The sequence below is a fragment of the Thalassospira sp. CH_XMU1420-2 genome, from assembly GCF_037029325.1.
Taxonomy (GTDB): domain Bacteria; phylum Pseudomonadota; class Alphaproteobacteria; order Rhodospirillales; family Thalassospiraceae; genus Thalassospira; species Thalassospira povalilytica.
This window is the reverse complement of the sequence record NZ_JAYMEG010000008.1, coordinates 57,672-115,342: the sequence shown is the minus strand read 5'-3', so window position 1 is coordinate 115,342 and position 57,671 is coordinate 57,672. Positions and strand designations below refer to the sequence as shown.

The 57,671-nt window shown below is 54.6% G+C and carries 53 protein-coding genes and 3 tRNA genes (1 of these 56 only partly in view); 26 read left to right on the top strand and 30 right to left on the bottom strand.

All coding sequences use genetic code 11. From position 1 onward, the window contains the following. Positions 1 to 92: 92 nt before the first annotated feature. The 6 genes from WA429_RS20025 to WA429_RS20000 all read left to right on the top strand — a co-directional run bounded on the left by WA429_RS20025 (position 93) and on the right by WA429_RS20000 (position 4,746). Positions 93 to 764 (top strand): response regulator, encoded by a 672-nt coding sequence (locus WA429_RS20025; protein WP_101247610.1) that lies wholly within the window; start codon positions 93 to 95, stop codon positions 762 to 764. A gap of 107 nt (positions 765 to 871) precedes the next feature. Continuing rightward, entirely contained in the window at positions 872 to 2,116 is a 1,245-nt protein-coding gene (locus tag WA429_RS20020) for an AI-2E family transporter (protein WP_287466395.1), read from the top strand. A gap of 190 nt (positions 2,117 to 2,306) precedes the next feature. Beyond that, entirely contained in the window at positions 2,307 to 3,137 is an 831-nt protein-coding gene (locus WA429_RS20015) for an AraC family transcriptional regulator (RefSeq protein WP_287466394.1), read from the top strand. Between the two features lie 192 nt (positions 3,138 to 3,329). Then, complete coding sequence (locus tag WA429_RS20010; protein ID WP_287466393.1) at positions 3,330 to 3,944, top strand: LysE family translocator; 615 nt, start codon at positions 3,330 to 3,332, stop codon at positions 3,942 to 3,944. A 96-nt stretch (positions 3,945 to 4,040) separates the two neighbouring features. Beyond that, positions 4,041 to 4,343, top strand: a complete 303-nt coding sequence (locus WA429_RS20005) for a type II toxin-antitoxin system HigB family toxin (RefSeq protein WP_287466392.1) — start codon at positions 4,041 to 4,043, stop codon at positions 4,341 to 4,343. Between the two features lie 22 nt (positions 4,344 to 4,365). After that, positions 4,366 to 4,746, top strand: a complete 381-nt coding sequence (locus WA429_RS20000; protein WP_287466391.1) for a helix-turn-helix domain-containing protein — start codon at positions 4,366 to 4,368, stop codon at positions 4,744 to 4,746. Between the two features lie 72 nt (positions 4,747 to 4,818). Here WA429_RS20000 and WA429_RS19995 read toward each other — a convergent pair whose 3' ends face one another. Both WA429_RS19995 and WA429_RS19990 read right to left on the bottom strand, forming a co-directional pair. Beyond that, the gene (locus tag WA429_RS19995; protein WP_287466390.1) at positions 4,819 to 5,904 is read right to left on the bottom strand and encodes a hypothetical protein; all 1,086 of its coding nucleotides are present in this window, start codon (positions 5,902 to 5,904) and stop codon (positions 4,819 to 4,821) included. Positions 5,905 to 5,912: 8 nt separating this feature from the next. Further along, positions 5,913 to 9,881: a hybrid sensor histidine kinase/response regulator gene (locus WA429_RS19990; RefSeq protein WP_287466389.1), complete on the bottom strand. Its 3,969-nt coding sequence runs from the start codon at positions 9,879 to 9,881 to the stop codon at positions 5,913 to 5,915. A 154-nt stretch (positions 9,882 to 10,035) separates the two neighbouring features. On the opposite strand from WA429_RS19990, the gene WA429_RS19985 reads away from it, so the two are divergent. Next, on the top strand, positions 10,036 to 10,425 hold the full coding sequence (locus WA429_RS19985) for a hypothetical protein (protein WP_287466388.1): 390 nt from the start codon (positions 10,036 to 10,038) through the stop codon (positions 10,423 to 10,425). A 159-nt stretch (positions 10,426 to 10,584) separates the two neighbouring features. Here WA429_RS19985 and WA429_RS19980 read toward each other — a convergent pair whose 3' ends face one another. From WA429_RS19980 to WA429_RS19970, 3 genes are all read right to left on the bottom strand, one after another. Beyond that, on the bottom strand, positions 10,585 to 11,682 hold the full coding sequence (locus WA429_RS19980; protein WP_068520056.1) for a TRAP transporter substrate-binding protein: 1,098 nt from the start codon (positions 11,680 to 11,682) through the stop codon (positions 10,585 to 10,587). Positions 11,683 to 11,958: 276 nt separating this feature from the next. Then, positions 11,959 to 13,044, bottom strand: a complete 1,086-nt coding sequence (locus tag WA429_RS19975) for a TRAP transporter substrate-binding protein (RefSeq protein ID WP_336107796.1) — start codon at positions 13,042 to 13,044, stop codon at positions 11,959 to 11,961. A 196-nt stretch (positions 13,045 to 13,240) separates the two neighbouring features. Beyond that, positions 13,241 to 13,744, bottom strand: a complete 504-nt coding sequence (locus WA429_RS19970) for a hypothetical protein (protein WP_068520058.1) — start codon at positions 13,742 to 13,744, stop codon at positions 13,241 to 13,243. Positions 13,745 to 13,967: 223 nt separating this feature from the next. On the opposite strand from WA429_RS19970, the gene WA429_RS19965 reads away from it, so the two are divergent. From WA429_RS19965 to WA429_RS19945, 5 genes are all read left to right on the top strand, one after another. Then, positions 13,968 to 15,293, top strand: a complete 1,326-nt coding sequence (locus tag WA429_RS19965; RefSeq protein WP_206928497.1) for a globin-coupled sensor protein — start codon at positions 13,968 to 13,970, stop codon at positions 15,291 to 15,293. Between the two features lie 336 nt (positions 15,294 to 15,629). Next, complete coding sequence (locus WA429_RS19960) at positions 15,630 to 16,775, top strand: ABC transporter substrate-binding protein (protein WP_287466387.1); 1,146 nt, start codon at positions 15,630 to 15,632, stop codon at positions 16,773 to 16,775. A gap of 25 nt (positions 16,776 to 16,800) precedes the next feature. Further along, positions 16,801 to 17,871, top strand: a complete 1,071-nt coding sequence (locus WA429_RS19955; RefSeq protein WP_170310269.1) for a FecCD family ABC transporter permease — start codon at positions 16,801 to 16,803, stop codon at positions 17,869 to 17,871. 10 nt (positions 17,872 to 17,881) lie between these two features. Beyond that, entirely contained in the window at positions 17,882 to 18,673 is a 792-nt protein-coding gene (locus tag WA429_RS19950) for an ABC transporter ATP-binding protein (RefSeq protein WP_156480898.1), read from the top strand. Beyond that, positions 18,674 to 18,967: a DUF2218 domain-containing protein gene (locus WA429_RS19945; protein ID WP_114114366.1), complete on the top strand. Its 294-nt coding sequence runs from the start codon at positions 18,674 to 18,676 to the stop codon at positions 18,965 to 18,967. A 94-nt stretch (positions 18,968 to 19,061) separates the two neighbouring features. On the opposite strand, the gene WA429_RS19940 is transcribed toward WA429_RS19945, so the two are convergent. The 10 genes from WA429_RS19940 to WA429_RS19895 form a co-directional block, all read right to left on the bottom strand. Beyond that, on the bottom strand, positions 19,062 to 20,021 hold the full coding sequence (locus tag WA429_RS19940) for an energy transducer TonB (protein WP_287466386.1): 960 nt from the start codon (positions 20,019 to 20,021) through the stop codon (positions 19,062 to 19,064). A gap of 1 nt (position 20,022) precedes the next feature. Continuing rightward, a complete protein-coding gene (locus WA429_RS19935; RefSeq protein ID WP_068520066.1) occupies positions 20,023 to 20,430 on the bottom strand; it encodes an ExbD/TolR family protein in 408 nt (135 codons plus the stop codon). Beyond that, positions 20,427 to 20,816, bottom strand: coding sequence for an ExbD/TolR family protein (locus WA429_RS19930; protein WP_068520070.1), 390 nt, complete (start codon positions 20,814 to 20,816; stop codon positions 20,427 to 20,429). Before WA429_RS19930 ends, WA429_RS19935 begins: the two co-directional genes overlap by 4 nt. Before the next feature lie 23 nt (positions 20,817 to 20,839). Beyond that, complete coding sequence (locus tag WA429_RS19925; protein WP_287466385.1) at positions 20,840 to 21,715, bottom strand: MotA/TolQ/ExbB proton channel family protein; 876 nt, start codon at positions 21,713 to 21,715, stop codon at positions 20,840 to 20,842. A 315-nt stretch (positions 21,716 to 22,030) separates the two neighbouring features. Then, positions 22,031 to 22,106: transfer RNA gene (locus WA429_RS19920), tRNA-Lys, on the bottom strand. A 254-nt stretch (positions 22,107 to 22,360) separates the two neighbouring features. Next, positions 22,361 to 22,436, bottom strand: a tRNA-Lys gene (locus tag WA429_RS19915). A 152-nt stretch (positions 22,437 to 22,588) separates the two neighbouring features. Beyond that, positions 22,589 to 23,092, bottom strand: a complete 504-nt coding sequence (locus WA429_RS19910; RefSeq protein WP_068518488.1) for a peptidylprolyl isomerase — start codon at positions 23,090 to 23,092, stop codon at positions 22,589 to 22,591. Between the two features lie 62 nt (positions 23,093 to 23,154). Further along, a complete protein-coding gene (gene coaD / locus WA429_RS19905; RefSeq protein WP_068518489.1) occupies positions 23,155 to 23,682 on the bottom strand; it encodes a pantetheine-phosphate adenylyltransferase in 528 nt (175 codons plus the stop codon). A gap of 11 nt (positions 23,683 to 23,693) precedes the next feature. After that, a complete protein-coding gene (gene gyrA, locus WA429_RS19900; RefSeq protein ID WP_287466384.1) occupies positions 23,694 to 26,495 on the bottom strand; it encodes a DNA gyrase subunit A in 2,802 nt (933 codons plus the stop codon). Between the two features lie 187 nt (positions 26,496 to 26,682). Then, positions 26,683 to 27,657 carry a DMT family transporter gene (locus WA429_RS19895; RefSeq protein ID WP_287466383.1) on the bottom strand — a complete coding sequence of 325 codons (975 nt, stop codon included), beginning with the start codon at positions 27,655 to 27,657 and terminating at the stop codon, positions 26,683 to 26,685. Positions 27,658 to 28,131: 474 nt separating this feature from the next. On the opposite strand from WA429_RS19895, the gene WA429_RS19890 reads away from it, so the two are divergent. Then, entirely contained in the window at positions 28,132 to 28,371 is a 240-nt protein-coding gene (locus WA429_RS19890) for a hypothetical protein (RefSeq protein WP_147250651.1), read from the top strand. Between the two features lie 94 nt (positions 28,372 to 28,465). Here the strand turns inward: WA429_RS19890 and WA429_RS19885 are convergent, their stop codons facing one another. Beyond that, positions 28,466 to 29,419 (bottom strand): DUF547 domain-containing protein, encoded by a 954-nt coding sequence (locus WA429_RS19885; RefSeq protein ID WP_287466382.1) that lies wholly within the window; start codon positions 29,417 to 29,419, stop codon positions 28,466 to 28,468. A 169-nt stretch (positions 29,420 to 29,588) separates the two neighbouring features. On the opposite strand from WA429_RS19885, the gene WA429_RS19880 reads away from it, so the two are divergent. Then, positions 29,589 to 30,494, top strand: a complete 906-nt coding sequence (locus tag WA429_RS19880) for a putative metalloprotease CJM1_0395 family protein (RefSeq protein WP_287466381.1) — start codon at positions 29,589 to 29,591, stop codon at positions 30,492 to 30,494. Between the two features lie 10 nt (positions 30,495 to 30,504). Here the strand turns inward: WA429_RS19880 and WA429_RS19875 are convergent, their stop codons facing one another. From WA429_RS19875 to WA429_RS19845, 7 genes are all read right to left on the bottom strand, one after another. After that, positions 30,505 to 30,897 carry an ester cyclase gene (locus tag WA429_RS19875; protein WP_101247628.1) on the bottom strand — a complete coding sequence of 131 codons (393 nt, stop codon included), beginning with the start codon at positions 30,895 to 30,897 and terminating at the stop codon, positions 30,505 to 30,507. Positions 30,898 to 30,907: 10 nt separating this feature from the next. Next, entirely contained in the window at positions 30,908 to 31,951 is a 1,044-nt protein-coding gene (pyrC, locus tag WA429_RS19870) for a dihydroorotase (protein ID WP_287466380.1), read from the bottom strand. A 94-nt stretch (positions 31,952 to 32,045) separates the two neighbouring features. Next, on the bottom strand, positions 32,046 to 32,483 hold the full coding sequence (locus WA429_RS19865; protein WP_170310271.1) for a hypothetical protein: 438 nt from the start codon (positions 32,481 to 32,483) through the stop codon (positions 32,046 to 32,048). Continuing rightward, positions 32,447 to 32,641 carry a hypothetical protein gene (locus tag WA429_RS21450; RefSeq protein ID WP_353799167.1) on the bottom strand — a complete coding sequence of 65 codons (195 nt, stop codon included), beginning with the start codon at positions 32,639 to 32,641 and terminating at the stop codon, positions 32,447 to 32,449. Before WA429_RS21450 ends, WA429_RS19865 begins: the two co-directional genes overlap by 37 nt. Before the next feature lie 93 nt (positions 32,642 to 32,734). After that, complete coding sequence (locus tag WA429_RS19855; RefSeq protein ID WP_170310273.1) at positions 32,735 to 32,893, bottom strand: hypothetical protein; 159 nt, start codon at positions 32,891 to 32,893, stop codon at positions 32,735 to 32,737. A 250-nt stretch (positions 32,894 to 33,143) separates the two neighbouring features. Next, complete coding sequence (locus WA429_RS19850; protein ID WP_170310274.1) at positions 33,144 to 33,653, bottom strand: hypothetical protein; 510 nt, start codon at positions 33,651 to 33,653, stop codon at positions 33,144 to 33,146. Between the two features lie 581 nt (positions 33,654 to 34,234). Beyond that, a tRNA-His gene (locus WA429_RS19845) sits at positions 34,235 to 34,311 on the bottom strand. A gap of 338 nt (positions 34,312 to 34,649) precedes the next feature. On the opposite strand from WA429_RS19845, the gene WA429_RS19840 reads away from it, so the two are divergent. Further along, entirely contained in the window at positions 34,650 to 35,651 is a 1,002-nt protein-coding gene (locus WA429_RS19840) for a Gfo/Idh/MocA family protein (RefSeq protein WP_101247631.1), read from the top strand. Between the two features lie 129 nt (positions 35,652 to 35,780). On the opposite strand, the gene WA429_RS19835 is transcribed toward WA429_RS19840, so the two are convergent. Then, positions 35,781 to 36,953 carry an aminotransferase gene (locus WA429_RS19835; RefSeq protein WP_287466379.1) on the bottom strand — a complete coding sequence of 391 codons (1,173 nt, stop codon included), beginning with the start codon at positions 36,951 to 36,953 and terminating at the stop codon, positions 35,781 to 35,783. A 482-nt stretch (positions 36,954 to 37,435) separates the two neighbouring features. Here WA429_RS19835 and WA429_RS19830 point away from each other — a divergent pair, with 482 nt between their 5' ends. From WA429_RS19830 to WA429_RS19810, 5 genes are all read left to right on the top strand, one after another. Beyond that, positions 37,436 to 37,774, top strand: a complete 339-nt coding sequence (locus WA429_RS19830) for a P-II family nitrogen regulator (protein ID WP_007091888.1) — start codon at positions 37,436 to 37,438, stop codon at positions 37,772 to 37,774. 62 nt (positions 37,775 to 37,836) lie between these two features. Next, complete coding sequence (gene glnA / locus WA429_RS19825; RefSeq protein ID WP_008890688.1) at positions 37,837 to 39,246, top strand: type I glutamate--ammonia ligase; 1,410 nt, start codon at positions 37,837 to 37,839, stop codon at positions 39,244 to 39,246. Between the two features lie 174 nt (positions 39,247 to 39,420). Further along, a complete protein-coding gene (locus WA429_RS19820; RefSeq protein WP_287466378.1) occupies positions 39,421 to 41,199 on the top strand; it encodes a tetratricopeptide repeat-containing sulfotransferase family protein in 1,779 nt (592 codons plus the stop codon). Then, a complete protein-coding gene (locus WA429_RS19815; protein WP_287466377.1) occupies positions 41,196 to 42,947 on the top strand; it encodes a tetratricopeptide repeat-containing sulfotransferase family protein in 1,752 nt (583 codons plus the stop codon). Before WA429_RS19820 ends, WA429_RS19815 begins: the two co-directional genes overlap by 4 nt. A gap of 113 nt (positions 42,948 to 43,060) precedes the next feature. Next, positions 43,061 to 44,968 carry a tetratricopeptide repeat-containing sulfotransferase family protein gene (locus tag WA429_RS19810; protein WP_287466376.1) on the top strand — a complete coding sequence of 636 codons (1,908 nt, stop codon included), beginning with the start codon at positions 43,061 to 43,063 and terminating at the stop codon, positions 44,966 to 44,968. A 30-nt stretch (positions 44,969 to 44,998) separates the two neighbouring features. Here WA429_RS19810 and WA429_RS19805 read toward each other — a convergent pair whose 3' ends face one another. After that, the gene (locus WA429_RS19805; RefSeq protein WP_287466375.1) at positions 44,999 to 46,651 is read right to left on the bottom strand and encodes a diguanylate cyclase domain-containing protein; all 1,653 of its coding nucleotides are present in this window, start codon (positions 46,649 to 46,651) and stop codon (positions 44,999 to 45,001) included. 177 nt (positions 46,652 to 46,828) lie between these two features. Next, positions 46,829 to 47,164, bottom strand: a complete 336-nt coding sequence (locus tag WA429_RS19800; protein WP_068518501.1) for a hypothetical protein — start codon at positions 47,162 to 47,164, stop codon at positions 46,829 to 46,831. A 198-nt stretch (positions 47,165 to 47,362) separates the two neighbouring features. Between WA429_RS19800 and WA429_RS19795 the strand changes: the two genes are divergently transcribed. The 3 genes from WA429_RS19795 (at position 47,363) to WA429_RS19785 (ending at position 50,201) form a co-directional block, all read left to right on the top strand. Further along, complete coding sequence (locus WA429_RS19795; protein ID WP_068518502.1) at positions 47,363 to 47,767, top strand: OsmC family protein; 405 nt, start codon at positions 47,363 to 47,365, stop codon at positions 47,765 to 47,767. 173 nt (positions 47,768 to 47,940) lie between these two features. Continuing rightward, positions 47,941 to 49,245, top strand: a complete 1,305-nt coding sequence (locus WA429_RS19790; RefSeq protein WP_287466374.1) for an alpha/beta hydrolase — start codon at positions 47,941 to 47,943, stop codon at positions 49,243 to 49,245. Further along, complete coding sequence (locus WA429_RS19785) at positions 49,242 to 50,201, top strand: alpha/beta hydrolase (protein ID WP_287466373.1); 960 nt, start codon at positions 49,242 to 49,244, stop codon at positions 50,199 to 50,201. Before WA429_RS19790 ends, WA429_RS19785 begins: the two co-directional genes overlap by 4 nt. A 42-nt stretch (positions 50,202 to 50,243) precedes the next feature. Here WA429_RS19785 and WA429_RS19780 read toward each other — a convergent pair whose 3' ends face one another. After that, positions 50,244 to 51,206 (bottom strand): AraC family transcriptional regulator, encoded by a 963-nt coding sequence (locus WA429_RS19780; protein ID WP_287466372.1) that lies wholly within the window; start codon positions 51,204 to 51,206, stop codon positions 50,244 to 50,246. Positions 51,207 to 51,349: 143 nt separating this feature from the next. On the opposite strand from WA429_RS19780, the gene WA429_RS19775 reads away from it, so the two are divergent. After that, positions 51,350 to 52,330, top strand: a complete 981-nt coding sequence (locus tag WA429_RS19775) for a phytanoyl-CoA dioxygenase family protein (RefSeq protein WP_287466371.1) — start codon at positions 51,350 to 51,352, stop codon at positions 52,328 to 52,330. A 76-nt stretch (positions 52,331 to 52,406) separates the two neighbouring features. Here the strand turns inward: WA429_RS19775 and WA429_RS19770 are convergent, their stop codons facing one another. Continuing rightward, the gene (locus WA429_RS19770) at positions 52,407 to 53,381 is read right to left on the bottom strand and encodes an adenosine deaminase (RefSeq protein ID WP_228196531.1); all 975 of its coding nucleotides are present in this window, start codon (positions 53,379 to 53,381) and stop codon (positions 52,407 to 52,409) included. Positions 53,382 to 53,460: 79 nt separating this feature from the next. Continuing rightward, positions 53,461 to 55,233 (bottom strand): tetratricopeptide repeat-containing sulfotransferase family protein, encoded by a 1,773-nt coding sequence (locus tag WA429_RS19765; RefSeq protein WP_287466370.1) that lies wholly within the window; start codon positions 55,231 to 55,233, stop codon positions 53,461 to 53,463. A 474-nt stretch (positions 55,234 to 55,707) separates the two neighbouring features. Between WA429_RS19765 and WA429_RS19760 the strand changes: the two genes are divergently transcribed. After that, positions 55,708 to 56,778, top strand: coding sequence for an EAL domain-containing protein (locus tag WA429_RS19760; RefSeq protein ID WP_287466369.1), 1,071 nt, complete (start codon positions 55,708 to 55,710; stop codon positions 56,776 to 56,778). A 10-nt stretch (positions 56,779 to 56,788) separates the two neighbouring features. Here WA429_RS19760 and WA429_RS19755 read toward each other — a convergent pair whose 3' ends face one another. After that, a complete protein-coding gene (locus WA429_RS19755) occupies positions 56,789 to 57,394 on the bottom strand; it encodes a TetR/AcrR family transcriptional regulator (protein ID WP_287466368.1) in 606 nt (201 codons plus the stop codon). Between the two features lie 182 nt (positions 57,395 to 57,576). On the opposite strand from WA429_RS19755, the gene WA429_RS19750 reads away from it, so the two are divergent. Next, positions 57,577 to 57,671, top strand: the 5' end (the start) of a protein-coding gene (locus tag WA429_RS19750; protein ID WP_287466367.1) for an SDR family oxidoreductase. The gene runs 745 nt beyond the window's last position; only the first 95 of its 840 coding nucleotides appear in the window; it begins with the start codon at positions 57,577 to 57,579; the stop codon falls past the right edge of the window.

The following is a 57,671-nucleotide window of genomic DNA, read 5'->3' as shown; positions in this document are numbered from 1 at the left end:
ACATTTTCTCACCTAAGACTTTGTGAGTTCCGATTGATCGGGATAGAATAATTGCGACCTGTCGGGGAAATAACGTCCAGGGGAACTCGCCAATGACCGAGACATTCCAGATTCTGATCGCTGATGACCATCCGCTTGTCCGCGGTGCCCTGAAACAGTCATTAACAACAGAGCTGGATAACGTCACAGTCTATGAAGCCGGCAGCCTGTTTGAAGCCATCGAACAGATCGAAGCCCGCAAAGGCGATATCGACCTTGTTCTGCTTGATCTTCATATGCCGGGCATGAACGGCTTTACCGGCCTGTTTTCATTGCGCGCATCCTATCCCGACATTCCGGTTTCCATCGTTTCGGCCAGCCAGGAACTGCCGGTTGTCCGCCGTTCCATCGAATATGGCGCATCGGCCTTTGTCCCGAAATCGGCCCCGGTCGATCAGATCGGGTTGGCCGTCAAAACCGTTCTGGATGGTGGCATGTGGATGCCCGACTGGGCGCGCGAAGCCATGGAAAACGGCCCGGCTGATGACGAGGCCACGGGCCTTGCCGAAAAAATCGGACAACTTACCCCGCAGCAGCTTCGCGTTTTGAACATGCTGACCGAAGGCAAGCTTAACAAGCAGATCGCCTATGAGCTTGATGTGACCGAGGCCACCGTCAAGGCCCATGTATCGGCCATCCTGCGCAAACTGTCGGTTCACAGCCGCACCCAGGCGGTGATTATCGCCCGCGAACTTCAGCTTCAGGAACCGGCCATCGACGCCTGATTGCCGGTTCGCATCATGCCGGGTTCAGGAACCTCTGGCGTGGCGGCACGTTTAAGCAGATAGTTCTTTATCTGCGGGCACAGTCCCGAACAAACGGGAGACCATGCATGTCATCGCCATGCGCCGTCGGGACACCATCAGATCCGTCAAACACCACCCGATCACCAAACGAACCGAATGCCGCCGCCAATCAGGCGGCCGTGGATCCGGCAGATACGGTTAACGGCCCGGACCAGACCCGGGTTGCAGGTTCGCGCGCCCTAATCTATCGCCGGGCCCGGACGATTTCGGTCATCGGGACGTTTGGCATCCTCACCCTTGGTTGTCTTTATGTGGCCCAAAGTCTTGTGCTGCCCGTGATCATGGCGTTTTTGCTGTCGCTTGTGTTTTCGCCGGTCGTGCGCACGCTTGCGCAATTTCGTATTCCGCGCAGCATAACTGCGCTGACCATCGTGCTTGGCCTCAGCGCATCGGTGATTGCCGGCATTTACGGATTGAGCGGCCCGGTATCAGGCTGGATCGACGAAGCCCCGCAGATCGAGCAACGGCTGCGCCTGCGTCTTGCCGATCTTAGCGAGCCGCTTGACAAGCTGCGCGATGCCCAGCAACAGGTGGCCGAGGCAACCGACCAGAACAGCGGCGATGAAAATGTCCAGAAGGTGGTGGTGACCGAACCCAACCTGATCAGTCAGGCCGCCGAAGGTGCGCCCGATATTCTGGCCGGTATTGCGTTGATGCTGGTGCTGCTTCTGTTCATTTTGTCGGCCGGTGATCTTGTTTATGAGAAACTGGTGCGTGCGCTTCCGACCTTTGGCGACCGGCGCAAGGGATTGCGCATTGCCCATGATGTCGAACGCGAAGTTTCGCGCTATCTTGCCACCATCACCGCGATCAACATCATACTTGGTCTTGTTGTCGGCACACTGATGGCGATCATTGGCCTGCCCAACCCGATCCTGTGGGGGATTGCCGCCGCGGTTCTAAATTACGTGCCGATTCTGGGGGCCCTTACCGGGATTGCCATTGTTGCCGTGGTTGGCCTTGTATCCATGCAGACAACAAGCGAAGCCCTTCTGGCCCCGGCCCTTTATTTCGTCTGTACCGCCCTTGAAGGCCAGATCATCACACCGGCCCTTGTCGGCAACCGGCTTCGGATCAATTCGATTGCCATCATTCTAGCTGTCGCGTTCTGGGGCTGGATGTGGGGTGTGGTCGGCATTCTGGTTGCCGTACCGCTTCTGATCGTTTCGCGGGTTATCGCCAATCATGTCGACGGGCTTGGCGGGTTGCGCGAATTGCTGGGCCCCCATCATCACGGCAATCAAGGCAATAACCTTGCCCGGTCGAAATAGATCGATTGCGTAGCCCTGATCAAAGGCGTCAAGGGCGCCTAAACCGCCAAAGACGCCAAAGACGCCAAAGCCCCGATCAACGCATGATCAACGCGTGATGGCACTACATAAATCCGGCTGTTCCCCCGCCGCCCTTGCAGCGCGCGTCTAATCGCTTGCCAAGTATCGGCGGGCCTGCCACCCTTGGGGCATGTCCGATCTGGTTGAAATTCTTTGTCATGACTGCCTAGGTGTCGAGGCCGTTCGCGCCCGCACGCGCCACAGCTTTGCCAAACACAGCCATGAAACATTCGGCATCGGCTTGATGTTTTCTGGTGCACAAAAATCCGCATCGGGCCGCGGCATGGTCGAAGCCGGGGCTGGCAACATCATTACGGTCAATCCGCGCGAAATCCATGACGGCCATCCGATCGGCGATGCAGCGCGCGGTTGGAACATGTTGTATTTCGATCCGGCCCTGATTGCCAATACAGCAAGCGACATGTCAGACGGCGCAAACCCGCATTATGAATTCACCCGGCCCGTGATGGATCACCCGCAGGTCCGGCAATGCTTTGCAACCCTGTTTGATGCGATCACCCACGGCACAGCGGATGCAGCACGATTGCGCCGTGATGAAATGCTGCTTTTGCTGCTTCATCATGCCCTGTCCCATTCGGGCGACGGACCCGCCAAACCCGCAACCCGAACGGCAGTTGCCCATGCACGGATCAAACGGGCCAAGGCATTGCTTGATGATTGCCCGGCTGATCTGCACAGCCTTGATGATCTTTCCGCCGTGACGGGGCTGAGCAAATTTCAAACCGTGCGCGAATTTACCCGTGCCACCGGCCTGACCCCGCACGCCTATCTGATCCAGCGGCGCATTGATCTTGCCCGCGACCTGATCCGGGCAGGCCAGCCACTTGCCGATATTGCACATAGCACGGGTTTTGCCGATCAAAGCCACCTTAATCGCCATTTTGTGCGGGCCTTTGGCCTGACACCGGGCCGCTATGCCCGTGCCGTTCGGCAAAACTGAGCAACCCTCACATTTTACGTTTGCCTTGGTAATCCGCCAGACACGGCTTGCCGGACAATGCGGACCACCGCCCAAAATGCGTATCAACGCGAAGCCCCGCAAAACGCGAAAATCATCCTGCAATTCCGTTCAAGAATGCTTTGCGCCCCGTCCGTAAATTGACCGCATCACAGTCAATCAAACGGACGCATCATGATCACCCTTGATTACCTGATCACATCGCTCATCATCGTCGCCCTGCCCGGCACCGGCGTGATTTATACCCTTGCCCTTGGATTGGGACGCGGCATGAAAGCCAGCATCTGGGCGGCCTTTGGCTGCACCCTTGGCATCGTGCCCCATATGGCGGCAAGCATCCTTGGCCTCGCGGCCCTGCTTCATGCCAGTGCGGTTGCCTTTGAAATCGTGCGTTATCTCGGTGTGGCCTGGCTTCTTTATATGGCCTGGGGTATGTGGCATGGCACAGGTGCGATGAAAGTCACCGCCAATGAAACCAAAACCGGCATCGCCAAAATCGTTCGCGACGGCATCCTGCTTAACTTGCTCAACCCGAAACTGTCACTCTTCTTCCTGGCCTTCCTGCCGCAATTTGTTAGCGCTAACACGCCAGACACCACAGCGGAAATGACCATCCTCGGCCTGATCTTCATGGCAATGACATTCGGGGTGTTTGTGATCTATGGATGCTTTGCCGGGGCACTGCGTAGCCACATCATCGAACGCCCGAAGGTGATGAGCTGGATTGGCAAGGGATTTGCCGGGGCGTTTGTGGCGATGGGTGCAAAACTTGTCCTGACAGCACGATAAGCAGATTGCACGATAAAACGATATTGTTCCAATTTTCGGAACATGATACTTTACTGGTAATAGACAGATTGAAGCAAACCCGCATCAGGAAAACGTATGCGTATCATTGCCCGCAAGGTGCTTGTCGATTTCTGGCTTAAACATCCTGAAACGGAACAGCCCCTTAAGGCATGGTTTGATCGGACCCGCAAAGCAAACTGGCAAAGCCATCAGGATGTCCTGACCGTTTTTGGTACAGCCAAATCAATCAATGCCGAGCGCGTCAGGTTCAAGATACACGGCAATGACTACCGCCTGATCGTCGCCTTTCGATATGACGTCCAGATTGCATGGATCAAGTTCATCGGCACCCATGCAGAATACGACAAGATCGATGCCAAAACCGTCGACAGGTTCTAACCGGACTTGGCAGGAGAAAGAGATGCAAACGACCTATGCCCTCAAACCGATCAAAACCGAAGCCGACTATGAAGCGGCGATGGAGCTTGTTGAAAACCTTTGGGATGCCAAACCGGGCACAGCGGAAGCCGACCAGTTAGAAGTACTTGGCATCCTGATCGACCAGTACGAAACACAACGATACCCTATTGCCGCACCCGATGCGGTCGAAGCTGTATTGTTTTATATGGAGCAAAATGGACTGGAACGCGCCGAACTTGGCAAATTGCTTGGCAGTCGTTCCCGTGCGTCCGAATTCCTAAATCACAAGACCAGTCTATCGCTCACTCAAATCAGAAAGCTGAATGAGGCTTGGAACATTCCGGCGGATGTTTTGATACAGCCGGTTCGGGAGAGTGCGTAAAAGCAGATAACAAACACGCCTATTTTGGAGATGGCATACTTTCGGAAATTATAATGTATTACTTGAAATCAGCTAATTGAGCAAAGAATCTTTGAACTTGGCAATTTCACCTGCACGGCACAGATCATATTCGGCCGAATGCCGAACATCATAGGAAGAAGGCATTGAAAGTGCGGACATACAAATGAAATGGTCTCTGAAAGCAACTCGGTAACACAGATTTGTTTTTCCCGGAAAATATTGGTCGCACCAGTCAATCGGGCTCTCTACCGTATGCTCCTTATATTTCTGCAACCAGTGCGACACCTCAGGCACAAGCTCATCTGACGCATCCTTTGCTGTCATCTCATACAGATCAGCCAAACTATCCTCATATCCTTGCGATCTCTCAAACACCAACCGGGGCATCGTGATGAAAAAATCACCAACAATTTCAGGTTTCAGAGCATTTCGCTCTACAAAGTCAATTGCGTAACCACAGTTGTCATCGATGTGATTCGCGAGCATTTGTGGGTATTCGGGAGCCTGCCAATACTTTGTCAGGAACTCATCATTGAGCTCCTGAGGGAATCGTATCTGAGTACATCCGTCTCCAAAATACTCAATCGCCTCCCGGTGCGCCTCTCCCATATCCTCTGGAAGTTGGGCCTTTGGCTCATCCTTAGAGCGGTTGCTTCCTAAATCCTGATAATTGGCAAAGATTTTTGCAGAGTGTACATCTCCTTCCAAAGCCTTGCGCAAATACTCTTTGCGATAAAAATATTCGCTATATGTAGGCTTTGAGCCAGAAGATAACATTCGTAGCAACAAAGCCTTCATATAGCTCTCCGGGCTGTCAGCGTCATCTGGCCCCCTGAGAGCGCTAAACATCTCTTCAGACTGATCTGTAAGATGCGCCAAATAGAGGCTTTGTAGATAGGAATGCGCGAAGGCATCACCTTCATGGAAACATTGCTCCGCCAACTCTATTGTTCGTTGATGCAATTCAAGTTTGAAGACAATTGAGGGCAAAGAAGCACAGTTTACATCCTGTGGCTCTGCTTGAGCTGGTCCCACATCAACGTTCAAAGTCAGCGTTAAAAGCCAAACGACAGAGTATAAGAAAGACTTTGCTCTCAACTTGAACGCCTCGCTATTTATATTTTCGAACAGATACATAGCACTTTTCACTCCGCCGCATCACTCCCCAACCGATTAAGAGCCCGCGTCATCAACGCTCGCAGTTTGGCTGGGCGCAGCGGTTTGTTGAGCAGGGAGAAGCCCTGTTCGCGGATCAGGTCGGCGGTTTCGGTGGAGCGGTCGGCGGTGATGATGACGCCGGGTACGTTAACGCCGTGAACATCACGGAGTTTAATCAGGACATCAAGGCCGGTCTGGCCAGAATCAAGGTGGTAGTCGGCAAGGATGATATCGGGTGCAAAGGTCCCCTTGCCCGGTTCTGATCCGCTCAGAAGGTCTTCGGCCGCCAGACCGGACCGGGCGGTTGCGACCACGCAGTCCCAGTTGCTGAGCATCGCGTTCATGCCGTCAAGAATGTCGGGTTCGTTATCAATGCACAGCACACGCAGGCCGCCCAGTTCCCCCGCCATGCGGCGTTTGGGTTTGGGGGTTGCAGCCGTATCGGCAACGCCAAGCGGCACTTCGACCGAAAAGACCGTGCCGCGTCCGGGGCGCGAGCGCACCGATACCGGATGATCAAGGGACCGGCCAAGGCGATCGACAATCGCAAGACCAAGACCAAGCCCCTTAACATCGGTGGTTTCCGGGCCCTCAAGACGGTGGAATTCGCGGAAGATGATTTTAAGCTTGTCTTCGGGGATGCCCGGTCCGCTGTCCCAGACTTCGAGTTTGAGTTTGTCCCCGCGCACACGGCAGCCGACCACAGCGCCCCCGGTGCGGGTATAGCGCATGGCGTTGGAGATGAAGTTTTGCAGGATACGGCGAAGCAAGCGACTGTCGCTGCGGACCCAAAGATCGCGTTTATGGACCTTGAAGCTCAGTCCCGCATTTTCGGCAATCGGGCCGAATTCGGTTTCAAGTGCGCTTAACACATCGCTGATTGCGAAATTGCGGATATTGGGCTGCATCGCCCCGGCATCGAGCTTGCAGATATCCAAAAGCTCGTTCAGCAGTTCCTCGACCCCCTTGAGCGACAGATCAACCTTGCCGACCAGATCAAGGACATCCTCGGCCAGTCCCTGTTTGCCGCCAAGCGCCACGGTAAACAGGCGCGCGGCATTAAGCGGCTGCAAAAGATCATGGCTGGCCGCGGCAAAGAAGCGGGTCTTGGTGTCGTTGGCGGTTTCGGCCTGTTCCTTGGCGTCCGAAAGTTCGGAGTTCAGAACTTCAAGTGCGTGGGTACGTTCGGTCACGCGGGCTTCTAGCCCCTCGTTGGCTTCCTTAAGGGCCTGTTCGGCGGTCTTGCGTTCGGTAATGTCGTGATAGATGCAGAAATAGCCCAGCACTTCGCCGGTTTCGTCAAAGTGCGGGATATAGGTGCCTTCGGCATAGCGGCCTTCGCGCACGCCCTGCATACCGCGCTCATCATTGCGATTGCGCGTGATTGCCGGGAATTCGATTTCAAAGCTTTGGCGATAGCCCTTAAGCACCAGCTCAATCATCGGAGCCAGATGGACATAGCGTTCCTCGCCCACCGCTTCGCGGACAGACATGCCGTGGGCCTCAACCCGCCTAAGGCCAAACATCCGCTCATAGGGGCGGTTGGTAAAGCGCAGGCGCTGATTTTTATCGGCATAGGCGATCATCACCGGAATGTTGTCGGTGTAAATCCGGATATTGCGTTCGCTTTCACGAAGGGCTTCTTCGGTGCGCACACGCGCGGTGATGTCAGCAATGGTGGCAACAAAGCCGCCATCGGGCATCGGGTTGGTGCGGATTTCAAGCACCATGCCATCGGAACGTTTGCGTTCGTAAGTATGGGGAAGCCGGCGCATCTGGGGGGCTGCATTACGGCCCAGAAGGATATCGATATCAACCGAACGGGTTTCATTGGCACGGCAAATCTGCACCAGCTCGGACAGTGGCAGGGTGACCTGAATGTCGCTTGTCGCGATGCCAAGCAAATCAATGAACCGGTGGTTCCAGGTCGCCAGACGCAGGTTCTGATCAAACACGCCGACCCCTTGGGAAATGTTTTCAAGGGTATTGAGCAACAGATCACGGTTGAATTTGATGGCCTCGGACGCTTCGTCGAGAAGTTCCATCGCATCACGGCGCGACACCGCCTTATCGGGCAGCAAAAGCGCCATCACCACGCGCGATGATGCCGCCCCCACCGCCCCCGAAAGCAGATGTTCGGTGAAACTTGCGGCATCGACATCGGCAAGGTCGGATCGTTTGGGTTCGCCCCCGCGCGATTTCAGATAATTGCGAAAGGCACGTTGCGCCCAATGTTTGCCAAGAAACCGCGCGGCCAGATCTTCCAGATCGCCCAGCGTGACCCGACCAAGCCAGGTGTCATTGCGTGCCTTGGTACTTTTGCGCCAGACATCGACAAAGACCTGGGCCTGACGGCGCTGGGTCACGCCCTGCACCCCGACGGCCGATCCGACAAACATCAGAACGAAATTGACACCAAGCGACCAGACCACCCCATGGGTCAGGTGATCTTCGATCCCGACCCCGAGCAATGCCTGCGGATTAAGAATGGCAAAACCGAACGGCCCGTCGGTCAGGATCGATGCCGGAAGCAATTCCCCCTGCACAAAGGTCGGCAGCAACAGCGTATAGGCCCAAAGCACAAATCCCGACACAAGGCCAAGCCGCACCCCGGTCCGGTTGATGTTTTTAAGATAGATGGCCGCCAGGACCGCCGGACCGAATTGCGCCATGGCGGCAAAGGACAGCATCCCGATATCGGCCAGCGCATATTTTTCCGACAGGAACCGATAGAACCCGTAAGCCAGAAACAGCAACAGGATCACGGCCGCACGCCGGATTTTCAACAGCACCTGGCTGACATCACCGGACATGCGGTTTTGCAATTTTTCCGAGCGCAGCAAAAGCGGCATGATCAGATCGTTACAGACCATGGTCGAAACCGCGACGCACGATACGATCACCATGCCGGTACTGGCCGACAGCCCGCCGATAAAGGCAACAATCGCCAGCCAGTCCTGCCCGCCCAGAAGCGGCAAGGTCAGAACGAATGTGTCGGGATTGACCTTTGGCTCGTCCCCGAACATGAACAGACCGGCAATGGCGATCGGCACGACAAAGATATTGATCGCCACCAGATAGGCCGGAAACAGCCAGCGCGCACTAGCGAGATTGCGGCTGTCATCATTTTCAACAAAGGTCACATGGAACTGGCGCGGCAGACAGAACATCGCAAAGGCGGCAAGCAGCGTCGCAATAAAGAAATGCGATGTCAGCCAGGTATCGGGCCGGAAAAGTTGCCGGACGGCCGGATCGGACAAGGCGCGCTTGTTGATATCGGCAACACCGTCAAACATGCCATACACGACAAAGAACCCGACCAGCAAAAGAGCAGCCAGCTTGACCAGGCTTTCGAACGCCACCGCCAGAATAAGCCCGTCATGATGTTCGGAGGCATGGATATAGCGCACGCCAAACAGGATGGCGAAAACCGCCATCAGGATGGTGACATAAAAGGCCGTATCCTTGGAAAAATGACCGGCCGAATGACGCACCACCTGTTCGCCAAGTTCCCCGATCAGCACATCAAAGGACAGCGACACGGCTTTGAGCTGAAGCGAGATATAGGCAAGAACCCCCACCACCGCGATCAGCGCCACAAGGGCGGCCAGACTTTGGCTTTTGCCATAACGCGACCCCAGAAAATCGGCGATCGAGGTGATGTTCTGTTGATGGCAGACCCGGGCGATTTTGGTCATGATGCCAAAACCGACAATCATCACAATGATCGGGCCGATATAGATCGGTAAAAAGGCCCAGCCGCGTGTTGCCGCCGTCCCGACCGATCCAAAGAATGTCCAGCTGGTGCAATAGACCGCCATCGACAGGGCATAGATCGATGGTTTCAACTTTGATGCGCGCCATTTATCGGCGTATTTGTCACCATAATGGGCAATGGCAAACAACAACCCGATATAGGTCATGGCAACGATAAAGATCAGTCCGCCCTGAAGCATCCGTGTATAGCCCTGTATTCTGACCACCGTTTCAGGCGGTTACGATTATCTTTTCCCGGGGACTATACCACGGCCGATGAATTGTCTAAAACGACGCAAATTCGATTTGGTGCAATAAGCACCCAGACCAAAGACCAATGAAAGCGTGGTTCAGATGTCTTCTGATTATGGCTTTTACGCCGGAATTTTGCGCTTTGTCGCAAAGAAAACCGAAACCGATGACCGTGAAATCCGCATCATGATGGGCCATTTGTCGGGCATTGCCGATGCCATTGCGCAATCCGGGCGTTTCATGATCGAACGCGACAATTGCGAAAGTGCCGCACGTGCCTTTGCCGGGGTTGCCAAATTCCTGCAGGAACGCATCCTGCCCGAGGCACTGAATGCCGGGAATGAAGGCGCGGTCGAACAGCTTAAATGGGCGATTGAAACATCGCTTGTCATGGCAGCCGAACTGGTCAAGCGCGCCGCAAACGAAGAGCTTAAAAATCAGGACAGGTTCACCTTTGACCTGCCCGCACCCAACAAGCCGACCGTGCATTAAGCATCTGGCGTCAGGCGTCAGGCATCCCGCATCAGGCGCATGATGTACGGTGCATGATGCATGGACTTGGCGCATAGCCGATAGCGCATAGCGCGCAGCAAAAAAGGCCGAGACCCGGGGTGTCGGCCTTTTTCGTTTCAGATCGGTATCGCGGACTGATTAGCCCTGATTGGCAAAGACATTGGCGCGCTGGTTCAGCGCGGTTGCCTCGAACTCCTTGCCATAAGGGGCTGCCTTTTTCGCAAAATCCATCAGCGACGCATAGATGCGGCCATTAAGGTCATTCTGACCTGCGATTTCTTCGACCGCTTCCTTGGCGGCACCGGCAAAGGCCGCGATCAGGTCATCATTGAAATGACGGATCTCGGTACCTTTGGCGAGGATCGCCTGATAGGACTGAACGTTGTTGAAGGTAAAGTCCGCAAGGGTCTGTTCGACATTGGCCTGTGCGGCAATCGCGACGATTTCCTGAAGATCTTCGGGCAGTTCGGCGAATTTGTCCTTGTTGATAAAGACTTCGATGCCCGAACCCGGTTCGGCAAATGCCGGGGTGTAATAATATTTGGCAACCGAGGCCAGACCGAACGCATAGTCGTTCCACGGGCCAACCCATTCAGCGGCATCAATCGCACCGGACTGCAAGCTTGGCAGAATGTCAGCGGCCGGAAGCAGCGACGGGGTCGCACCGAGACGACGCATGGCTTCGCCACCGATACCGGCATAGCGGACTTTAAGGCCCTTAAGGTCATCAACAGAATTGATTTCCTTGTTGAACCAGCCACCTGCCTGAAGACCGGTATTGCCTGCGAGGAACGGCTTGACGTTGAACTGGGAATAAAGTTCGTCCCAAAGTTCCTGACCACCGCCAAAGCGCAGCCAGCCCGAAAGTTCCCACGCCATCAGACCAAACGGAATGGTGGTAAAGAACGAAACGGCCGGGTCCTTGCCAAACCAGTAATAGGGCGTGGAATGGGCCAGATCGGCAACGCCCTGTTCGACCGCATCCATGCATTCAAGGGCCGGAACCAGTTCGCCCGCACCATAAACCGTAATCTTGAGACGGCCACCCGACATCTTGTTGACGCGTTCGGCAAACAGTTCGCCATTGGCACCAAGACCCGGCGTTCCTTTGGGCCAGGGCATGACCATGCGCCAATTGATGGTTTCATCGGCCTTGACGATGGCCGGCGCAGTAGCAGCGGCAGCAAATGCACCGGCAGCAACGCCTGCGCCGCTCAGAAACTGACGACGTTTCATTGTGGGGCTCCCAATATTGGTAAATTTTTGCGTAAAAACTCTACGAAGGTAATTTCGTAACTCTGTTTGAACCCAAAGTTACGGTTTTTGGCGCATGCAACAATTCATGTTTGCGGGATGCAGCATCGCGCAAACTGCATGACATCGACATTTCATCGATATTTCTTCACCCGAAGGTTCAAACAAAAGGGGCCGCCCGAAGGCAGCCCCTGATATCATGCGCACCGGACCGGGTTGCGGTCGGTTCGCAAAGATTGTTTCAAGACGCTGGCGGACTTAGTAGCCCCAGACCTTTGCACGCTGCAACAGACCGGTTGCTTCGAATTCCTTGCCATAGCGCGCGCCCTTTTTGACGAGATCAAGGTAGCTTGCGGCAATTCGACCCGACAGGTCGTTCTTGGCGGCGATTTCATCAACCGCGGCCTTGGAATGTTCGGCCAGGGTCATGATGACATCATCGGGGAACTGACGCACTTCAACGCCCTTGTCGATCAGCGGCTGATAGGACTGAAGGTTGTTGAAGGTAAAGTCGGCCAGGGTGTTTTCCGAAATCGCCTGTGCGGCATAACGGATGATTGCCTGCAGATCCGGGGACAGGGCATCGAACTTGTCCTTGCCGACAAAGATCTCAAGACCCGGTCCGGGTTCGTGGAAGGCCGGGGTATAATAGAATTTGGCAACCTGATAGAGACCAAATGCCAGATCGTTCCACGGACCGACCCATTCGGCGGCGTCAATCGCGCCGGACTGCATCGACGGCATGATATCACCGGGCGGCATCATGGTCACATTCGCACCGGCACGGCGCATGGCTTCGCCGCCCAGACCGGCATAGCGCATTTTAAGGCCCTTAAGGTCATCAAGCGAATTGATTTCCTTGTTGAACCAGCCGCCAGCCTGCATGCCGGAGTTGCCCGCATAGAATGGCACAACATTGAATTCGGCATAGGCTTCTTCCCAAAGCTTCTGACCTTCGCCAAAGCGCAGCCAGGCCGACAGTTCCCAGGCGGTCAGACCAAACGGAATGGTCGAGAAGAAGTTCAGGGCCGGGTTTTTGCCCTGCCAGTAATAGGGCGTACCATGGGCCATTTCGACCACGCCCTGTTCGACCGCATCCATGCATTCGAACGGCGGGACGATCTCGCCACCACCGAACACACTGATATTGAGACGACCATTGGACATTTCCTTGACCATGGCGGCAAATTTTTCTGCATTGGTGCCAAGGCCCGGCGTCCCTTTTGGCCACGGCATCACCATGCGCCAATTCAGACTTTCCTGCGCGGAAACAATAGCCGGTGCCGCGACCGATGCGGCAACCGCACCCAGACCGGCTCCTTTAAGGAACTGACGACGTTTCATTGGGATCCCCTTAGATTCTTGTGTTTTGGTGGTTTTTTGCGCGACCACCAGCCTGCGGAGGGGGATTTTCGCTAAAAGACGCGTCGGTTTCCACTATTTTTGCCAAAACGGGGAAATATTTTTTCCCCGACGTTACGGCATGCTGGCTTTATGCGAATGCCAGATACCGTCAATGATCGCCGTTCGGGCCGCAACCCTAGCCAAGGAAACGGTTATAATCGGCAATGAACTGATCCACCGTGCCGGCGCCAAGCGGGGTGTTGTAATATTGCTTCCAATAGGCTGCCAGCCCGTTCAGATCATTGGGATCGGACGGCAAGGCACCCGGGGCCCGATAATACCGGATGCGACACATCGCGGTTGCATAGGCAAGATTGGTGGCAAGCTGTGCGGACTTGTCGGGTTTGCCATCCGATCCGACCGGCTGTGCCGCCAGGAAACCATCAACCTTGGCCTTCAAAGCCGCACGGGTCGAATAATCCAGATAATTGACATAGCAATCATTCAGGGTTGCCGGTTCCATCTGATAGATGCCCAGTGCCGGACCGCCGCCAACCTGCTGGATATAGTCGCCCAGATGACTTTCATGGGCAGCGGTACCCATCAGAAGGTTTTCGGCAACATCGGGTGCCGGAAGATCAAGCACGGCCAAAACCGGCTGCACGATCAAAGTTCTCAGCTGATCCTTGTTAATCGGCACGGCGGCCTCCTGTTCATCTGTGGCTTACAGATGACACGACGCCCTGCCCCAAAGGGTGTGACGATTTTTCCCGAAAATCTGCGACATGCCGAGGTGGTTCTATCCTTGCGAGCAAATCATCAATCCTAATGGATAGTTATTTTCGCAAATTGAAGCCCAACCTAAAACCAAGATGCGCATAACAAATGCTGAGAGAGATCAACCTGCTATCGGGGAGAATGGCATGCATCCGGAACTAAAACGCCGTCTTGAATTCATCGGCTTTGACGAAAGCAAGGTCAAACAGCTCAAACGGGCATGGCCGGTAATCGAAAAGAACCTTCCGCCCATTCTGGACGAATTCTACAAAAAGGTGATGGGCCGACCGGAACTGGCAAAAATCGTCGGGGATCCGTCCAATATCAGCCGCCTCAAGGACGCCCAGCGCAAACACTGGGCCAAACTGTTCGAAGGGTCGTTTGATGACTCGTTTTATGAAGATGTCCGACGCATCGGCAAGGCCCATGAACGGATCGGGCTGACGCCGGAATCCTATGTGTCGGCCTATAATTTCATGCTTGGTGAAATATCGGCCCTGCTGTTCAGGCAGTTCCACCGCGATTCACAGGTTTCCCTGATGGTGGTCGCATCGATCAATGCGCTTCTGGTCGATGTCGAAATGGCGATCACGGTCTATTACGAGGAAACGCAAAACACCTATCACAACAAACTGCAACAGATGTCGCATGATTTCGAGGAAACCATCGGCACGGTCGTTGCCGCCGTCGCCTCATCGGCCGAGGACATGTCCCAGGCGTCGAATACGCTGATTTCCAGCATGACCGAAACTCAGGACGAGGTCCAAAGAGCCCGCGGGGCTGCCGAAATTTCCGCGGACAATGCCACCACCGTTGCCGGTGCGGCCGAAGAACTCGACAGTTCCATTCGTGAAATTTCCAGTCAGGTGTCGCGGGCATCGACCATTTCGAACGAGGTCGAACAATCCGTTCGGCGAACATCGGACACCATCGAAACATTGAACGCCGCGGCAGACCAGATTGGAACGGTCGTCGATCTGATTGACAAGATCGCAAGCCAGACCAACCTTCTGGCGCTGAATGCGACAATCGAAGCCGCCCGGGCCGGTGAAGCCGGCAAAGGCTTTGCCGTGGTCGCAAGCGAGGTCAAAAACCTTGCCAATCAGACCGCCAAGGCAACCGGCGATATCACCGAACAGATCAATGCCGTTCAACAAAGCACATCAGCAGCCGTCAGTGCCATTCAGACCGTGGCCGGACAAATCGGCACCATCGTTGAATCGGTAACGGCAATTTCGGCCGCAGTCGAACAACAGGCCGCCGCCACCACCGAAATCAGTGGCAATATCAATGCGGTATCCGCCGCCAATCAGGACGTGAATACCAGCCTTGAAACGGTCAATGGCACGGCAAGCAAGACAAGCTCGGTGGCGTCCCAGGTGTTTGAGGTGTCCAAAACCCTTAAGCAGAATTCCGAACGTTTGCGCAGTGATGTTGATGCCTTTGTGTCGCGTCTGACGGCAACGTCATGACTTTCTGACCGTTGATGCGCGGTCGTGCGGGTGCGGGAACGCCGGTTTCCGCACCCCTTTTTTTGGCTGACGGCTGATGGATTGTGATCAGCACTGCCCCGCCCTTTGCCGGATGATCCGGGCCTTAAAGAAAATAATATTCAAAATCATTCGCAATTGGATGGTTTCTTTGCTATGAAAATTTCCGGCTGTGTGGATGGCGCGCATTTTGATGCGAGGCCCATGGCAGCGGTTTAGGTGCTGATCAACCCGATGGTGAAGGCGCAGCACCCTGCCCCGACACAGCCAGACAGATTGTCGCTTACATCATGCAACCTTCCAGAATGCAGAAACGATATGAAATTTAACCGTTTACTGAGTTTCGTTGCCGCCGCCGTCCTGTGCGCCACCTCGGCCCGGGCTGGTGAAACCATTACCCTGACCGATGTTGCCGGACGCGAAGTTACCGTCGAAGTCCCGATCAAACACATGATCCTGGGCGAAGGTCGCTTTTTGCCATCCATCGGCATTCTGGATCCGGAAAACCCGGTGCGCTGGATCGCGGGCATGATGGGCGAATTCAAACAGCTTGATCCGGGCTCATACGCCCAGTACGAAGCCAAATTCCCCGAAATCGACGACATTCCGTTGATCGGGCGCAGCGGTGAAGCAACCTTTTCGGTCGAAAAGGCACTGACGGTTGAACCCGATGTTGCGATATTTGGCATGTCGGGCGGCCATGGGCCGGGATCAAAAAGCCATGAAATCCTGTCGGTTCTGGGGGCGGCCCATATCCCGGTCGTGATGATCGATTTCCGCAGCAAGCCGTTTGAAAACACCCCAAAAAGCATCCGCATTCTGGGTAAGCTGATGGGCAAGGAAGACCAGGCCGAAGCATTCGTAAAATTCTACGAAGAAAACCTGCACAAGGTGACCGACAAAACCGCACAGATCACCGACAAACCCAGCGTATTTCTTGAAAGCCGGGTTGGCCTGCAACAGAATTGCTGCGAGGCCATGGGCAATGAAATGATCGGCAAATTTGTCGAACTTGCCGGCGGCAATAACGTCTTTGGCGACGAAATCCCCGGCGTCATCGCACAGGTTTCGATCGAGCAGCTTCTTCTCAAGAACCCGGACTATTATGTGACGACCGCGGTCGGATCGGCCGGGCTTGATCCGGAACTGAATTCCAAACGCATTGTTCTTGGCGCATCGACCAATACCCAACAGGCCGCAGCGTCGCTTGCGCACAGCATGGAACGTACCGGCCTTTCGGAGCTTTCAGCGGTGAAAAGCGGCCATGTCTATTCCGTCTGGCACCATGTTTATAACAACCCGATCAATGTCACGACGCTTCAGGCGATGGCAAAATGGTTCCATCCCGAAACCTTTGCCGATCTTGACCCGGACGCGACACTCGGAACCTTCTTTGAGCGTTTCCAGGCGGTTGATCTGAATGGTGTTTACTGGATTGGCCTTGATCAGGCGTCATCTTTGTAAACGCCATAAAACATCGGACCAAATGATGAAAGACCAGACCACCGGCGCAGCACATGCTGCGCCGTCGCTGTCACACCAGTATCGGGCATTCGTGTTCAAACGGATTTTCTGGCTGTGCATATTCCTGACTGCCCTGATTGTTTCCTTTGTTGCCAATGTGATCACCGGCCCGGCCATGCTGTCCTTTGTCGATGTGGTGACGGGCATCCTTGATCCCGAAACGCTTTCCGGCGCCATGAAGGTGATCGTGTTTGACGTGCGCCTGCCCTTTGCGGTGCTGGCGATCCTGATCGGGGCGACGCTGGGCCTTGCCGGGGCGGAATTGCAGACGGTGCTCAACAACCCGCTGGCCAGCCCGTCGACCCTTGGCATCATGCATGCCGCGACCCTTGGTGCATCGGTCGCCATTGTCTTTCAGCTTGATCAATATGGCCTGCCGGAAAACTACATTGTGCCGGTATTTGCCTTTGCCGGGGCGTTGTGCGCGATTTTCCTGATCCAGATGCTGGCGGGATTTTACGGGGCCACCATTGATACGGTCGTGCTGTTTGGCATTGCGCTGGTTTTCGCACTGGATGCGCTGGTGTCGCTTATCCAGTTTGTTGCCGACACCGACAGCCTGCAACAGATCGTTTTCTGGACCATGGGCAGCCTTGCACGCGCCAGCTGGGAAAAGATCGCGATTGTCGGCGTGGTGTTCCTGTGCTGTGTGCCGTTCAGCATCCGCCATGTCTGGAAAATGACAGCCCTTCGTGGCGGCGAAGATTACGCCAAAAGCTATGGGGTGTCGGTTGAACGTTTGCGGATGCTGGTATTGCTGCGCGTCGGGGTTCTGACCGCGGTTGCCGTATCCTTTACCGGCGTGATCGGCTTTGTCGGGCTGGTCGGGCCGCATATTGCGCGCCTGGCCTTTGGCGAGGACCATCGTTACTACATCCCGGGCAGCATACTTGCCGGGGCATTTATCCTGTCCTGTGCGTCCCTGGCCAGCAAATCGATTGTCCCGGGCATCATGATCCCCGATGGCATTGTCACGGCCCTGATCGGCATTCCGCTGTTCCTGGCCTTGCTGATTTCGCAAAAGCGTCGTGGATAAGGGGCCGATCATGACCAAACTTGATATCCGCGATCTTGTGATTGCCCATGGCAAAAACACCATCCTGTCCAACATCACGCTGGCCGATTTCGAACCGGGCAGCGTGATCGGCGTGCTTGGCCCCAATGGTGTTGGCAAATCAAGCTTCCTGCGTTCGCTTGCGGGGCTTGCCCCCTATGGCGGGTCGATCACCTATGACGGGGACGAAAACCGCAAGCTCAGCCATAATCAGCGCGCACGCAAGGTTGCCTATTTGCCGCAAACCTTGCCCCAGGCCACCAATCTTGTGGCTTATGAGGCGGTTATTTCGGCCTGCCGGGCGGTGCGCCATGACCTGACACGCGACCATGTGGAAACCCTGACCGAACGGGTTTTTGACCGTCTGAACATCCGCCATATCGCGTTTCAGCCGCTTAGCCGCATGTCCGGTGGTCAGCGCCAGATGGTCGGGCTTGCCCAGATCATTGTCCGCGAACCCGACATCATGCTGCTTGATGAACCGACAAGCGCGCTTGATCTGCGCTGGCAGCTCGGGGTTCTTGATGTGGTGCGCACCCTTGTCAAAGACAAACAGGGACTGGCGCTGATTGCGCTGCATGACATCAATCTGGCGATGCGCCATTGCGACAGCCTGATCCTGTTTGGCGAAGGCGGTGTGTTGTCACATGGCGCCCCAAGACATGCCATGACACCCGAAATGCTGTCGCGTGCCTATCATGTCAGCGGGCGGCTTGAAACATGCTCGCACGGGTCACCATTCGTCATTGTCGACGGGCTCAACACCATAGAGGGACACCGATAAATGTTTACCACCAGGGGATCGGTCAAAACCGATAACGCCGCCAAATATCTTGTGCAGCTATGCAAGCATTTCGCCCACAAGGTCACAGTCGATCTTGGTGAAACATCGGGCGATGTTGCTTTTCCGATGGGGCCATGCACCATCACGGCAACGGATGACGCCCTGATTTTCGATGGTCAGTCCGAAAAGGCCGAAGGAATCGAAAAGATGAAAGGCGTGATTATCGTCCATCTCGACAAATTCGCCTGGCGCGAGGCGCCACTGGACTATCGGTGGGAAGACGGTCAGGCCTGATCTTCCTTTCCCTCACCTACCCCGTCACACGCCACACGTCATACGCCACAGTGCGAAATAAAAAACGCCAGCCTTTCGGGGCTGGCGTTTTGCATTAGCGCAGATTGTAGACCACCGGCACGGTCAACATGATCTTGTCTTCGGTCATGGTGTCGGGGAATGGCGGGAATTGGCGTACCCGTTCAATCATCCGCTGTGTTTCGCGATCAAGCAGCTTCGATCCGCTTGATGACAGCACCCGGGTTTCAAGCACCGTTCCATCGCGTGCAATCACGATATAGATGCTGTTCTGACCTTCGATGCCGCGTCGCTTGGCCCGGTCGGGATATTCGCGATAGCGGTTCAGCATTTGCAGAACCGATGACTGGTAATCAACCATCGCGGCCTTGCTGGCGGCGCCGCCACCACTGCCATTCGATGCCGAGGCCGCCTGGCTTTGCGCGACTTCACCCACGGTGCCTTCGGACCGGCTTGAATTGGTCAGGCCGCTTGGCTGCATGACCGGTTCGGGCTTTTTCTGAACCGGTTCCGGTTTTTTCGGTGCTTCGACCTTGGTGACCGGCGGCTTGGGCTTCATCCGGACCGGAAGAACTTCGGCCAGTTCCTGAACCACAACCGGCTCAGGCTCAGGCTCAGGTTCCGGTTCGGGCTTGGGTTCGACGACTTCTTCGACGACGGGCTCGGGTTCCGGCTCAGGTTCGACAATTTCGGGTTCGGGCTCTGGTTCCGGCTCGACGATTTCTTCGGGTTCCTCGAGCGGTTCGGGCTCGGGTTCCGGTTCAACGACCGGCTCCGGTTCCGGTTCGGGTTCAGGTTCGGTAACCTCGACCGGTTCTTCGGCAGCACGGCTTTCGACAGAATCCGCACTTTGTTCGTCAATTTCGGACTCACCACTGACGGCATGCCCGGCACCAAGCGAAATGCTGATGCTTTGGACCGATCCGGCACCGCCCCAACCCGATGGTTGCGGATCGGGCATGGCCAGAACAATCCCCCCGGCCAGAACAATACCGGTCAGCCCGGTCGCGATCAGGAAATCAACGCGTTTTGACATATCAATCCTGTCCCGCCTCGATTGCGGTCATCAGCTGTACCTTGTCAACGCCCAGTTCCTGCAACCGTTTGAGCAAGGCAACAACCTTGGCGCCTTCGGTATCGCGGTCGGCACGGATTTCGACAGGACGACCGATATAATCAACCGGCAACATCGATGACAGGCGATCAAGGCCGCCCTTAAGATCATCAATCCCGATTTCACCCGACTTCCCGAACCACAGGACAATCGTGTCTTCGGGGCGGGCTTCGGCAGTATGGCTTGCCGGCGGGTCGACTTCAAATGGGCCGAGCTTTTGCAGGCTTCCGGCAATCATGAAAAAGATCAAAAGCAGAAAGACGATATTGATCAAAGGCAACATCGGTTCCTGGACCGGGCCGTCCTCGGCGATCTGAATGCGGCGTTTCATTCGATGAACTCCACATCTGTAACCCCGCCACGGCCAAGCGCATCCATCACATCCACCAGATGCTGAAGACTTGCCCCATTGACCGGACGCAGACGCACCGGCGATCCGCCATAGTCGCTTTGCAATGCCGGGACAAGTCCCGACAGCGATACGGTTTCCCCGTTGATCGAAAGACCGCCATTGGCATCGACATTGACCGTTACCGGGCGTACGTCGCTTTGGCTGGTTGATCTGCCATCGGTGATGCTGACCGACATCTCGAAGCCCTTCCAGTCAAGGAAGCTTGATGCCAGCATGAAGAAAATCAGCAAAATGAAGACAACATCAATCAGCGGGGTCAGACCGATCATCGGTGATGAACCGCGATTACGTTCGCGCAATTGCATAGGCGTATTCCGGCGGATTGGGTTTATTCGGCTGCGTGGCGAAGTTCGGATACGTTGGACGCCCCCAGAGTGGTCCTGTGGGCCAGTTCGCCCCGATTGACCACCATGGTGCAGACATCTTCCATCACCGCTGCTGCACGGCCGATAACGCCCTGCATCCACATATGGAATGCGGTTGCCGGGATCGCGACGACAAGACCGATCGCGGTTGTCAGCAACGCCAGCCAGATCCCGCCCGACAGGACAGACGGATCAATGCGGCTGCCCGCACCTTCCATTTTCTGGAAGGCCTCGATCATGCCCATCACGGTTCCAAGCAGGCCCAGAAGCGGGCTAAGGACCGCGATGGCCGACATGATGCGCAAACCGCCATTCAGGCTGTCGATTTCCTTGCGCGCACGTGCGGCAATAAGATCGGATGCGGCTTCGCGTTCATCAGCCGATGCCACGGACAGTGACAGGCCCGAAAGTCCGATACGTGCTGCCGGATGACGACGGCGCGCCAGAAGGTCTGCGGCCTGTGCTTCGTCGCCATCTGAAAGGTGGCGTTCGACATCACGCACAAACCCGTCGGCAAAGACACCACGGCGCAAGAAACCAACCAGCTTGTAGAAGAACAGGACAAGCCCGATCAAAGCCATCGCTGCCAGCACCCAGCCGACAACCCCGGCCCGGTCAACCTGTTCGATCAACGGCAACCCGACAAAGGCATCGGTCATGGAATTGGCCTGGGTCATTGCCGTTGTGTCCATCGGAAGTCCCGTAGCGGGATCAAGGATCACTGTACCATCACTGGACAGGGTTCCGGTCGCAGTTGCGTCAGGTGCAATTGCGCCATCGGATGCAAGCGGGCTTTGCGCATCATCAGATGCGGCCAACGGATTTACAGGTTCAGGCATTTAACTTTCCGATCAAATATACGATCAGCATCAGACGTCCTGCTCTGATGCATTTGAAACTGATTTGCATTCTTTACAGGAAATAGAATTGCGATGCAATCGCAACCAACAAAACATACAGCTTTTTCGTGCATGGCTGCTTTGCTTCGCACCAGGGCGATCAGATATCGAAACAGACTGAACGGGAAAGTCGGCCCATACCGGCAACGCGGGCAAAAATGCCCGATGGGGCAAACAAGTGCGGCGAAGACGTAAGTGATCCAAATGCCGGATATGCAAAACCCCCGGAACTTCTGGGTTCCAGGGGTTTTGAATTGGTGAGCCCGACAGGATTCGAACCTGTGGCCAACTGATTAAAAGTCAGTTGCTCTACCAACTGAGCTACGGGCCCTCAACGTTGGTGAGCGGCGTTTTAATGGGACTGGCGTCATCGGTCAACCCCCCTTTTTACGTGTTTTTGCACATCTGCCATGAATTCGCGCCAAAACCCCGGAAAACCCCGGTTTTGATCGTTTAAAAAAATGTCATGAATTGTCCGGATGCCGACCGACAGAAATCGGACCGCGCGGATGAAACGGATTTGATAAAGGGGGATGGGCAGATAAAGAAAAAGCCCCCGAAACCGGAAAGGTTTCAGGGGCTTATTGGTGAGCCCGACAGGATTCGAACCTGTGGCCAACTGATTAAAAGTCAGTTGCTCTACCAACTGAGCTACGGGCCCTCAACGTTGGTGAAGCGCGTTTTAATGGGAGAGCACGCGCTGGTCAACACCTGTTTTCCATATTTTTCCTCTTTTTCTGCTTTCGCGCCCTAAAACGCGAAAGCCGCCCCACAAAGGGACGGCTTTCGGTTGCAAATGATCGGTTTGCGCGATTATTGCGCGTCTGCAGCAACCTGCATTTTGACAATCACGTCCGGATCGGCAACCGACCCGTTGGCCCAGGGGGCACCTTTTTTGATCATGTCGACATATTCCATGCCTTCGGTCACCTGACCCCAGATGGTGTATTGGCCATCCAGATGCGGTGCATCGGCAAAGCAGATGAAGAATTGCGAATCAGCACTGTTCGGGTTGGCCGAACGGGCCATGGAAACGGTACCGCGACCATGATGTTCCTTGGAGAATTCGGCATCAAGTTTCTGACCCGATCCGCCGGTACCATTGCCCTTGGGGTCGCCGGTCTGCGCCATGAAGCCTTCGATCACACGATGGAACTTCAGACCATCATAGAACCCCTCGCGGGTCAGTTCCTTGATGCGGGCAACATGTTTCGGCGCAAGGTCCGGGCGAAGCTGAATAACAACGCGGCCATCTTTCAGATCAAGATAAAGCGTGTTTTCCAAATCCTGCGCGACAGCGTCGTTTCCATTGGACATGGTTACAATTCCTAGTACGAGAGCAATTATTGAGAATAGACGAAAAAGACGCATGGCCTGCGTTATTCCTTTTCTTCTGCCAGCTTTTCATGCAAGCGCTTAAGCACGTTGGCCGGCACAAATTCACTTACATTACCACCCAGCCGGGCGATTTCCTTGACGAAGCGCGACGAAACGAACTGCTGTTTGTCGGACGCCATCAAAAACACGGTTTCGACTTCCGGCGACAGCCGGGCATTCATGCCCGCCATCTGGAATTCATATTCAAAGTCCGATACCGCGCGAAGGCCGCGGATGATCGTGCTTGAACCGTTTTCTTTGGCGAAATCCATCAGAAGCGAAGAAAATGGCTTAACTGAGGTGCGCGCGGCAACTTCGCCACCCGCCGCTTTCAGGGCCTCTTCGACCAGTTTGCAGCGTTCATCAACGCCGAACATCGGACCTTTGCCGGCGTTGATCGCAACGCCGACAATAAGCTGGTCCACAATCCGGGTCGCACGACGAATAATATCCATATGCCCCTGGGTCACCGGGTCGAATGTGCCCGGATAAATCCCGATGCGCGATATGGTAGAAGACGTTTCAGTCATCGAATTTCCAATTATTCGTCGCTTTCGGTGCCATCAGCTGCCGGTGCATCATCACCCGCATCACTGGCACTGGTTTCTGCGGTGTCGGTTGATGCGTCATCGGTGTTTTCAACACCATCCACATCGCCCTCTTCACCTTCTTCGTCACCGCCAAGGTTTGACAGTCGTTCAACCGCGACGACCTGTTCGTCATCGGCAGTCCGGAACAATGTCACGCCCTGTGTCTTGCGGCCGGCGATACGGATGTCGTGGGTCGGCATACGGATGACCTTGCCACCATTGGTGACCATCATCAGTTCGTCGCCTTCTTCGATAACGAAGGATGCAGCGACATTACCGTTACGTTCGGACATCTCGATATTGGCAAAGCCCTGCCCGCCACGACCGGTTACACGATATTCATAGGCAGACGTGCGTTTGCCATAGCCGTTTTCGGTCACGGAAAGGATCAGCTGATCACCAGCAAGAATTTCCTGATAGCGTTCAGCACTGAGCACTTCGAGCGGAAGATTGTCTTCGGTGATTTCCTCGCGGCGCAGTTTGCCTGCGATCGAAAGGTATTCATCACGTTCTTCCATGGTGACATGGTTGCCAAACAGAACCGACATCGCGATGACCGAATCTTCGTCCGCAAGGCGAATACCGCGCACACCAACCGAATTACGGCCGGTAAAGACGCGGACATCCCCGACACGGAAGCGAATGCATTTGCCCATTCGCGTGGTCAGAAGAATGTCGTCATCATCGGTACAGGTCTGAACCGCGATCAGTTTATCACCACGATCTTCTTCAAGCTTCATGGCGATCTTGCCGTTGGATTTCACATTCACGAAATCGGCAAGGCTGTTACGGCGGACATTCCCGGTCGAGGTGGCAAACATCACATGCAGGTTCGGCCATTCTTCTTCGTCGGGAAGCGGCAGGACCGTGGTGATATATTCACCTTCGGACAGCGGCAGCAGGTTCACAAGGGCCTTGCCGCGCGATTGCGGGGTGCCGACCGGCAGACGCCAGACTTTCATCTTATAGACCATGCCCTCGGAGCTGAAGAACAGAACCGGGGTATGGGTATTGGCCACGAACAGCTTGGAAACGAAATCTTCCTCGCGGGTGGCCATGCCCGAACGGCCTTTGCCACCGCGACGCTGCGCGCGATAGGTCGACAGCGGAACACGCTGGATATAGCCGCTGTGCGACACGGTCACGACCATGTCTTCACGGGCAATCAGATCTTCGATGTCATGTTCGAATTCTGCTTCCTGAATTTCGCTGCGACGCGGGTCGGCGAATTCATTGCGCATTTCGCTCAGTTCGTCCTTGAGAATCGTCAGCTTGCGCTCGCGCGAGGCCAGGATATCAAGGAAGTCTTTGATCTTTTCACCCAACTCGGTCAATTCGCCCGCGATCTTGTCGCGTTCGAGACCGGTCAGGCGATGCAGACGCAGTTCAAGGATTGCACGAGCCTGTGCTTCGGACAGACGATACATGCCATCCGATGACCCGATCTGGTTCGGATCGGCGATCAGTTCGATCAACGGAACAATATCGCCCGCCGCCCAGTCACGCGCCATAAGCTGTTCACGCGCAATGGTCGGATCGGCCGCATTGCGGATCAGCTTGATGACTTCGTCAATGTTGGAAACGGCAATCCCCAGACCAACCACGACATGGGCACGTTCACGCGCCTTTTTGAGAAGATGGATGGTCCGGCGGGTAATGACTTCTTCGCGGAACTCGACAAAGGCCTGAATGATGTCTTTCAGGTTCATCAGTTCCGGCTTACCACGGTTCAACGCCAGCATATTGACGCCAAACGACGTCTGAAGGGCGGTAAAGCGGAACAGCTGGTTCAGGACAACGTCGGAATTCGCATCACGTTTGAGTTCGATCACCATCCGGACACCGGAACGGTCCGACTCATCACGCAGATCGGAAATGCCTTCGAGTTTCTTGTCACGTACCAATTCGGCGATCTTTTCCATCAGGGTCGCCTTGTTCACCTGATAGGGAACTTCGGTAACGATGATCGCTTCGCGGTTGGCACGGATTTCCTCGACATGAGTACGTGCGCGCATGACGACCGACCCGCGGCCGGTCTTGAATGCCGAATGGATGCCCGAACGCCCCAGAATAAGGCCCCCCGTCGGGAAGTCCGGCCCATGGACAAATTCCATCAGCCCTTCGACGGTGATGTCGGGATTGTCGACATAGGCCATGCAGCCATCAATGACTTCGCCAAGGTTATGGGGCGGAATATTGGTCGCCATACCAACGGCAATACCGCCCGCACCATTGACCAGCATGTTCGGAAAACGTGCCGGGATAACAGACGGTTCCTTGGTGGTTTCGTCATAGTTATCGCGAAAATCAATCGTGTCTTTATCGATATCATCAAGCAGGAAATGGGCTGCCTTGGCCATGCGGGCTTCGGTGTAACGCATGGCGGCGGCCTTGTCGCCATCCATGGAACCAAAGTTCCCCTGCCCGTCAATCAGCGGCAGACGCATGGAGAAGTTCTGGGCCATACGGACCATCGCGTCGTAAATCGCGCTGTCACCATGGGGGTGGTATTTACCCATCACGTCCCCGACCACACGGGCCGATTTGCGGAACGGCTTGTTATATTCGAAACCGTTTTCGTGCATGGCGTACAGAATACGACGATGCACAGGCTTCAAACCGTCCCGGACGTCAGGCAGCGCACGGCTAACAATCACGCTCATTGCGTAATCAAGGTAGCTGCGGCGCATTTCTTGTTCGATGGAAACCGGGAAAATATCGCGGCTCTCGGAATTGGTCTCTTGGGTGGACAAAGGCCGTGACCTCTTAAACGCTTGATCAGAAATGATTCAATCGGCGTGACATGCACCTGTTTTCAAGCACATGCCGGACCAGAAAGGCGGAAAGTATCAGGTTTGTCGCCCACAAACAATATTGACAAATCCCGACATTCCACGTTGGGCGATAAAGTTCGGCTTTTATCGCGATTTTGTGTTTTTTCTACGGATTAGACTTGCTTTTTTTACGATCGGGACTGTCAAGAACTGGCGCGATCGGGTCACCTTTGACGCCATCAACGCCCGTCCGCGTTACCGTGCGCCCAAATCGCAATTGCGATGCGGCAATCCCGCATAAAATGATCACCAGTGCCACCAGCGCATTGGACTGGGGCACTTCGCCCAGCACGATAAAACTGATCAGAACCCCCACTGCCGGCACCAGATAATTGTTAAACACCAGGAAACTCGCCCCGGCCACCGCAATCAGATGCAGGATCATGAACATGGCAATCCCGGTCGGGAACATGCCCAGATACATGATCGATATCGCCGCCCCAAGGTCCCATTCCATGGTCCATGGCCGATCAATGATCAGGGCAAAGGGCATCAGCATGAGGGCTGCGAAACTCAGGATCACTGCGGTCGACCCGATGCGCGGCTGATCGCGCAGATTGCGTGCGACCAGCGACGAAATCGCATATCCGACCGCAGCCACCAGAATGGCCAACTGAAACAGGAATTCGCCCCCCAGCCCCGAAAGCGTTTCCGGACCGACCAGAACAATCACGCCAATGGTGCCCATGATCACCCCGATCACCTTGCCCAGCGTCAGCTTTTCATCAGGGGTAAAGAAATGCGCAAGAACCACGGTGGTCAGCGGCACGGTCGACATCAAAATGGCTGCAAGGCCCGCATCGACGCGAATTTCGCCATAACTGATCAGAAAGAACGGAATGGCATTACCAACAAGGGCAACCATGAATGTCGATATCCAGGCCCGCCGCCCGCGCGGCATTTCGGATTTGCGGATCAGGGCAAAACACCACAATACAAGGGCCGCAAATGTCAGCCGCCCGCCCGCCACCACCAGCGGGGAATAGGCATGAACCCCGATCTTGATAAAGGTGAACGAACTGCCCCAAATCATCGCCAGCAGCAACAGCAAGCCATATTCACGAATTCCCGGACGTGTCATGTTCCCAGCCTATTTTCGCCATAGTTTTTGGGCTTTATCACGGTTGCGATCAAACCGGCATCCAGCGTTAGAGGCCAAATACCAAAGAATCAAGAAAATAGAACCCCGACAGCCCAAAGGCTGGCGCGATGCCCCTTTTATGGGGCTGCGCATCGGGACCCAAACCGGCCGGGCCCGAACCACCCGGCCAAGACTGAAAAGCCACGACAGAAAAACATCAACCCAACAGGATAGAACCAGAACACCCGGCCCTGTCCGGACCACACAGCCAAAAGATGCAGATTTCCGGGTTTTATACGGTCAGCAAGGTACGGATTTTTGATTGCCACTGCCCGGTGATTTTCACCGAACACCAAGGCAGATCAATGCAGCAAACCAGCAAAAGTGGAAAAAAGTAAAATCGGCGCAAGTTTTTAGTTGCGAATGATTTGCAATAGCACTACATTACACGCAACAAAAAGACCAGGATACGAGATGATGAGTTACGTTGATCAGGAATTGTCGATTGAAGACATGCTTGCCGACCCGATCGTGCAGACATTAATGCGCTATGACGGCATTTCTGCCAGTGACGTTCGTCACACGATCGAGCAGGTAAATCAAAATCGCGCCCAAAAGGCCGAGGCGGCCCTTCCCGGGACGCACCATCACAACCGGTTGCACTGGGGTGCCCCCCATGCCAACACCAGCCGCCTGCGCCACAACGCGGCCTGATCGTGCCGGCCTTGCCACCGGGCGCCATCAAGCGCGCCCGGAGATCTGATCGTGATCCTTGGGCAATCGGCGCGCGTGAATTGCCGCGCCTTTGTCAGGATTGCGGTGCGTTCAGCGCCCAGTCATATTCATCGTCGGAAACATCAAACCCGCCGATATGATCAAGCTGTGCGGTCAGCTCGGGCCCGGCAAAGGTCAGAAGATGGGCGACGAATTGCGCATCCCCCGCCCCGAAATCATCCCGATACCAGTCATACAGACTTGAAATCACAAAGCCGCCATCGCCGTCACTATGGATGGCGCGCGCATGGTTGATAAAACCGCGCGCGGCCTGATCAAGCTGGCTTTCGATCCGTTTGGCATCATAGGCATCGCGCGCCAGCGCTGGACAGCCAACCGATGCACAATTGACCGCATAGTGAATGCGCGCATCCTGCCAGATCGGGCGCAGGATCCGGTGTTCGATATCATCAAGTGACAAGGTCCGCCCTTCGATACGGACAAGCTTTTTACCCCACGGGCCCGATGCGAACAGGCCCGGCGAAATGTCGATATCGCGGATCGATGCCACCGGATAATGATCAAGCACCACCTTCACGGTCAGCGCGTTATAAAGATTGATCCAGTATGCCATCTGCTCGGCCCGGTTAAGGCGACTGACCGATATATCGACCATCTGGTCTATATAATGTGCAACCGCATAAATCCCGTTTGCGCGCTCCGACAAGGCACGCTGGTAATCAAATGTGGTCACCCCGGCTTCGGGCTGATCGACAAACCGGTCAAGAACCCCCTGCCATTCCGAATGATCGACCATGATCGTGCTTTGCGGATCGTAAACCTGCCAGTCCGGCCACAGATCGGCCTTTGGCGCGGCATTGACCGCCCCCGGCATCGCAAGCATCACCATGACAACAAGCACAGACGCAAGGTTGGCCAGACCAGGAAATCCGGGCAATCCGGCGCGTCGAACCAGACGCCACAGACCGCACAGGTCGCAAAGACGGCAATGGCCGGAAACAAATGGCAAAAGGGGCAAAGAACGCATAACCGCAAAACCGTTTCGTCAGTGATACAGGATCAGGCAAGCGCCTGTCGGCTTTTGGAACAGCTTACAGTGTAACCCGTTTCAGCACGTCACAGCCTCATCAAACCGGCGTGATCACGGGAACCTGCTTTATGTACTTTTAACCCCAAGTTGGGTTACACTATCACCCATGATACAGGCAGGTGCAATACAGGTCATCCCCGGGAGTGGTGGGCAACTTGGCCAGATTATTGCCACACGCGCCCTGCCCGGCTCCGGGAGCCAGCCGCCGACCAGCGGGTCGGGCGGAACGGGCGCGTCTGCGCCACAAACCATGCCAGCCGCCGTCGCCCTTGTCCCGCTTGCCAGCAACACCCCCGCGCCCAACCCGTCACAAACCGGATCGACCACCCTGTCACGGTCGGGGCCGTCCGGTTCCCTCGGATCGACGGAGGGAACGGCCAGCAGCCCAGAACCCGCGCAGCCATCACCCCCGCCGCCCTCAACCGCACCGGTCAACCGGGCCGCATCGGTCATCACGGTTATTCAGCAACTTGATCCCCGCGATATTGCGGGCGAACAAACGACCGGGGAAACAGACACCCAAAGCCCGACCGAACGCCAGCAACAGGAACGCGAAGACACCCCGAAAAGCGCCCGGCAACCCACCGCCAACCCGGCCCTTCTGACCGCAAGCGAACGCGAAATCGTCCAGCAGCTTCGCGCCCGCGACGCCACCGTCAGAACAGAGGAAGAAAGTCATCAGGCCCTTGCCGGGGCAAATGCCGGCATGATCACCTATAGCTATACCGCCGGGCCTGACGGGCGGCTTTATGCCACCGGCGGCAAGGTCAGCATCCGCCCGCTTCAGGGGCTGGACGGTATCGCTGCCATCGCCAATCAGGCCGCGATATCGCGCGCGGCATCGGTGCCGGGAAGCTCTGCGGCCGACTTCAATGTCGCCAAGGGTGCATCAATGAATATATCGGCAATGATTTCGGCACAGGCCTATGCGGCAGCGGAAAGCTACCGCGCGACCATCGGGCTGAATATCGGGCTGAATGCCGCACCGGGATCGGTCGACCTTCGCGGCTAATCAGCCGTCATCATCGGGCAATCTGTGCTTCGACCGCAAGCTTATCAAGGAGCGAGCGCACATTCACGATCTTGCCATCGCGAAATTCGTAGAACACATTCTCCGAAAAGGCGACCTTCCGACCATTTACCGCAAGCCCAAGAAACTCGCCCTTTGGCGAGCACTCAAAAGCCAGCACGCTTGCAACATGGGTTTCATTGGCAACCAGCAAATCAATATTGAACCGAAGATCGGGAATTTCCCGATAATCACGCTCAAGCATGGCGCGATAGCCCGACAAACCAACATGCTTGCCGTTGTAATGCACATCGTCGCCAACATAATCACCAAGGCGATCCCAATCCTGCGCATTCAGGCAATCGATATATCCGCGGTAAAGTTCTTCCAGACGCCGGGCGTGCATAAAACGCCCCCTATGCGTAATGCCAGAAAATATCAAAGCCCGGATTGAACACCGTGACCGGACCGTCGCCGGTTTCGATCTTGGCGGGGAATTTCGCCGGTTCCGCGCGTTTTTCCAGCGTGATCTGATCACCGTTTAGCGGCAGACCATAGAATTGCGGCCCGTTGATCGAGGCAAAGGCTTCAAGCTTGTCAAGCGCGCCTTCCTGCTCGAACACATGGACAAGAAGCTGCACGGTGTTGTTGGCGGTAAAGATACCGGCACAGCCGCAAGGGCTTTCCTTGCGATCATCGGTATGCGGGGCTGAATCAGTCCCCAGGAAGAAGCGCGCATCGCCCGATGTTGCCGCCGCACGCAGGGCCAAACGGTGCTTTTCACGCTTGGCAACCGGCAGGCAATACATATGCGGATGAATGCCGCCGACCAGAATGGCATTACGGTTAATGATCAGGTGATGCGTCGTGATGGTCGCGCCCAGATTTTTGTCATTGGCTTTGACATATTCAACGCCGTCTTCGGTCGTGATGTGTTCCATCACCACACGCAGTTCCGGCAGACGCTTGCGCAGCGGATCAAGAACCCGGTCGATAAACACCGCTTCACGATCAAAGATATCAATATCCTCATCGGTGACTTCGCCGTGCACACAAAGCGGAATACCAAGCTCTGCCATCCGCTCAAGCGCCGGCATCGCATTATCGAAATTGCGAACCCCGCTGTCGGAATTGGTGGTTGCCCCGGCCGGATACAGCTTCAAGGCGGTGATCACACCGGCCTTATATCCTTCCTCGATATCATCGGGATTGGTGCCCTCGGTCAGATACAGGGTCATCAGCGGGGTGAAATCATGGCCTTGCGGAATGACTGCGGTGATGCGGTCGCGATAGGCCACGGCATCAGCAGTTTTGACCACCGGCGGCACCAGGTTCGGCATGATGATCGCACGGGCAAAATGCTCCGACGTCTCGCCAATCACACCTTTGAGCATCTCACCATCACGCAGATGCAAATGCCAGTCATCCGGACGGCGAAGGGTAATGCGTTGTGTCGACATGTGGCGATCTCCTGGCAACCATTGAGCCCCGTTTGGGAATATGGAGGGTTTCCTAGCAGATTGGGTGGGAGTTGGGAATGTCAAAGAGACACTATCACCGCTTCACTTTGTAATGAATAGCTGTCCAGCAATTTCTACTGGCATCATGCAGAAATTCGAATGGCCATGTGAACGGGCCGGACTTCGGCAACTGCAGATCACCGCCATTCAGAAAGTATGTAGCTTCTTCTTCGCTTGAGAAATCAAACGCTGCTGAACTTACGCATGCTCGCTTTTCATCATCGCTCAGTGGGCTACCTGCAATAATTACATTCACATGAAGTGCAACAATCACAATAGTGGTTGCGAACAAAAATCCCGCCAGAGTTACAAGTTCAAAGAACCAATTGTATGTAGTCGGAATTGCAGCTCCATCTGCCTCAGCAAGACTTTTGTTGATCCTAGACACGACCAACAGCAAACAAATACCAAGTGCAGAGACCGTAGTAGATCCACTCAGAGCCAATGCCACAGGGAAGTACAGCACAGCCAAATAGTACTCCCCACCAATACAGGAGCAAGGGCTGAGAAAAAGAAAGTCACGTTGCCCAATATCAACAAAGCCGGCATCCCGGTTGGCAAGCTTGACCTAAGCACCAGTTTGCTGCCATCAGGGACGATCTTCATCAGGGCTTGTGCGGCTTCCACCACGCCGCCGATGGTGGTGACCGCCAACTCCTGCACCACACCATCAATCGGGGCGCGCAGGACCTACTGATCGCGGCGGCGTTCGACCTTGATACGTTACTGCACCAATGATCCGCATTCCTGATCAAGCCGCGCGCGCTCGTCAAACAGGTTTTCTTCAAAGTCCGCCAATGTGCTTTGCAGCCGTTCCTGTGCCATGGCGATATCGGCATTGGCCTTTTGCACATCAGCCTCAGCAGCTTCGTCAACTTGCACTGAAACTTTTGCAGCCGCCGAAGAACTAGAATCTCCGCTTTCATTACCCCCGCCGGGGTAATCGGAATAAGAAGGGTTGTTGGGTGACTTAGTTTCACTGACAGACCGACCTCCGCGAACACTATCTCGCGACGCCCTACCACCGGACGAGTGCCCCCAGAACTTCCTGAACTACTTGACGCACCACCTTCCATTTAAATACCCCCTCCCCAATTCACACTTAAAAATAAAAAATTTTACCTGGCACAATCTAATCTTCAATATACTTAAAACCTTGAAATGTTTCGTAAAACTCACTCAAACACGAGTCATATGAAGAGTAACTTCCATCAAAAACAAACATATTAAATGAATAAACGAATCTATTTTCGTTATATATCACCCTAATAATACAATCACTATGATTATCAACATAGTCATGATTATAAAATAGCTCATTTGTTGCTCTTCCGGAAGAAATCATAGAATCAATAATTTCATCTTCACTTTGAATTGAAAAAACAATTGCATAAACAGGAACAACTTCACCTGGATTAATAAAATTAAAATAACCCCTATACTTTTCATTTATTTTATAAATTTCCGATATATTAGTACCAACATCCAGTATTGACACCACGTCAATTGGCGCGTGATCTGCAACCAGCAAATTTTCTTTTTCGGAAATATTTCCCTCTAAATCAACGTAGTACACCTTTGACACAGCCGCGCCTGAGTGAACCCACGCCACAAAAAAAATAACTAAAGGTAGAATTTTCACTCTATTACACCCTTCCAATACATTGATCCGCACCTCGCCCCTACCTTTCCCTCAAACTCTCATCCCGATACCACAACATCGGACCAAGGACATATTCCAATAACCGACGCTCTCCGGTACGAATATCTACTGTAACGGTCATACCGAGTTCGTTGCTACCATGATGAAAGAACATGGAGTGACACAAACATGACGCCTGAGGCGAAAAGAACAAAATGGCTAACGCCCGGGCTCAAGTTAGCGGTAGGAGCCCCTGCATGAGCGCACCGTTATTTCTGACATCACAGCAAGTTTCTAACCGTTGGGCGCAGGCGGGTATTCTTGGAAGATGCAATAAGCCTATTTCGACTGCGACCCTGGCTTTCTGGCGGAGCGAAGGCACAGGCCCCAAACCTGTGAAGGCTGCTGGCGCAATCCGATACGGCATCAAGGCTTTGCGGCAGTATAAACGAGAAAACTTTGGGCAGGAATGTGACGTCATGCCAAATTCCGACGCCCCCGGATAGCGCAGTTTTTTGCTACCTATTTGCTACCTAAACCAAAAAAGGCTTAGAGGGTGAACCTCTAAGCCTTTGAATTTTTGGGGCGAGTGATGGGACTTGAACCCACGGCCCCCAGAGCCACAATCTGGTGCTCTAACCACCTGAGCTACACCCGCCATCGTGTGGCGCGGTTTATATGGCCCGTGGCCCCCAACGTCAAGCGCATATTTTCACTTTTTTCCGCTGATTTTTCCCAAGCCCTTCAAAGCGCCGAATTTTGCGGGCTTGGGCGATGTGGTGGTGGTTTGGCTGGTGAATTCTTCATACAAATTCGCCGACCTACCCGTCTGAACATCTTGCATGTCGGGCCACATGCCTTAATTAATCGGGGTCACGAACTGAACCGCAAAACAGCGTGCAAAACCATGCATATATGTATTTGCGGATTGCCGGCACCCGATGGTTGATCTTGGGGCAACCGGCCACAAAACAGAAAAACAGACGGAGTATCGGAATGAAGTGGGGCGTTATCAGCACCGCCAAGATCGGCACGGAAAAGGTCATTCCGGCCATGCAGGAAAGCGACAAGCTTGAAATTCTGGCGATTGCCGGACGTGATCTTGAAAAGACCCGCGAGGTCGCCGAAAATTTGCGTATTCCGCGTGCCTATGGCTCCTATGAGGAGCTTCTGGCCGACCCGTCAATCGAGGCGGTTTACAATCCCCTGCCCAACCATCTTCATGTCGAATGGACGATCAAGGCGCTGGAAGCAGGCAAACATGTCCTGTGCGAGAAGCCGATCGGCCTTGATACCGAAGATGCCAAGCGCCTGATTGCTGCGCGCGACAAAAGCGGCAAACAGGTTCTTGAAGCCTTTATGGTGCGTCATCATCCGCAATGGCTGGAAGCCCGCAAGATCGTCGAAAGCGGTCAGATCGGCCAGCTGACCGCAGTGCAAAGCATCTTTACCTATTTCAATGCCGATCCGAACAATGTGCGCAACAAAAAGGACATTGGCGGCGGCGGGTTGCTTGATATCGGCTGTTATTGCGTTGTCGGCCCGCGCTTTGTCACGGCAAAGGAGCCGGTCCGCGTTGTGTCGCTGATGGACAAGGACCCGAAATTCGGCACCGACCGGCTTGTATCGGGGATGCTTGATTTCGGTTCGGGCCTTCAGGCGAGCTTTGTTTGCGGCACCCAGTCCGCCGCAGTTCAGCGCGTGCATATTCTTGGCTCTGAGGGCCGGATCGAAATCCTGATGCCGTTCAACCCGATCCCGGAAAACCCGGCAATCATCCGGGTTGGCGGGCAGAAACAGCCGGGCTTTGACGAAGCCCGCGAAATCAAATTCCCGGTCTGCAATCACTACACCCTGCAAGGGGAATCGGCGACCGCGATCTTTGCCGGTGAAAGCCCGGTCGATTATCCAATTGAAGATGCGATCATGAATATGCAGATCCTTGATGCCCTGGCCCGTTCGGCCAAGACCGGCAGTTGGGAAATGGTCAAATCCTGATCAGCAGGTATCGACCTTATTAAATGACAAAGGGCGCAAGCATCTGCTTGCGCCCTTTGTGTATCGACATATCCGGCACCGGCCAGATCACGACCCGGTCCCGGCACGACAGCGCACAGTAAGGCAGCCCTATTTGGCAAAGGCCTTTTTCATGCGGTCGATGGCATCCTGCATCTTTGTTTCTTCCTTGCAGAAGCAGAACCGCACGAAATGGCGCACGCCGCCATCTTCGCCCTGATAGAAGGCCGACACCGGGATAGCGACCACGCCGGCTTCCTTGATCATGATCTGACAGAATTCGACATCATCACAATCATAGCCAAGCGGCCGGAAATCACAGGTGATGAAATAGGTCCCCTGGGAATCCAGGACATCAAACCCGACTTCCTTGAGTCCCTTCATCAGGAAATCACGCTTGGCCTGCATTTCGGCGGTGAAGGTTTCGAAATATTCGTCATCCTTGTTCAGGCCATAGGCCACACCGTGCTGAAGCCCCGGCGGCACGGTAAAGACAAGGAACTGGTGCGCCTTTTTGATCGGCTCCATCAGTTTGGCACAGGCCGTGACATAACCGATCTTCCAGCCGGTCAGCGAGAATGTCTTGCCCGCCGATCCGATCCGCACGGTGCGATCATGCATGCCCGGGAAAGTCATCAGCGGTTTGTGTTTGCGCCCATCAAAGACCAGATGTTCATACACCTCGTCACACAGCGCGATGACGTCATGCTTGATGCACAGATCGGCAACAAATTGCAGTTCGTCGTCGCTATAGACCTTGGAACAGGGGTTCTGCGGCGAGTTGATCAGGATCAGCTTGGTTTTTTCGCTAAAGGCGGCGGCCAGTTCTTCGCGCGGCAATTCCCAGTGCGGCGGGGTCACGCGCACCAGTTTGGGAATACCGCCGGCCAGCTTCACCATCGGAAGGTAGCTGTCATAAAGCGGTTCGATCAGAATGACTTCATCACCCGGGGCCACCAGACCAAGGATCACGTCAGCCAGCCCCTCGGTCGCGCCGACCGCGACCAGAACCTCTGTTTTCGGATCCACATCGATGCCATAGAACCGTTTATTGTGATCGGCAACGGCCTGAAGCAATTCGGGCACCCCGGCAAGCGGCGGATACTGGTTGGACAGCTCCATGGTTGCCTTGGCGGCGGCCTCGCGGATATCGGACGGGCCGTCGGTATCGGGAGCACCCTGCCCCAGATTGATGGCCTGATGTTTCTGGGCCAGTTCGTTCATCACTTCAAAGATCGTAATACCGCCCGAAGCAAAAAGCGGGTTGCCGACAAATTCGGTCATGAGGCGTCCTTTATATTATATGCGCTCGCCGGATGGTGGCGTCCGGTTGCAGCCCGGCCCGTTCAGGCCATTTTATGGGTCATCCGTGCCGTACTATAATCGCCCAAAGGCAAATTGTTCGAGTCCATATATCAGACAGACCGATTAAAGGTCATCTGGCGCATATGCATGAGACAATTCACTCTTTTGCGGCAAATCCTGTCGCATGCCGGTATCATTCTGGCAAGGATTGAGCAATCCGGATCACTCTGCCCGGCGATGATGCAGGGCGTTTGCATATTTTTTGATCATTTTGCCTAAAACTCGATCACCTGCAATCAAGAAAATCTTAAAAATTTCATGGGTTTTGCTGGGTTTTCGCGCAAAGAATCCTTAGAATGCCACCGCGGACCAAACTTGGCATGGTCCGTGCAACAGACACCGTGCGAAGCATTACGCTTTCCGAGTTCTACGCAACTCTCGCAAAAAGCAGAGGGCGCTTAATGAAAAAGATCGAAGCCATCATCAAGCCATTCAAGCTTGACGAGGTAAAAGAGGCCCTTCAGGAGATCGGCCTCAAAGGGATTACCGTCACCGAAGCCAAAGGTTTCGGCCGTCAGAAAGGTCACACGGAGCTGTATCGCGGCGCCGAATATGTTGTGGACTTTCTGCCGAAGGTAAAGCTGGAAATCGTCGTTGAGGACACGCTGGTTGAGCGTGCGATTGAGGCAATCCAGCAAGCCGCTCATACCGGCCGTATCGGCGACGGTAAAATTTTCGTTTCCTCACTCGAGGACGCGATCCGTATTCGTACCGGTGAACGGGGCAACGACGCGATCTGATCGGTCTTGCCTGTCAAAGAACACCGTACGGTAACTAAATTTGAGTTTTAAAGGGTTGCATCATGTCTGACGCTGCTTCTGTACTTAATCTGATCAAAGAAAAAGGCATCCAGTTTGTCGATCTGCGCTTTACCGATACCAAAGGTAAATGGCAGCACACCGCGCAGGATATCTGCACGATCGACGAAGACGTCTTTGTTGACGGCATCATGTTCGACGGTTCGTCGATCTCCGGCTGGAAAGAAATTAACGAATCCGACATGATCCTGATGCCGGATCCGTCGACCGCTGTTGTTGATCCGTTCACCGCACAGCCGACCCTGATCCTCGTTTGTGACGTTATCGAACCGGCAACCGGCCAGGGTTACGAGCGTTGCCCGCGTTCGACCGCGAAACGCGCACTGGCTTACATGAAGTCGGCTGGCATTGGCGACACCGCATATTTCGGCGCAGAGCCGGAATTCTTCATGTTCGACGACGTTCGTTGGAGCACCTCGCAGGAGAGCATGGCTTACGCGCTTGACTCCGAAGAAGGTCCGTACAACACCGGCACCGAATTCGAAGGCGGCAACCGCGGCCACCGTCCGGGTCCGAAGGGTGGTTACTTCCCGGTACCGCCGGTTGACTCGGCAAACGACATTCGTGCCGAAATGGTCAACTACATCAACGAAATGGGCGTGCGTTGCGAAAAGCACCACCACGAAGTTGCACCGTCGCAGCACGAACTGGGTATCGCATTCGGCACCCTGATCGAACATGCTGACGCCGTTCAGGTTTACAAATACTGCATCCACATGGTTGCACACCAGTATGGCAAAACCGCGACCTTCATGCCGAAACCGATCTTCGGTGACAACGGCTCGGGCATGCACACCCACCAGTCGATCTGGCACGAAGGCAAGCCGCTGTTCGCTGGTAACGGCTATGCTGATCTTTCTGAAACCGCTCTGTACTACATTGGCGGTATCATCAAGCACGCCAAAGCACTAAACGCTTTCACCAACCCGACGACCAACTCTTACAAGCGTCTGGTCCCGGGCTTCGAAGCACCGGTTCTGCTGGCATATTCCGCACGTAACCGTTCTGCTTCCTGCCGTATCCCGTACACCGCTTCGCCGAAGGGCAAGCGCGTCGAGATCCGCTTCCCGGATGCCCTTGCCAACCCGTATCTCGCATTCTCTGCAATGCTGATGGCTGGCCTTGACGGTATCGAGAACAAGATCCACCCGGGCGAAGCAATGGACAAAAACCTCTATGACCTTCCGCCGGAAGAGCTCAAAGAAGTTCCGACCGTTTGCCGTTCGCTTCACGAAGCTCTCGACAGCCTCGATGCTGACCGTGAGTTCCTGAAGAAGGGCGACGTTATGACCGACGACCTGATCGACGCTTATATCGCGCTGAAAATGGAAGAAGTCGTTCGTTTCGAACAGGCTCCGCACCCGGTCGAATTCGACATGTATTACAGCGGCTAATTCCTTTCACCCGAAAGGAAGACGCGAAATATCGGAAACGCCCGGCCATCTGGCCGGGCGTTTTCATTTGTACATCTTCTTTTGTGCATAACAGGCGGCAATCATTAAACGGTTTGCTTACCCCTTCCCGATAAGATTTGACCTGACCTTTCGTATCGGGATTTAATCAGACCTATGAGCAGCAAACCTTCAACGCCCAGTTTTTCCGAAAAACGCAATCGGCAAAAAGCCGACAAACTGGTGCGGACGGCCGAAAATGCGCTGGCAACGGGCCGGGTTTCCGATGCGCAAAAGGCCGCCAACCAGGCGCTTTCGCTGATTGCCGGTTATCCCGCGGCCGAGTTTGTTCTTGGACAAATTGCGCGCGCAACCGGCAAGCTGCCGGATGCCGCCCGGTACTTTCAGAATGCCTGTAACAGTCCCGATGCCAAGGTCGAATATTTCCACGAATTTGCCGGTATTCTTGGCGCGATGGGCAAGTTCGATCTGGTGCAGCAAATTCTGTTTGCCGCACTACGCCGCTTTCCGACCCATGGCCCGACCTATAACGAGCTTGGCGTTGTGCTTGTTAAGCGGGAATTCGTCACCCAGGGGATTGAAATCCTTGAAAAGGGTATTGCCTTTAACAAGGACGACTGGTCGAGCCTGAGCAATCTTGGATCGGCACTGGTCAAGGTCGGCCGGGACAAGGAAGCGATCCCCTACCTTGACCGGGCATCAGAACTTGCGCGCAACAATCCCGAGCGGCTTGAACGCACCCTGCTTCTGACCGGCGAAGCCCACCGGCATCTTGGCGATATGGACGCTGCGCGCACCTGTTTTCGCAGCGTGCTGAAAGCCAATCCTGCCTGTGGCCGGGCCTGGCAAGATCTTTCCGATATAACCAAATTCACTGCCGACAGTGACGATATAAAAACCATGGTGGCCCTGCTGAACAGGGATGATCCGCCACTGGACAAATTTGACCGCGAAACAATCGGATTTGCCCTGGGCAAGGCGTTCATGGATTGCGGCGATGCCAAACAGGCAATTGCCCACCTTGATCAGGCAAATGCATTACGCCGATCGGATTTCGCCGGTCAGGACGAAAACCAGCAAGGCTATGATTCAAAAATTGCCTGTGCACGCGTGCGCGCCATTGCCGATTATTTTCCGGCCAGCCTGTTTGAAAACCTGCCCGAGGCAGGCAAGGATGATCCGACATATGCCTTCATTGTCGGCATGCCGCGATCTGGCAGCACCTTGACCGAGCAAATTCTGGGAAGCCATCCCGACACCCTGCCGACCGGGGAATTGCGCAGTTTTCCGAAATTCAAGGATCGCCTTTTCGGGCAATTATTCCCGAGCACGCCGGGCGACCATGAAAAGATCGCATCGGGCGACCTTCTTGGTGAACTTGCCACCCTGTATCGCAATGAATTGGCCGAGATGTTTGCCCCGTCACCAGACACCCGGGTCATTATCGACAAGATGCTTGGCAATTTTTCCTGGGCGGGGTTGATCCTGCTTGCGATACCCGGTGCGAAGATCATCCATTGTCGGCGCAATCCGGTTGATACCTGTTTGTCGTGTTATTCGAAGCGCTTTGCCAATTTGCAGGTCTATACCTGCGACCAGACAGAGCTTGGCGAATTTTATCGCGCCTATGACGATTTGATGGCCCATTGGCGCAAGGTTCTTCCTGCCGACAGGTTCATTGAAGTCAATTACGAAGACGTCGTTTCGGACATCGAACAGCAATCACATCGCCTGATAGAATTTCTGGGTCTTCCATGGGACGATGCCGTGCTTGATTTCCAAAAGGCAAGCCGGTCGGTTCGAACCGCCAGTGCGGCACAAGTCCGCCAAAAGCTTTATCAAACCAGTGTTGAACGCTGGAAACCGTACGAGCCCTATATTCAGCCACTTTTATCCGCACTTGGCCTGCATGATAGCGACAGGGAAAATTCATGAACACGGCGACATCGCAGACACCCGAACAGGTATTGGAGCAGGCGCAGAAACTTTGGGCGCAGGGCAAATCCCAGAAGACCTACGACCTTGTTTCGACCTATTTGCGGGCCAATCCCAATGACGGGCCGCTGTTGCATTTCTTTGCCGGCGTGCTGGAAAAGCAGGGCAATGTATTCGGGGCAATCAAACATCTGGAATTTGCCTGCAAGGCGCCCAACAGCCAAAGCTTGTATTTCCTTGATCTGGCATCACTGCTTGGCAAACAGCAAATGTATGTCGAAAGCCAGAATGTCCTGACGGTTGCGATGAAGCGCGATCCGGGCAATCAGGAAATCCAAGCCCAGCTTGGCAGCATGTTGATCCTGAACGGTTTCTTTGATCAGGGTGTCAAACTGTTCAGTCACGTGATGGCCCAAAGCCCGTCAAACTGGCAACGATGGACCCTGTTTGCAAATTCGGTCGCCAAATCATCCCGGCCCAAACAGGCCGCCGAACTTTATGACCAGGCACTTGAAATCATGCAGGGTGCCGGTGCATCGGATGCGGATGTAAAGCCGTCGCCAGCCGATATTGCCAATACCCTGATGGCCAAGGCCGATCACCTTAAAACCATCGGCGACAAAGACGGCTGCACAGCCCTTATTCGCGCCGCAATCGCCCAGACAAAATATGTCGCGCGTGCATGGGCGGAACTGGCAACGCTTAAGGCATTTACTGACGATGATGTCGCAACGGTCGAGAAAATGATCGGTGCCGAACGCGGCAAATTATCGAAGCTTGATCTGCAATATCTGCACCATGCGCTTGGCCTTGCCTATATGACGCGCGATGACGGCAAAGCCGCGATGGCGCATTACCTCAAGGCCAATGCCTATCAGCGTGAACAGATCGACTATAACGAGGAAAAGACCCTGGCATTCCTTGCGAACCTGCCGAATTTCTTTACCCCGGATGCGATTGCCGGCAACACTCTGAGCGAAACCGGGGATGAACAGCAATTCATCTTTATTGTCGGCATGCCGCGTTGCGGATCGACCCTGCTTGAACAGGTTCTTGACAGTCACAGCGACGCGTTTGGCGTCGGGGAAATTCGCACCCTGCCCGGGCTTTTGAAGCGGGCCTACGGCGATGGCTTCCCGTCCCTGCCCGCCCATAAAAAACTTTTGGCCGATCCCAAACGGCTGGCCCTGTTTGCAAAGGCCTATCGTGACGAAGTATTGCGGATGCTGCCGCCGGAAGTTCTGAAAAATGGCAAAGGCCCGCGCTATATCGTTGACAAGATGCTGGGCAACTTTGTGTCGGTCGGCCTGATTGCCATGGCATTCCCAAATTCAAAAATCATTCACGCGCGCCGCGATCCGATGGATACCGCGTTTTCATGCTTTACCCATTTCTTTGCCGACGGGCATAAATATCTGTGTGACCTGCGTGAAATCGGCAATTTCTATGTCGCGTATCGTGATCTGATGGCCTATTGGGAAAAGACCCTGTCAAAGGATCAGCTGATCACGGTCGATTATGAAAAAGTCATTGCCGACCTTGATCACGAAGCCCACCGGCTTGTTGATTTCCTTGGCCTTGACTGGCAGGACGCGTGTCTTGAATTTTATGCCAACAAGCGTGAAGTCCGCACCCATAGCGCCCTTGAAGTCCGCCAGCCCGTCTATAACAGCAGTCTGGAACGCTGGCGCCCCTATCAGAAGGAACTGACCCCGCTGATCGAGGCACTTGGCATCAATCCGGACTGATCACACCATAAAATCGTCACGTCGCGCGCCAGTTTTTGCCTGCTGATACGTGTTTGCTCATAATGGGCGGGCTTTGCATTCGCCCGCATCACTGAGCAAACAGGATGTCGGCCATGAGTGACGATCAAAGCACAACAGCACCAAATGCCGCCCATTTGCGGGCCAAACTTCGCCTGCAACCGGCCATACCGCCCAAAAACAGCACGTCTTTGCCGGACAATCGCGGGACGACGTCGTCGGTACCGGCGCATAAACTGGCAACCGGGCTTTCTGAAATCCGGACGCAATGGAGTTCCGGGCATCGACGCGCGGCCCGCAAGCTGTGCGGCAAGCTACTGAATGATTATCCCGACAATGGTGATCTGTTGCAGATCAACGGGCTGATTTGCAATGAAAGCGGTCAGGTATCCGACGCGGTCCGCAGTCTTGAGCGCGCATGCAACTGCGCATCGCCCAAGCCCGTCTATTTCACCGACCTTTCGGCCGTTCTGGCCAATGCCGGGTATGAGGCACAAGCCAAAACCGTTCTGAATGCCGCGGTAAAACGCTTTGCGCTTGACGGGAAAGTTCACTTGCAGCTGGGGCTTCTTGAAGCCCGCGGCATGGGCACCCGCAATGCCATTCCCCATCTTAAACGTGCCATTGCGCTTGCGCCGAATGACTGGACTGCCTGGAGTGCCATGGGGGTTGTGTTGCTGTCGCTTGATGACATCGAAGCCGCCCTGCAACATCTGGGCAAGGCATTGAAATGTGCACAGGCCAATGCCGATGCCAAGGCGATCAATGATATCCGCATCAGTATTGGCGAATGTCAGAAGGAATTGGGCAATGTCGCCGAAGCCTGCGCATTGTTTGAAATTGTCCTGTCCCAGGAACCCCATAATGTGCGGGCATGGCATTGCCTAACCCTGGCGACACGCGTACCCGAAGACCACCCGGCACGTGCCGTCATTTACGATATCTATCAGTCGGGCCGCTATCAATCGATGCCGGTAAACGAACAGGAAATGCTGCTGTTTTCGATCGGCAAGGTCGAAATGGAAGCCAAAAATGTCGATGCCGCGATGAAGGCGCTTGCCGAAGCCAACCGGACCAAACGCCAAACCATCAATTACACCCCCGCTGCGATCGAAGACATGCTTGATCATGTTCGTGACCGGTTTCCGGCCGAACGGTTTGCCCATCTTGGTCCGGTTCGTAACGATGCCGACGAACCCCAGCATGTTTTCATTGTCGGCATGCCCCGTTCGGGCACGACCCTGACCGAGCAGATCCTGAGCTCACACCCCGATGTATTCGGCGCGGGCGAGCTGGATACCATGGTCTATCACCATCACGCCCTGATCGAGCATAAGGTCAAAAACGGGGCCGCACGCGAAGATGTCATGAAATACGATGATGACTTCATCCGTATACTTGGTCAGGCATACCGCAAGGAAACACTGGGCCGGATCACGCGCATCCAGTCCGGCAGCAGCGATAACGGCACCGCCACCATCCGCAGGATCGTCGACAAGCTGCCATCAAACTTCACGCGGGCCGGGATGCTGGCACTGATGTTGCCAAACACCCGGATCATCCATTGCCGGCGTCATCCGGTGGCATCATGCTTTTCGATCTACAATCGCCGGTTTGGCGGTGTGCAGAACTTTGCCTATGACCAGCGCGACCTTGGGCATTATTACAATACCTATGAACGGTTTATGGATCACTGGCGCGATGTTTTGCCATCGGACCGGTTGATCGAAGTCGATTACGAAAATGTCGTCGACAATCTTGAAACAGAAGCCCGCCGACTGATCGAATTCGTTGGCCTGCCTTGGGATGATGCTTGTCTCAATTTCCATCAGAACGAACGTCAGGTCCGCACACACAGCGCCCTGCAAGTCCGCAAACCGATCTATCGCACCAGCCTGAAGGGCTGGCAGCCCTATGCGAAACATCTGGGTCCGTTACTTGAAACACTGGGCCTTGATGAACAGGGCAACCCGCGCGACACCGATACAAAAAAGGCCAGCTGACGCTGGCCTTTTGGCGGTCTGATATCGATGTCAGTCCTGATGCAGCTCCGGTTCAAGATCGGGGGTATAAAGGCAATGGCGTGCCTTGCCCAATGCCTTGGCCTGATGCATTGCCTTGTCGGCACGGCGCAGTTGTTCGTTCATGTCGCTGCTGCCGCCATCAAAGACCGCAAAACCGATTGATGCGGTCACACCGCAATCTTCGCCTTTCCAGACGAAGGGCTGATTGAGTTCCGACAAGATGGCATCGGCCATCTCGATCATTTCCTTTTCACCGCCCTTGTTGATGAACAGCATGGTGAATTCATCACCACCAAGACGCGCAACTTCTTCGGCCCGGCGCGCTGCGCGTTTCAACCGTTTGGAGGTCTCGCTCAGAAGCCAGTCCCCCGCAGCATGCCCCTTCTCGTCATTGAGTTTCTTGAACCCGTCAAGATCAAGAATGAACATGGCGGCCGGGGTGTTGGTGCCGCGCAGCACGGTTTCACACTGATCAATTTTTTGCATGAAACGCGCCCGGTTGGCCAAGCCGGTCAGTTCATCATTATTGGCCTTGTTTTGCAGTTCGCGTGCCGCGTGTTTTTGTTTGGTGATGTCACTGGTCCACCACAGAACCGATTCCTCGCCTTCGAACGACAGCGGTTCCAGCGATGTCTTGAGCCATTTGGCCTCGGACATGTTCGGGCGGCGCAACCGGATTTCGACATCATGCAATTCGCCAAGCATATCCATATCGCTCAGCGACTGCTGGCGATAACGGTCCGACAGCAAAATCGCATCGGTCGGTTGTTTCTCGTCCTTGATGTCGAGCATGTTGGCAAAGGTGCTGTTGAAAAACTGGAACACCCCGGTTTCCCGGCTGGAAATGCCGACACCGATCGGTGCACTTTCCAGAAGCCCGGTCAGGCGCTGGGCTGCTTCGGCGACTTCGGCCTGCGCCTTTTTCAGGCTGGTGACATCAATCAAGGATCCGATGGTGCCGGCAATGCTGCCACTTGGCCCCTTAAGGCTTGATGCGGCAAACAAAGCCGTCCGGTTGTCATCGCCAAGCGCGAATGTGATTTCATCACGCACCTGGCCTTCTTTGACCAGCAATGCCTTTTCGTGATCGGTAATGGTCTTGGCTAGGTCTTTTGGCGCCACTTCGACAAGCTTTTTGCCGATAACGTCGGTGACCTGAAGATCAAACAGTTCCGCAAAGGCACCGTTACAGCGCGTCACAACGCTTTCGAGGTTTTTAAGGTAAACCGGGGTCGGCAACACATCGATCAGATGCTGGATAAAGATTTTGTGGTCTGCCAATGCACGCGCCAGTTCCTGGGCCTTGCCACCATCACGCAGCACAAGGGCAATCGTATTGCCGGGCCCGGTGTCGCAATGCCAGGAAAACACCGTCTTTTCGAGCCGAAATCCCGGCAGATCCGCGCGCCCGCCAGATGAAATCGCGCCCAGCGCGTGGCGAACCGATCCGACCGAATCCCCGTCGGAGAATTCGCCCTTCTTGGCAAGGAAGGCAAGAAACTGTTTGATTTCGGTTCCGGCACGCAAAACAGTTTTCGCCGCAGCGAGCTGTTTCTCGGCGGCCGGATTGACATGAACGATTTTCAGATCGCCCTTATCAAGAAAAACAAGACTATCACGTGACAACGCTGCTGTTGCCACCACATCCACACTAACTGACAAGACACCCCGCACGCCGCAAAACGACGTGCTCCCTCGGCTATGTTATATAGATGTCCCAGCTCAGACCTTTTTTGACCGGTCTTTCTTTATATAAGCAACACCCATTGCATATACTTGAGGATAAGTCATTATTTTTCTTGCGGCCAGAAGAATGCCTTACGGCCTTGTCGTTGCAGATTATTTCGTCGGAATGGGCAGATCGATATAGCCGCGATCAATGCAATGTTCGAGTTCACGCGCCGCCGCCAGCATTTCCTGATAGGTTTCGCGCAAATGTCTGAGCTTTTTAAGCTCTTCCTCGGTCGGGTGCTGGTCGGTGCGATCAGCACTGAGCTTGAACGCATATTTCAGATAATCGGCGCGCAACCGGGCAACCGTAATCATAAGCGGCACCGCGTTTTCCACCGACATGTCAGGTATGGCCGGGCTGATGATTTCGTGATTGATTTCACGCAGGACATGTTCCATGCCCATCATAAAACGGCTTTTGCTGCGGTTTGTATCCTGTGACATGCCCTTTACTCCTACATCATAAGGGTCTGAATTCATGGGACAGTATTACGCGGGAAAGTAAAAACACCTATAACAGTTTGCTACCCGAAGTCCGCCATCGGCCATTTTGCATCCCGTCTGTCGGGATCGCAACTTGCAGGCGCGCGATAACCGCGCTAGAGGATGGGACAATGATTTTTCAAACACAGGAATTCTATCATGGAAGCACGCGTCAAGTGGCTTGAGAACCTTACCTTCACCGGCACCAGCGGCACCGGTCATGGCGTTGTCATGGACGGGGACAAGGATAACGGCTTTGGACCGAGCCCGATGGAAATGCTGCTTCTGGGGATTGGCGGCTGTTCGTCGATTGACGTTGTTCACATCCTGAAAAAAGGCCGCGAAAACGTTCTTGATGTTGAAACCGACGTCAAGGCAGAACGCGCCGAAACCGATCCCAAGGTCTTCACCAAAATCCACCTGCATTTCAAGGTCAAGGGTGAGAACCTTAATGAAACCAAGGTCGGACGCGCGGTTGAACTTTCGGCAGAAAAATACTGCTCGGCATCGATCATGCTGTCCAAGGCCGCCGAAATCACCCATAGCTGGGAAGTCATTGAATAACGGGCATCTGACTTTCTGCCCCAAACAGGTCACGATGATGACTTAGAAAAAGCGGTCTGGATACGGGCCGCTTTTTTGTTGTTCGCACCCGGCCACCAGACGGGTTAACATCGCGTTCTGCCTGAAACGATATCGATTACAATTGATTGCGCCAACCGATACGGAGCCACCCCATGGTCAAACCACAAACGATACGGACCGGCATCACGTCACTTGCCCTGGGTGCTGTCATGGCAATCGGCATTGGCACGCAGGCGTTCGGGCAATATGAGCCGTCCGGCAATGCCGTCACAAGCCCGGCCAACGGTTTGGCCTTTGATGAATATGTCGCCGCAACGCGCAAGCAGCTTCGCGATGTCATATCGGCCCGTTTCGAGGCCGAAGCAAACCCGTTTGGTCCGTTCGATATTGATCAGGTTGTCGATATGCGAAGCCCCTATTCCCTTGGGGCGGACGAGGCCGCCTGTCTGACGGCCGGCCGCGGACTTGCCCATGGTGAAAAGGTCGGTTTTCTGGCTGTTCACGGCCTGACAGACAGCCCCTATTGGCTAAGTGATGTGCGCGATCAGCTGCGCCGGGACTTCCCGTGCGCCACCTTTAACGGCGTGCTGTTGCCCGGCCATGGCACGGCGCCCGGTGATCTGATCGATGTCAGTTATCAGGATTGGCTGGATACCGTGAATTACGGCATGACGGCCTTTGACAAGGATATCGAACATATCATCGCGATCGGCTATTCAACCGGGGCCACCCTGATCGGGCGTGATATCGCCGCGCGCAGCAATGATCCGCGCATCAGTGCCATGATCATGCTGTCCCCGGGGCTTGCGGCCAAAAGCGATATGGCATGGCTGACACCCTATGTCCGGTATGTCAAAAAATGGGTCGGTCAGGGATCTGAAAATGATCCCGGAAAATACGGGTCCATGGCAATGAATGCAGCAGCCGAGTTTCATCTTTTGACCGCGCCGTATCGCGATGCATCGATCCCGGCTTCGAACGTTCCGGTTTTTGTTGCCATCAGTTCCGATGACCAGACCGTCAACCCGCTGGCCGCCGTGGACTATTTCTGCAACAAGGTCCAAAGCCCGATCCGCCAGATGATCTGGTATCAGGGCGAAATCAATACTGTTGATGAACATCCCCAATGTGATGACATCGATATCGTGAAATCCGCCAATGACGACATGCGAACCATCAATCACGCCCATACCGCCATTACCATGAGCCCGGAAAACCCGGTTTACGGTCTTGATGGTGCGGTACTTGATTGCGGCCATTATGATGATCCCGACGAACTTGCATCCTGCCAGTCCGGGACGGATACAGTTTATGGCGAACGCAATCTGTTGAAATCGGCAACCCCCGGGACCCTGCGCCGGGGCACGTTTAATCCTGATTTCAACGCCATGATGGACAAGATGGCAATCTTTGTTGCGGCATCGCTTGGTGTAAACAAACAGCCTGCTGCGCAATGACCGTGCAATCACGTCCCGGCAAAAGCACATCTTCCGATCTGATGGATTTTACCATTGATCACTTCACCGCCCCTGATGGCGTGCGGTTGCGCATCGCCATCATGACCCCGCCCGATACTCGCGGGCATGTTCTTATTCTTCAGGGGCGCGGTGAATTCGTTGAACGCTACCGCGAGACGGCGAACGATCTGGCCCGGCGCGGATACGGCTCCGTGACATTCGATTTTCGCGGACATGGCGGGTCTTCACGCGCCACCCCGGACCCGATGATGGGATATGTGCGTGATGTTGCGCATTATGGGGCCGATACCCGTCACGTCATTGATCACATCAAACATCAGCACGGCATTACCTGTGACACCGTCATGACCCATTCAACCGGCGGGCTGGTGGCGATGGTGATGTTGCTTGATCAGCCTGATCTTTGGAAAAGTGTCGTGATGATTGCGCCGTTCTTCGGGCTTGGCGGTCCGCGATGGTTTTCGATTGCCGCCCAGATCCTGTCGGGCAGCTTGTGCCGATATGGTTTTGACAAACAATATCTGCCCGGGCAACGAAACCTCAGCCCGCTTGCAGAATTTGATCCGGAAAACATCCTGACATCTGATCCGCACCGCCATGACCTTAACCGCACGATCCTGCAAGCCGCGCCCGATTTGGTGGTTGGCGGCACATCGGCGGGATGGCTTGATGCCTGTTTTAGGGCACAATCAGAAGCAGCCGACCGCCTGGCACAGCCCGACATGGCGCAGAAACTTCCGCCAATGACCATCATTCTGGCAGGCAATGATCAGGTCGTTTCAAACCGGACGACACAAGATCTGCTTGGCCATTTCCCGAATGTAACGATCCGGGAAATCCCCGAAGCCCGCCATGAAATCTTGCAGGAACGCGATCTGTATCGTGATCAGTTCTGGGCGGCCTTTGACCGGCATATGGACCTTTACGGGGCCTGATTCCGCCTAATTCCGCCTGTTTCCGCCCGACAAGCCATCAGGCTATCTGGCCTTTGAATGGCGGGTTTGCGCGGCGGGGGTCGGGATGCCTTCGAACCGTGATTTGCGAAAGCTGCTTGGTGGCATTCCGCGGTGACGACGGAATTGGCGGTTAAAATGCGACAGGTTTTGAAAACCGGCTTCTTCGGCAACACGATAGATCGGCATATCTGACGATAACAGCAAGCTTGCCGCACGGCCCAGCCGCAACCCCATCAGATAATCCTGAATGGTGGATCCCATATGGCGCTGGAAAAATCGGCGCAATGTGCGTTCGCTCATGCCGGCATTGCGCGCGATCCAGGCACTACTGACCGGTTCGAAATAACTGCCATGCAGCAAATCAAGAACCCTGCCAAGGCGGCTGGCATCATCATGATCGGGAATTGCCGCATCGAAACGATCAGATGCCAGCGGTATCAGGTCACTCGCATCAAGCAATGTCCGAAGCACGTCGATCAACATGACAAGCTGATCTGCCGGTGTGCCTTGTTCAAAGACCGGGGCAAATGCCGCGACTTTTCGGGCCGTTGCCGCATCGAACTGAACACCGCGACGCGACAGCCGCAATGCGGTTTCAAGCCCGGCCAGTTCGGGCATGGTTTTGCAAACGGTATTGATCCAGTCGGCCGTAAACCAGAAAACAAAGGCCTGATGTCCCTTTGTTGTGCCCGCAACCTGCAGGGCGGCTTCGTGGGCACGCAATTCGCCGTGACTGGCCGATGGCGGCTGGGCGTTTGCGGAATGCCAAGTATGCGGAAGATTGGGCCCCAACAGCACCAGATCATCATCGCCATAAGAGCCGATATGATCACCGACATAACGCTGCCCGTGACTTCCAAGCGTTAATGTCAGTTCATATTCCGGATGAAAATGCCATTCAAACGGGATCGCCAGAAGATTGCGATACAGGCCCTTCCAAGATCGGTCCGGGGCAATCTGAACATGTTCGAACAAAAGCTTCATCAGATCGCAACCATGCCTTTACGGAACATAATTTGGATTAATTTGGCCAAATAGTATCATTCTTTGTCCGCCCTGTCAGTGTGCAGGTGCCTGTCATCCTGTTTTAATTTTTCCAGATCAAAACAGGATGACGGAGGAACATCATGTCCATGCTTGCCAATGCCCCGACCATGACGCCCACCATGGCCCCGAACAGTGACCGTCCGGGAAATGCATCCACCAAGGAAGTCAGCGGTACACAGCTGCGCGATCTGAAAAAGAAACTTCCGTTACGCGTCCTGTCCGAAGACGATTTTGCCCATTGGCAGACATATGGATATGTGGTTGTTCCAAACGCAGTCCCCGCCGAACAGGTCAAGGCGACCGTCGATCTTTTGTGGGAATTCGAAGAAATGGACCCCAACGATCCGGAAAGCTGGGGCCGCCCGCAAATGCGCGACAATGCGATGAAGGAATTGAACAATTCCGGCATGGTCGAGATTTACAACCACCAGACCCTTTGGGATAACCGCCAGACCCAGCGGGTCTATGACGCCTTTGTCGATATCTGGGATCGTACCGACCTTTGGGTCTCGATTGATCGTGCCAACCTCAATACGCCCAACAAGGGCACGCGTGCCTTTGACGGTTTCATTCACTGGGATGCCGATACCAGTGCCGATCCGCTGCCGATCAATGTGCAAGGTGTGCTGTCACTGGTTGATACCACCGATGACATGGGCGGGTTCCAGTGCGTGCCCGATCTGTTTGCGAATTTCGAAGAATGGCGCAAAACCGCCCCTGCGGATCGTGATCCGTTCCGCCCGGATATGGATACGGTGCCCTATACACCCAAACGCATTGCCATGAAGGCCGGGGATCTTGTGATTTTCAACAGCCTGCTCGCCCACGGCATTCGCGCCAACCGGTCCGATCAGGCCCGCATCGCGCAATATATTTCCATGGCGCCAGCCACACCCGAGGAACAGGATCTTGTCGACTGGCGGGTTAAAAGCTGGTCTGAACGGTTGCCTGCGCGCGGTTATGCCTTTCCCGGTGATCCGCGCAATTGGGAACAGACCCGCTATGAACGGGCGGAACTGACCCCGCTTGGTGAAAAGCTTCTGGGCAAAACGCCCTGGTAAAGCCCTCCCCCATAAAACAAAAGAGCGCCCGGCAATCACACCGGGCGCTCTTTTGTTTTTTGCATAAAAACCGGGCCTAGAGTTTGGCCAGCAATTTTGCCTTGGTCGCATCATCAACAAAACCCGCTTCGATCGCGGTGCGCGTTACCCCCAGCAATTCGGCATCACTGAAACCGAACACATCCTTGGCACGCTGATATTCCTCGGCCAGACTGGTGTGGAAGAAAGGCGGATCATCCGATCCCAATGTGACTTTCACCCCGGAATCATGGAATTTGCGCAGCGGATGGGATGCATAATCCGGATAGACCGACAGTGAAATGTTTGAACCCGGACAGACTTCCAGAACAATTCCGCGCTTTGCCAATGTTTCGACCAGTTTCGGGTCTTCGATCGACCGCACGCCATGGCCGATACGGGTTACCGGCAGTTTGTCAATCGCATCCCAGACGCTTTGCGGTCCCTGTACCTCGCCAGCATGGGTGGTGCAGCCCAACCCCGCATCCGCCGCGATCTTGAAGGCCGGATAAAAAGTTTCTTGCGAAAACATGCTTTCATTCCCGCCCATGCCGAACCCGACAATATAGGGATGCCCGCAATCTGCTGTTTCGCGCGCGACCTTGACCGCGATATCGCCACCGACATGGCGCACACAGGTCATGATGATCCGGCCGATAATCCCGGTTTCCTTTTCGGCACGGTCAATGCCATCGACCACCGCTTCGAGATGTTCGTCATAGGAAAGACCACAATCAGCGGCATGGGTTGGTGAACAGAAAAGCTCGACATAAAGCGCGCCAACCTTTGCCTGTTCGGTCAGGTAAAAGTGGGTCAGGTCCGAATAATCCTGCTTGGTGCGGATGGCTGCACTGGCCTTGTCAAAGCTTTTGAGGAATTCCGGAAAATCGTCCCAGATATAACGATCCTGTTCATCATAGATGTCATCAGGCAGGGTCAGATTGTTGCGCTTGGCAAAGCTACGCACCAGCGCAGGCGTCAGGGCCCCTTCAAGATGCAGATGCAATTCGGCCTTTGGAATGGACAGGGTCATTTGGGCGCTCCGGATCTGTCGGTATTTTTTGCTATGAATACCTTCTAACCCGAAGCCCCAGCCACGTCACGCAGCAACGTCACGCAGCAACCGCGTTGCGTGACGATTTCTGTGCTGTCTTGACCTTTGTCTCGTCTGCATCGGAAACAAGCGTCGCCAACGGGCCGATATAGGGTTCAAACCGTTGCCATTTCCCAAGCGAGTCCTTGAAAATCGGCCGACGGACCTGGATCATACTTGCCGTGGTGGCCGTGTGATCGGTCTTGTAAAATTCAAGACATTCCGGATGCCAGTCCAACCCGCAATGCGCCAGGTAATCCTTTGCGACAACGTCCGGATTGGCCACCAGATCCTCATAAGACAGATCATAAAGCATGCCGTTGCGGTCTGTTTCAAAGAACACATTCATCAGCCCGACATAGGCGCGATAGTAATCGGCCAGTTCGCCAAGATCATCGGAATAGCGCATCGGGATGGCAAAGGGCGTCGTGTAAACCGACAAACAGGTTGCCAGCGGATGACGATGGGTATGAATGATCGGTGCGTCGGGAAATACCCGGCGGATCATTTCAAGGCGTACGAAATTGGCCGGTGTCTTGTTGGTGACAAACCGTTTTTCCGGGGCATAGGCACGCATTGCTTCCAGATACTGGCTTCTGATCTTGCGCGCGGCCTTGTCATCAATACGCGACAACTGTTCGGAAATTCGCCCTTTGCCAACGACATCATTGACCGCCTTGGCAAAATCACCGATTTCACCGGCCGCATACACATCGGGATGCGCACCAAGAATGCGTTCGGTCAACGTCGTTCCCGATCGCGGCATGCCGACGATAAAGATCGGTTTGGGGCCCTTGGCATCAAGTGCCATCACATCGCCCGATGACATATCCGTTGCGGCGGCCTGGCGCGCCATGTCTTCGAGCGTCTTCATTTCGCGCAATTCGCGTTCCATATCAAACGGGCGGGCGGCGCGGTTGGCAGCATGTCCCTTGCCGTAATAGGCAAAGGCCCGTTCCATATCGCCTTCGGTTTCGGCGATCTTGGCCAGGGCATAGGCGGCCTTGTATTTTTCAGAACTGTCTGATTTGGGGTTCTGAAGGATCGCCTCAAGATGTTTGACAGCATCTTCGGGCATGGCCTGGGGCCGCATGAAGGAGATGACCATATAAGGCTGGGCTGAATATCCGGGACGATCATTGATAATCGACAGGCTGGTTGATACCGCCTGCTCGACCTCGCCTGCCATGGCGTAGCTTGATGCCAGAACGACCCGCAATTCAAGATTGCCAGGTTGCCGCGCAACCGCCTTTTCCAGAACCGCAAAAGCCTGTGCGTGATCTTCCTGATGCAAATGAATACGCGCCATTAATGTCTGCGCATCGTTGAAGTGGGAACTGCTTTCCCCAACGGTTTTAAGCACCGAAACAGCACGCGAAAGTTTAGGTGCAACGCATTTTCCGGGACTGACATGTGACTCTGCGCGAAACAGGACATCGGCAAGCAAAAAGGCCAGAAATCCGTCCTTTGGTGCAGCGCGAAGGCGCTCCTCAAGGACCGACTCGAATGAACCAAAGTCACTTGTAATATATGAATATTGCAGCAGATTCTGGGCGACAGCCGTGAACAGTCTGTCATTGGTCGGGACAGTGCGAAACAGTTTGCGAAGACGCGGACCCGCAGACGCAGGATTTTTCCCCTGCAACTCGCTGACAGCAGTCATAATCTCGATATCAGTACGTCTTGGATGCAGCCGTAAAATACGGGCACCAATTTTGGCAGCCGTATCAAAGTCGGCTGCTGACATTGCCCGCTTAAGATCCCCGGCAATATCCTTTTTTGACTGCGTCATTCATCTGTCCCTGGATGCGATCAAATAATCTCACGCCCCCTCCCCAAGCACAAAACGACTATAGGTCACTTAAAATTTATCGCACAGCACAAATGTTGATATGAACACCAAAGATCACGAGATTGTGACAATATAACCACAACCCTTGCTATAGATGCAGAACTTCATAGCCTATTGCAGGACGCTGGTCGGACTTGACTGAACCGAATTCATTTTCAGATTGAAGCAAATGGATCGACCATTGCAAACGGCCACGGGCGACATGGCATGAGCCGACGATTGAAAACACGCCGACGCCGGTGAAAGTTCATCGACTTCTGCCACACAGAAAAACGCCCTATCGTCTTGAAAAATATATTTTTCTTCCTGAACTTTTAATCAGCGCATCTCGTATGATAAAAATTACAATATTGGAATTTAGCCACCCGGCCTGACGGCCAGACCGCCATGCGACAACCCAACGGGGAGAAGAAGGTGACATACTGCGAAAAATGCGACGCGGTTCCGGAAATTGCCCCACGTCTGGGCACACTTTATCTGTGGCCACCGGTGGCACATACCACCGGTAAAATTCTTGCCGGTGCCAAATCGATTTCGCTGTCGGTCGATAAAACGCCAAGTGTCGCCACCCTTTCGATCCATTACAGTCGTCCGGGCTTGCGCAAACTGATCGACACCATCGCCAAGAATCTTCTGCCCGAAGAACTGGCCGACACCAAAGCTCTGATCATGGCAGAAGGCCAGAAACCCGACATTGACGATATCAGTCGCGTCACCAGTCTGGGGGCCATTCGCGCCGCGATCGGTGCGGAATGGCTCGGTGATCTGTTACGTGAAAATCGCCTGAATTCGGCATTTCAGCCGATCTTTCCGATCGGTGATCTTGGCACCCCTTATGCGCATGAATGCCTTATTCGCGGGGCGGCGCGCGATGGCAGCGTCATCAATCCCGGCCAGTTGTTTGAAGCAGCGCAATCAGCCACATTGTTGTTTCAGCTTGACCGTGCGGCGCGCGCAGCCAATGTACGCAACGCTACCAGGGCCGGGGTTTCGGGGAACCTGTTCATCAATTTCACGCCAAGTTCGATCTATGATCCGGATTCCTGCCTGCGATCCACCATCGACGTTGTCGAGGAATGCAATCTTGACCGCAACAATGTGGTGTTTGAAGTCATTGAAACCGAAAAGGTCCGCAGCACCGCACATCTGAGTGCGATTTTGCAGTCCTATCGCAATTCCGGTTTTCGGGTGGCGCTTGATGATGTCGGATCGGGTTATTCGACCCTGAACATGTTGCCCGAACTGCGCCCCGATATCATCAAGATCGACCGCGAACTGGTCGACCATGTTGACCATGACAATTACAAACAGGCCATTGTCAGCAAGCTGATTGCACTGGCAAAACAGCTTGAAATCGAAGTCATTGCCGAAGGGATCGAACGTCAGGAAGAACTCGACTTCCTGATCGAACATGATGTCGATTATGTGCAGGGCTTCCTGCTGGGTCGGCCGGGCGATGGCCCCTATCAGGCAAAATCCGCCTGATGCCCGTAAATCATACGCGGGTCATATCGGTAATTTCGCGCCCCACCATGCGTTTATAGCTGGCAACGATTTCCCGGCCTTCTTTTGGCGGCACCGAAATGGCAAGCCGCATGGTGGCTTCGCCGCTATACATGATCAGAAGACAACGCGCGGCGATCGTACTGGCATCGCCATCATTTTCCCGGATGCGCAATATCGCCTTGGTCAGCATGGCGGCATTGGCGCGGCTGACTTCCATTTCCATATCGCGCAAGGTTTTGTCGGCCTGGGTGCCGGTCCAGATATCGCAAATCACCGGTTCGGCCAGAAACAGCTCGTAATAGGTATCAATCAGCTGATCAAACGCACGGACAAGTTCATCTTTTGATGACACGTCTGCCAATGCGTCTTCGATACAGTGACGGGATTCGTCGTTATAGCGATCCGCCAGGGCATGAATGACCGATGCCTTGTCGGGAAAATATTGATAGAGCGATCCGATCGAGACTCCTGCCTTTTGGGCGAGTTCGCCCATCTTCATGGCATCGCTTCCCTGGGCTGCGATCAGCTCACAGGCCACTTTCAGGATATTTTCCACACGTTCGCGACTTCTTTTTTGTGTGGGTGCCTTGCGCATTTTTTTCGCGTTTTCCGACAATTGGTTACGTCCTGTTTTAACCCTTGGGACATGCCGTATACGGCGCCGTTCACGGGCTTGTGACTGCCAAACTCTCTTGACGATCAAAATACGAGGATTTATCACATTTAGCAAATGTGAGGATTACTCACATTTTGTTTTACCCTTCAGGAGCAAGCAATATGACCACACAACCCCGTTTTCTGGTTCTTGGCGCGACCGCCAAAACCGGCCGCCGTGTCGCGGAAAAACTGACCGCCCTTGGACATTCCGTTCG

Bases quoted from the DNA above. Each gene is read 5' to 3' on its own strand.
- WA429_RS20015 (WP_287466394.1), top strand. From the start codon at position 2,307: ATGTCCGATCTGGTTGAAATTCTTTGTCATGACTGCCTAGGTGTCGAG.
- WA429_RS19785 (WP_287466373.1), top strand. From the start codon at position 49,242: ATGACCGTGCAATCACGTCCCGGCAAAAGCACATCTTCCGATCTGATG.
- WA429_RS19810 (WP_287466376.1), top strand. From the start codon at position 43,061: ATGAGTGACGATCAAAGCACAACAGCACCAAATGCCGCCCATTTGCGG.
- WA429_RS19885 (WP_287466382.1), bottom strand. From the start codon at position 29,419: ATGCGTTCTTTGCCCCTTTTGCCATTTGTTTCCGGCCATTGCCGTCTT.
- WA429_RS20005 (WP_287466392.1), top strand. From the start codon at position 4,041: ATGCGTATCATTGCCCGCAAGGTGCTTGTCGATTTCTGGCTTAAACAT.
- WA429_RS19835 (WP_287466379.1), bottom strand. From the start codon at position 36,953: ATGACCGAATTTGTCGGCAACCCGCTTTTTGCTTCGGGCGGTATTACG.
- WA429_RS19975 (WP_336107796.1), bottom strand. From the start codon at position 13,044: ATGAAACGTCGTCAGTTCCTTAAAGGAGCCGGTCTGGGTGCGGTTGCC.
- WA429_RS19800 (WP_068518501.1), bottom strand. From the start codon at position 47,164: ATGTCACAGGATACAAACCGCAGCAAAAGCCGTTTTATGATGGGCATG.
- WA429_RS19980 (WP_068520056.1), bottom strand. From the start codon at position 11,682: ATGAAACGTCGTCAGTTTCTGAGCGGCGCAGGCGTTGCTGCCGGTGCA.
- WA429_RS20000 (WP_287466391.1), top strand. From the start codon at position 4,366: ATGCAAACGACCTATGCCCTCAAACCGATCAAAACCGAAGCCGACTAT.
- WA429_RS19925 (WP_287466385.1), bottom strand. From the start codon at position 21,715: ATGCCTGAACCTGTAAATCCGTTGGCCGCATCTGATGATGCGCAAAGC.
- WA429_RS19930 (WP_068520070.1), bottom strand. From the start codon at position 20,816: ATGCAATTGCGCGAACGTAATCGCGGTTCATCACCGATGATCGGTCTG.
- WA429_RS19880 (WP_287466381.1), top strand. From the start codon at position 29,589: ATGATACAGGCAGGTGCAATACAGGTCATCCCCGGGAGTGGTGGGCAA.
- WA429_RS19985 (WP_287466388.1), top strand. From the start codon at position 10,036: ATGTCTTCTGATTATGGCTTTTACGCCGGAATTTTGCGCTTTGTCGCA.
- WA429_RS19935 (WP_068520066.1), bottom strand. From the start codon at position 20,430: ATGAAACGCCGCATTCAGATCGCCGAGGACGGCCCGGTCCAGGAACCG.
- pyrC (WP_287466380.1), bottom strand. From the start codon at position 31,951: ATGTCGACACAACGCATTACCCTTCGCCGTCCGGATGACTGGCATTTG.
- WA429_RS19815 (WP_287466377.1), top strand. From the start codon at position 41,196: ATGAACACGGCGACATCGCAGACACCCGAACAGGTATTGGAGCAGGCG.
- WA429_RS19965 (WP_206928497.1), top strand. From the start codon at position 13,968: ATGCATCCGGAACTAAAACGCCGTCTTGAATTCATCGGCTTTGACGAA.
- WA429_RS20020 (WP_287466395.1), top strand. From the start codon at position 872: ATGTCATCGCCATGCGCCGTCGGGACACCATCAGATCCGTCAAACACC.
- WA429_RS19755 (WP_287466368.1), bottom strand. From the start codon at position 57,394: ATGCGCAAGGCACCCACACAAAAAAGAAGTCGCGAACGTGTGGAAAAT.
- WA429_RS19950 (WP_156480898.1), top strand. From the start codon at position 17,882: ATGACCAAACTTGATATCCGCGATCTTGTGATTGCCCATGGCAAAAAC.
- WA429_RS19895 (WP_287466383.1), bottom strand. From the start codon at position 27,657: ATGACACGTCCGGGAATTCGTGAATATGGCTTGCTGTTGCTGCTGGCG.
- WA429_RS19820 (WP_287466378.1), top strand. From the start codon at position 39,421: ATGAGCAGCAAACCTTCAACGCCCAGTTTTTCCGAAAAACGCAATCGG.
- WA429_RS19780 (WP_287466372.1), bottom strand. From the start codon at position 51,206: ATGAAGCTTTTGTTCGAACATGTTCAGATTGCCCCGGACCGATCTTGG.
- WA429_RS19795 (WP_068518502.1), top strand. From the start codon at position 47,363: ATGGAAGCACGCGTCAAGTGGCTTGAGAACCTTACCTTCACCGGCACC.
- WA429_RS19990 (WP_287466389.1), bottom strand. From the start codon at position 9,881: ATGCTTCAGGGCGGACTGATCTTTATCGTTGCCATGACCTATATCGGG.
- glnA (WP_008890688.1), top strand. From the start codon at position 37,837: ATGTCTGACGCTGCTTCTGTACTTAATCTGATCAAAGAAAAAGGCATC.
- WA429_RS19960 (WP_287466387.1), top strand. From the start codon at position 15,630: ATGAAATTTAACCGTTTACTGAGTTTCGTTGCCGCCGCCGTCCTGTGC.
- WA429_RS19790 (WP_287466374.1), top strand. From the start codon at position 47,941: ATGGTCAAACCACAAACGATACGGACCGGCATCACGTCACTTGCCCTG.
- WA429_RS19955 (WP_170310269.1), top strand. From the start codon at position 16,801: ATGAAAGACCAGACCACCGGCGCAGCACATGCTGCGCCGTCGCTGTCA.
- WA429_RS20025 (WP_101247610.1), top strand. From the start codon at position 93: ATGACCGAGACATTCCAGATTCTGATCGCTGATGACCATCCGCTTGTC.
- WA429_RS19995 (WP_287466390.1), bottom strand. From the start codon at position 5,904: ATGTATCTGTTCGAAAATATAAATAGCGAGGCGTTCAAGTTGAGAGCA.
- WA429_RS19765 (WP_287466370.1), bottom strand. From the start codon at position 55,233: ATGACGCAGTCAAAAAAGGATATTGCCGGGGATCTTAAGCGGGCAATG.
- WA429_RS19775 (WP_287466371.1), top strand. From the start codon at position 51,350: ATGTCCATGCTTGCCAATGCCCCGACCATGACGCCCACCATGGCCCCG.
- WA429_RS20010 (WP_287466393.1), top strand. From the start codon at position 3,330: ATGATCACCCTTGATTACCTGATCACATCGCTCATCATCGTCGCCCTG.
- WA429_RS19840 (WP_101247631.1), top strand. From the start codon at position 34,650: ATGAAGTGGGGCGTTATCAGCACCGCCAAGATCGGCACGGAAAAGGTC.
- coaD (WP_068518489.1), bottom strand. From the start codon at position 23,682: ATGACTGAAACGTCTTCTACCATATCGCGCATCGGGATTTATCCGGGC.
- WA429_RS19770 (WP_228196531.1), bottom strand. From the start codon at position 53,381: ATGACCCTGTCCATTCCAAAGGCCGAATTGCATCTGCATCTTGAAGGG.
- WA429_RS19940 (WP_287466386.1), bottom strand. From the start codon at position 20,021: ATGTCAAAACGCGTTGATTTCCTGATCGCGACCGGGCTGACCGGTATT.
- WA429_RS19830 (WP_007091888.1), top strand. From the start codon at position 37,436: ATGAAAAAGATCGAAGCCATCATCAAGCCATTCAAGCTTGACGAGGTA.
- WA429_RS19945 (WP_114114366.1), top strand. From the start codon at position 18,674: ATGTTTACCACCAGGGGATCGGTCAAAACCGATAACGCCGCCAAATAT.
- WA429_RS19890 (WP_147250651.1), top strand. From the start codon at position 28,132: ATGATGAGTTACGTTGATCAGGAATTGTCGATTGAAGACATGCTTGCC.
- WA429_RS19910 (WP_068518488.1), bottom strand. From the start codon at position 23,092: ATGTCCAATGGAAACGACGCTGTCGCGCAGGATTTGGAAAACACGCTT.
- WA429_RS19875 (WP_101247628.1), bottom strand. From the start codon at position 30,897: ATGCACGCCCGGCGTCTGGAAGAACTTTACCGCGGATATATCGATTGC.